Origin of the sequence: Allobosea sp. UC22_33, assembly GCF_042700715.1 — a bacterium.
Taxonomy (GTDB): Bacteria; Pseudomonadota; Alphaproteobacteria; order Rhizobiales; family Beijerinckiaceae; genus Allobosea.
The window spans coordinates 961312-1016757 of record NZ_CP170556.1 but is presented as its reverse complement, the minus strand read 5'-3'; the positions used below and the strand labels follow the sequence as shown (position 1 = coordinate 1016757).

The 55446-nt window shown below is 67.1% G+C and carries 51 protein-coding genes, 1 tRNA gene and 3 pseudogenes; 30 read left to right on the top strand and 25 right to left on the bottom strand.

All coding sequences use genetic code 11. The features are described 5' to 3' along the window. Positions 1–114: 114 nt before the first annotated feature. Entirely contained in the window at positions 115–834 is a 720-nt protein-coding gene (locus tag ACFJGT_RS04790; protein WP_377848923.1) for a TIGR00730 family Rossman fold protein, read from the top strand. A 61-nt stretch (positions 835–895) separates the two neighbouring features. Here ACFJGT_RS04790 and rplT read toward each other — a convergent pair whose 3' ends face one another. Then, a complete protein-coding gene (gene rplT, locus ACFJGT_RS04785; protein ID WP_377846401.1) occupies positions 896–1270 on the bottom strand; it encodes a 50S ribosomal protein L20 in 375 nt (124 codons plus the stop codon). 28 nt (positions 1271–1298) lie between these two features. Beyond that, positions 1299–1499, bottom strand: coding sequence for a 50S ribosomal protein L35 (gene rpmI / locus ACFJGT_RS04780; RefSeq protein ID WP_377846399.1), 201 nt, complete (start codon positions 1497–1499; stop codon positions 1299–1301). 269 nt (positions 1500–1768) lie between these two features. On the opposite strand from rpmI, the gene ACFJGT_RS04775 reads away from it, so the two are divergent. Continuing rightward, a complete protein-coding gene (locus tag ACFJGT_RS04775; protein WP_377846397.1) occupies positions 1769–2791 on the top strand; it encodes an amino acid ABC transporter substrate-binding protein in 1023 nt (340 codons plus the stop codon). A 217-nt stretch (positions 2792–3008) separates the two neighbouring features. Here the strand turns inward: ACFJGT_RS04775 and ACFJGT_RS04770 are convergent, their stop codons facing one another. Beyond that, a complete protein-coding gene (locus tag ACFJGT_RS04770; protein ID WP_377846394.1) occupies positions 3009–4217 on the bottom strand; it encodes an MFS transporter in 1209 nt (402 codons plus the stop codon). A gap of 105 nt (positions 4218–4322) precedes the next feature. On the opposite strand from ACFJGT_RS04770, the gene ACFJGT_RS04765 reads away from it, so the two are divergent. Next, positions 4323–4919 (top strand): TetR/AcrR family transcriptional regulator, encoded by a 597-nt coding sequence (locus ACFJGT_RS04765; RefSeq protein ID WP_377846392.1) that lies wholly within the window; start codon positions 4323–4325, stop codon positions 4917–4919. Between the two features lie 60 nt (positions 4920–4979). Here ACFJGT_RS04765 and infC read toward each other — a convergent pair whose 3' ends face one another. Together infC and ACFJGT_RS04755 are read right to left on the bottom strand one after the other, a co-directional pair. Further along, complete coding sequence (gene infC, locus ACFJGT_RS04760) at positions 4980–5573, bottom strand: translation initiation factor IF-3 (RefSeq protein WP_377846390.1); 594 nt, start codon at positions 5571–5573, stop codon at positions 4980–4982. 70 nt (positions 5574–5643) lie between these two features. Then, positions 5644–6861, bottom strand: coding sequence for a glycosyltransferase family 4 protein (locus tag ACFJGT_RS04755; RefSeq protein ID WP_377846388.1), 1218 nt, complete (start codon positions 6859–6861; stop codon positions 5644–5646). A 107-nt stretch (positions 6862–6968) separates the two neighbouring features. Here ACFJGT_RS04755 and ACFJGT_RS04750 point away from each other — a divergent pair, with 107 nt between their 5' ends. After that, a complete protein-coding gene (locus tag ACFJGT_RS04750; protein ID WP_377846386.1) occupies positions 6969–7745 on the top strand; it encodes an alpha/beta hydrolase in 777 nt (258 codons plus the stop codon). Between the two features lie 18 nt (positions 7746–7763). Here the strand turns inward: ACFJGT_RS04750 and ACFJGT_RS04745 are convergent, their stop codons facing one another. The 5 genes from ACFJGT_RS04745 to ACFJGT_RS04725 all read right to left on the bottom strand — a co-directional run bounded on the left by ACFJGT_RS04745 (position 7764) and on the right by ACFJGT_RS04725 (position 10324). After that, the gene (locus tag ACFJGT_RS04745; protein ID WP_377846384.1) at positions 7764–8030 is read right to left on the bottom strand and encodes a DUF1150 family protein; all 267 of its coding nucleotides are present in this window, start codon (positions 8028–8030) and stop codon (positions 7764–7766) included. Between the two features lie 111 nt (positions 8031–8141). Next, entirely contained in the window at positions 8142–8570 is a 429-nt protein-coding gene (locus tag ACFJGT_RS04740) for an Hsp20 family protein (RefSeq protein ID WP_377846382.1), read from the bottom strand. Between the two features lie 184 nt (positions 8571–8754). Beyond that, positions 8755–8831: transfer RNA gene (locus ACFJGT_RS04735), tRNA-His, on the bottom strand. A 149-nt stretch (positions 8832–8980) separates the two neighbouring features. Next, positions 8981–9832 (bottom strand): phasin family protein, encoded by an 852-nt coding sequence (locus ACFJGT_RS04730; RefSeq protein WP_377846380.1) that lies wholly within the window; start codon positions 9830–9832, stop codon positions 8981–8983. Between the two features lie 96 nt (positions 9833–9928). Continuing rightward, positions 9929–10324, bottom strand: coding sequence for a phasin (locus ACFJGT_RS04725; protein WP_377846378.1), 396 nt, complete (start codon positions 10322–10324; stop codon positions 9929–9931). 224 nt (positions 10325–10548) lie between these two features. Here ACFJGT_RS04725 and ACFJGT_RS04720 point away from each other — a divergent pair, with 224 nt between their 5' ends. Continuing rightward, on the top strand, positions 10549–13527 hold the full coding sequence (locus ACFJGT_RS04720; RefSeq protein ID WP_377846376.1) for an ATP-binding protein: 2979 nt from the start codon (positions 10549–10551) through the stop codon (positions 13525–13527). A 59-nt stretch (positions 13528–13586) separates the two neighbouring features. Here ACFJGT_RS04720 and mgtE read toward each other — a convergent pair whose 3' ends face one another. Next, entirely contained in the window at positions 13587–14954 is a 1368-nt protein-coding gene (mgtE, locus tag ACFJGT_RS04715; RefSeq protein WP_377846374.1) for a magnesium transporter, read from the bottom strand. Between the two features lie 330 nt (positions 14955–15284). Here mgtE and ACFJGT_RS04710 point away from each other — a divergent pair, with 330 nt between their 5' ends. From ACFJGT_RS04710 to ACFJGT_RS04680, 7 genes are all read left to right on the top strand, one after another. Next, a complete protein-coding gene (locus tag ACFJGT_RS04710; protein ID WP_377846372.1) occupies positions 15285–15947 on the top strand; it encodes a glutathione S-transferase family protein in 663 nt (220 codons plus the stop codon). A gap of 83 nt (positions 15948–16030) precedes the next feature. Further along, positions 16031–16966, top strand: a complete 936-nt coding sequence (locus ACFJGT_RS04705; RefSeq protein WP_377846370.1) for a DMT family transporter — start codon at positions 16031–16033, stop codon at positions 16964–16966. A 182-nt stretch (positions 16967–17148) separates the two neighbouring features. Then, entirely contained in the window at positions 17149–18132 is a 984-nt protein-coding gene (locus ACFJGT_RS04700) for a LysR family transcriptional regulator (RefSeq protein WP_377846368.1), read from the top strand. Then, positions 18132–18650, top strand: a complete 519-nt coding sequence (locus tag ACFJGT_RS04695) for a tripartite tricarboxylate transporter TctB family protein (protein WP_377846366.1) — start codon at positions 18132–18134, stop codon at positions 18648–18650. Before ACFJGT_RS04700 ends, ACFJGT_RS04695 begins: the two co-directional genes overlap by 1 nt. A gap of 3 nt (positions 18651–18653) precedes the next feature. Then, positions 18654–20153: a tripartite tricarboxylate transporter permease gene (locus tag ACFJGT_RS04690; RefSeq protein WP_377846364.1), complete on the top strand. Its 1500-nt coding sequence runs from the start codon at positions 18654–18656 to the stop codon at positions 20151–20153. A gap of 66 nt (positions 20154–20219) precedes the next feature. Continuing rightward, positions 20220–21194 (top strand): tripartite tricarboxylate transporter substrate-binding protein, encoded by a 975-nt coding sequence (locus ACFJGT_RS04685; RefSeq protein ID WP_377846362.1) that lies wholly within the window; start codon positions 20220–20222, stop codon positions 21192–21194. 240 nt (positions 21195–21434) lie between these two features. Then, positions 21435–21866 (top strand): DUF1236 domain-containing protein, encoded by a 432-nt coding sequence (locus ACFJGT_RS04680; RefSeq protein WP_377846360.1) that lies wholly within the window; start codon positions 21435–21437, stop codon positions 21864–21866. 101 nt (positions 21867–21967) lie between these two features. On the opposite strand, the gene upp is transcribed toward ACFJGT_RS04680, so the two are convergent. The 6 genes and pseudogenes from upp to ACFJGT_RS04650 all read right to left on the bottom strand — a co-directional run bounded on the left by upp (position 21968) and on the right by ACFJGT_RS04650 (position 29153). Continuing rightward, positions 21968–22609 (bottom strand): uracil phosphoribosyltransferase, encoded by a 642-nt coding sequence (upp, locus tag ACFJGT_RS04675; RefSeq protein ID WP_257732500.1) that lies wholly within the window; start codon positions 22607–22609, stop codon positions 21968–21970. A 148-nt stretch (positions 22610–22757) separates the two neighbouring features. Then, positions 22758–23976, bottom strand: a pseudogene (locus tag ACFJGT_RS04670) (URC4/urg3 family protein). A gap of 25 nt (positions 23977–24001) precedes the next feature. Next, positions 24002–25264, bottom strand: coding sequence for a GTP cyclohydrolase II (locus ACFJGT_RS04665; RefSeq protein WP_377846358.1), 1263 nt, complete (start codon positions 25262–25264; stop codon positions 24002–24004). A 103-nt stretch (positions 25265–25367) separates the two neighbouring features. Beyond that, complete coding sequence (locus ACFJGT_RS04660; protein ID WP_091855869.1) at positions 25368–25529, bottom strand: Thivi_2564 family membrane protein; 162 nt, start codon at positions 25527–25529, stop codon at positions 25368–25370. A gap of 355 nt (positions 25530–25884) precedes the next feature. Continuing rightward, positions 25885–28251: a glycine--tRNA ligase subunit beta gene (gene glyS / locus ACFJGT_RS04655; RefSeq protein WP_377846356.1), complete on the bottom strand. Its 2367-nt coding sequence runs from the start codon at positions 28249–28251 to the stop codon at positions 25885–25887. Further along, entirely contained in the window at positions 28251–29153 is a 903-nt protein-coding gene (locus ACFJGT_RS04650; RefSeq protein WP_377848922.1) for a glycine--tRNA ligase subunit alpha, read from the bottom strand. Before ACFJGT_RS04650 ends, glyS begins: the two co-directional genes overlap by 1 nt. Before the next feature lie 256 nt (positions 29154–29409). On the opposite strand from ACFJGT_RS04650, the gene ACFJGT_RS04645 reads away from it, so the two are divergent. From ACFJGT_RS04645 to ACFJGT_RS04635, 3 genes are all read left to right on the top strand, one after another. After that, positions 29410–29679, top strand: a complete 270-nt coding sequence (locus tag ACFJGT_RS04645; RefSeq protein WP_377846354.1) for a hypothetical protein — start codon at positions 29410–29412, stop codon at positions 29677–29679. A gap of 129 nt (positions 29680–29808) precedes the next feature. Continuing rightward, a complete protein-coding gene (locus tag ACFJGT_RS04640) occupies positions 29809–30078 on the top strand; it encodes a hypothetical protein (RefSeq protein WP_377846352.1) in 270 nt (89 codons plus the stop codon). Between the two features lie 156 nt (positions 30079–30234). Further along, positions 30235–30543 carry a hypothetical protein gene (locus ACFJGT_RS04635; protein ID WP_377846350.1) on the top strand — a complete coding sequence of 103 codons (309 nt, stop codon included), beginning with the start codon at positions 30235–30237 and terminating at the stop codon, positions 30541–30543. Here ACFJGT_RS04635 and ACFJGT_RS04630 read toward each other — a convergent pair. Next, complete coding sequence (locus ACFJGT_RS04630) at positions 30534–31319, bottom strand: tRNA1(Val) (adenine(37)-N6)-methyltransferase (RefSeq protein ID WP_377846348.1); 786 nt, start codon at positions 31317–31319, stop codon at positions 30534–30536. The genes ACFJGT_RS04635 and ACFJGT_RS04630 overlap by 10 nt on opposite strands. Beyond that, positions 31312–31524, bottom strand: a complete 213-nt coding sequence (locus ACFJGT_RS04625) for a DUF2007 domain-containing protein (RefSeq protein ID WP_377846346.1) — start codon at positions 31522–31524, stop codon at positions 31312–31314. Before ACFJGT_RS04625 ends, ACFJGT_RS04630 begins: the two co-directional genes overlap by 8 nt. A gap of 185 nt (positions 31525–31709) precedes the next feature. Between ACFJGT_RS04625 and ACFJGT_RS04620 the strand changes: the two genes are divergently transcribed. Continuing rightward, positions 31710–32726 carry a polyprenyl synthetase family protein gene (locus ACFJGT_RS04620; RefSeq protein WP_377846344.1) on the top strand — a complete coding sequence of 339 codons (1017 nt, stop codon included), beginning with the start codon at positions 31710–31712 and terminating at the stop codon, positions 32724–32726. Positions 32727–32741: 15 nt separating this feature from the next. Here ACFJGT_RS04620 and ACFJGT_RS04615 read toward each other — a convergent pair whose 3' ends face one another. From ACFJGT_RS04615 to ACFJGT_RS04605, 3 genes are all read right to left on the bottom strand, one after another. Then, a complete protein-coding gene (locus ACFJGT_RS04615; protein ID WP_377846342.1) occupies positions 32742–33617 on the bottom strand; it encodes a 4-(cytidine 5'-diphospho)-2-C-methyl-D-erythritol kinase in 876 nt (291 codons plus the stop codon). Between the two features lie 26 nt (positions 33618–33643). Further along, positions 33644–35419 (bottom strand): tetratricopeptide repeat protein, encoded by a 1776-nt coding sequence (locus ACFJGT_RS04610; protein ID WP_377846340.1) that lies wholly within the window; start codon positions 35417–35419, stop codon positions 33644–33646. 462 nt (positions 35420–35881) lie between these two features. Then, on the bottom strand, positions 35882–37561 hold the full coding sequence (locus ACFJGT_RS04605; RefSeq protein WP_377846338.1) for an electron transfer flavoprotein-ubiquinone oxidoreductase: 1680 nt from the start codon (positions 37559–37561) through the stop codon (positions 35882–35884). A 172-nt stretch (positions 37562–37733) separates the two neighbouring features. On the opposite strand from ACFJGT_RS04605, the pseudogene ACFJGT_RS04600 reads away from it, so the two are divergent. The 4 genes and pseudogenes from ACFJGT_RS04600 to ACFJGT_RS04585 all read left to right on the top strand — a co-directional run bounded on the left by ACFJGT_RS04600 (position 37734) and on the right by ACFJGT_RS04585 (position 42118). After that, a pseudogene (locus tag ACFJGT_RS04600) lies at positions 37734–38559 on the top strand (uracil-DNA glycosylase family protein). Between the two features lie 116 nt (positions 38560–38675). After that, a pseudogene (locus ACFJGT_RS04595) lies at positions 38676–40107 on the top strand (cytochrome ubiquinol oxidase subunit I). 11 nt (positions 40108–40118) lie between these two features. Further along, positions 40119–41123, top strand: coding sequence for a cytochrome d ubiquinol oxidase subunit II (gene cydB, locus ACFJGT_RS04590; protein WP_377846336.1), 1005 nt, complete (start codon positions 40119–40121; stop codon positions 41121–41123). Between the two features lie 107 nt (positions 41124–41230). After that, entirely contained in the window at positions 41231–42118 is an 888-nt protein-coding gene (locus ACFJGT_RS04585; RefSeq protein WP_377846334.1) for a neutral zinc metallopeptidase, read from the top strand. 113 nt (positions 42119–42231) lie between these two features. On the opposite strand, the gene ACFJGT_RS04580 is transcribed toward ACFJGT_RS04585, so the two are convergent. Beyond that, the gene (locus ACFJGT_RS04580) at positions 42232–42357 is read right to left on the bottom strand and encodes a hypothetical protein (protein WP_377846332.1); all 126 of its coding nucleotides are present in this window, start codon (positions 42355–42357) and stop codon (positions 42232–42234) included. 150 nt (positions 42358–42507) lie between these two features. Then, positions 42508–42993, bottom strand: coding sequence for a hypothetical protein (locus ACFJGT_RS04575; RefSeq protein ID WP_377846330.1), 486 nt, complete (start codon positions 42991–42993; stop codon positions 42508–42510). Between the two features lie 233 nt (positions 42994–43226). On the opposite strand from ACFJGT_RS04575, the gene ACFJGT_RS04570 reads away from it, so the two are divergent. The 4 genes from ACFJGT_RS04570 to ACFJGT_RS04555 all read left to right on the top strand — a co-directional run bounded on the left by ACFJGT_RS04570 (position 43227) and on the right by ACFJGT_RS04555 (position 47674). Then, positions 43227–44312 carry a PA0069 family radical SAM protein gene (locus tag ACFJGT_RS04570; RefSeq protein WP_377848921.1) on the top strand — a complete coding sequence of 362 codons (1086 nt, stop codon included), beginning with the start codon at positions 43227–43229 and terminating at the stop codon, positions 44310–44312. A 264-nt stretch (positions 44313–44576) separates the two neighbouring features. Then, the gene (locus ACFJGT_RS04565; protein WP_377846328.1) at positions 44577–45251 is read left to right on the top strand and encodes a ribonuclease HII; all 675 of its coding nucleotides are present in this window, start codon (positions 44577–44579) and stop codon (positions 45249–45251) included. Positions 45252–45641: 390 nt separating this feature from the next. Continuing rightward, on the top strand, positions 45642–46844 hold the full coding sequence (locus ACFJGT_RS04560) for a site-specific DNA-methyltransferase (protein ID WP_377846326.1): 1203 nt from the start codon (positions 45642–45644) through the stop codon (positions 46842–46844). A gap of 98 nt (positions 46845–46942) precedes the next feature. Next, positions 46943–47674: a peptidoglycan-binding protein gene (locus tag ACFJGT_RS04555; RefSeq protein WP_377846324.1), complete on the top strand. Its 732-nt coding sequence runs from the start codon at positions 46943–46945 to the stop codon at positions 47672–47674. On the opposite strand, the gene mutY is transcribed toward ACFJGT_RS04555, so the two are convergent. Beyond that, the gene (mutY, locus tag ACFJGT_RS04550) at positions 47650–48717 is read right to left on the bottom strand and encodes an A/G-specific adenine glycosylase (protein ID WP_377846321.1); all 1068 of its coding nucleotides are present in this window, start codon (positions 48715–48717) and stop codon (positions 47650–47652) included. The two genes, ACFJGT_RS04555 and mutY, sit on opposite strands and share 25 nt — an antisense overlap. Before the next feature lie 86 nt (positions 48718–48803). Between mutY and ACFJGT_RS04545 the strand changes: the two genes are divergently transcribed. The 6 genes from ACFJGT_RS04545 to ACFJGT_RS04520 all read left to right on the top strand — a co-directional run bounded on the left by ACFJGT_RS04545 (position 48804) and on the right by ACFJGT_RS04520 (position 55428). After that, complete coding sequence (locus ACFJGT_RS04545; RefSeq protein ID WP_377846319.1) at positions 48804–49301, top strand: DUF721 domain-containing protein; 498 nt, start codon at positions 48804–48806, stop codon at positions 49299–49301. A gap of 91 nt (positions 49302–49392) precedes the next feature. Then, a complete protein-coding gene (locus ACFJGT_RS04540; protein WP_377846317.1) occupies positions 49393–50013 on the top strand; it encodes a DsbA family protein in 621 nt (206 codons plus the stop codon). Between the two features lie 225 nt (positions 50014–50238). Beyond that, on the top strand, positions 50239–53694 hold the full coding sequence (locus ACFJGT_RS04535; protein ID WP_377846315.1) for a chromosome segregation SMC family protein: 3456 nt from the start codon (positions 50239–50241) through the stop codon (positions 53692–53694). A gap of 286 nt (positions 53695–53980) precedes the next feature. Beyond that, a complete protein-coding gene (locus ACFJGT_RS04530) occupies positions 53981–54331 on the top strand; it encodes an AtpZ/AtpI family protein (protein ID WP_265058296.1) in 351 nt (116 codons plus the stop codon). Positions 54332–54373: 42 nt separating this feature from the next. After that, entirely contained in the window at positions 54374–55135 is a 762-nt protein-coding gene (locus ACFJGT_RS04525; protein WP_377846312.1) for a F0F1 ATP synthase subunit A, read from the top strand. A 65-nt stretch (positions 55136–55200) separates the two neighbouring features. After that, entirely contained in the window at positions 55201–55428 is a 228-nt protein-coding gene (locus ACFJGT_RS04520; protein WP_038360954.1) for a F0F1 ATP synthase subunit C, read from the top strand. Positions 55429–55446 lie beyond the last annotated feature (18 nt).

Genomic DNA, 55446 nt, shown 5'->3' with positions numbered 1-55446 from the left:
CGTGGGAACGGGCGCGTTCTAGCGGGAACGGCCGGCATATGCCAGAGCGAAGCGACGAGACAGGAGGATGCCTTGCCCGACAATACCCGCCAGAAGGAATCGCCCTCTTACCGGATGGCCGCGCTCGACCCGGATTTCATCCTCGGCGATTCGATGCGCGGCGCGCGCTTCATGCTGGAATACCAGAAGGCGGAGGACAGCCTGAGGGCGCGCGGCGTGGTCTCGACCATCGTCGTCTTCGGCTCGGCGCGGGTGCGCGAGGGCAATCCCTGGTACGAGGCCGCCCGCACCTTCGGCCGCATCGCCTCGGAGCGCGGCGGTGCGCTGCGCGACGGCGAGGCCGGGCGCCATCACGTCATCGCCACCGGCGGCGGGCCCGGCATCATGGAGGCCGCCAATCGCGGCGCGACGGAAGCCGGCGCGATCTCGATCGGCTTCAACATCACCTTGCCGCACGAGCAGGAGCCCAACGCCTGGTCGACGCCGGACCTGACCTTCCTGTTCCACTATTTCGCGATGCGGAAGATGCATCTGGCGATGCGCGCGGCGGCGCTGGTGGTCTTCCCCGGCGGCTTCGGCACGCTCGACGAATTGTTCGAGATCATGACGCTGGTGCAGACCGGCAAGATGGGGCCGGTGCCGATCGTGCTCTATGATTCCGGCTACTGGAAGGGCCTGCTCAATCTCGACCAGATGGCAGCGGCGGGCTTCATCCGGCCTGATGACCTGAAGCTGTTCAGCTATGTGGATTCGCCGGAGGAAGCCTATGACCGGATCGTCGAAGGCGCAGGCGATGGCTGGAACCCGCCGAAGAACGGCAGCGTGCAGACTTAGAGCCCAAAGAAAAAGGCCGGCGTCACCGCCGGCCTTTTCCAATTCAGCATTGCAAGGCTGCTCAGGCAGCCTTGGCCTCGGCGCCCAGGACGCCCTTGACCGTCTCGACCACGGCAGCGAACGAGGCTGCATCGTCGATGGCCATGGCCGACAGGGTCTTGCGGTCCAGCTCGATGCCCGACTTGATCAGGCCGCCGATGAAGACCGAATAGGTCAGGCCGTGCTCGCGCACCGCAGCGTTGAGACGCTGAATCCAGAGAGCGCGGAAGGTGCGCTTCTTGTTCTTGCGGTCGCGATAGGCGTACTGCATCGAGCGATCGACGGCCGCCTTGGCGGCGCGGATCGTATTCTTGCGGCGGCCGTAGAAGCCCTTGGCAGCCTTGAACGTCTTCTTGTGCTTGGCGTGGGACGTTACGCCCCGTTTCACGCGAGCCATGTCATGATCTCCGGAATGTCAGGTGGCGTCAGCCGTTGGGAAGGAAGAACTTCTTCACGTTGGCCGCATCGCCCTCGAACAGGACGGTGGTGCCGCGGTGATTGCGGAGCTGCTTGTTGGTCCGCTTGATCATCCCGTGACGCTTGCCGGCCTGGGCGTACATCACCTTGCCGGTTCCGGTGATCTTGAACCGCTTTTTAGCGGCCGATTTGGTCTTGATCTTGGGCATTTGAGCTCCTCAATGGTCGTGGCTGCGCGCCTTTGCGGACGCGTTGCCAATGTCTTGCTTTCAGGAAGCAAAGCACGATCGCCACGGCAGCCCTTATCAGCCGGGCGATCGAAGGCCGGGCCTATCGCAGAAAATACCGGCTTTTGCAAGTGCGAAGCCGGCAATCCCCAGCAAGGCTGCCCGGAAAAGCAGCAGCCCTTCGTCTGCCTTCATCAAATGCCCGTCACATCCTAAGGTCAACAGGCGCATTCCGCATCTGGAGATACCCCGTGAAGAAGCTCCTCACCCTCGCCGCAGGCCTTGCCCTGACGGCAGCCGCCTCTGCTCCCGCCCTCGCCCAGTCGACGCTCGACAAGATCAAGGCGCGCGGCCACATCATCTGCGGGGCCAGCGAGGGCGTTCCCGGCTTCTCGCTGCAGGACAAGAACGGCGTCTGGCAGGGCTTCGACACCGATGTCTGCCGCGCGCTCGCAGCCGCGATCTTCAACGATCCGACCAAGGCGACCTATCTCTCGCTATCGAGCAAGAACCGCCTCGTCGCGCTGCAATCCGGCGAGATCGACGTGCTCGCCCGCACCACCACCTGGTCGCTCGGCCGCGATATCGGCCAGGGCGTCGTTTTCACCACCGTCAACTATTATGACGGACAAGGCTTCATCGTCCGCAAGAAGCTCGGCGTGAAGGGCGTCAAGGAGCTCAACGGCGCTTCGGTCTGCGTCTCGCAGGGCACGACGACCGAGCTCAACCTCGCCGATTACGGCCGTACCAACAACATCAAGTTCGAGACCGTTGCCTTCGCGACGCTGGAGGATACGGTGCAGGCCTATGAGGCGGGGCGCTGCGACGCCTATACCACCGATCTCTCGGCGCTCGCCGGCACGCGCGGCCGGTTGAAGGACCCCGAGGAGCACATGCTGCTGCAAGAGGTCATCTCCAAGGAACCGCTCGGCCCCTGGGTGCGCAAGAACGACCCGACCTGGTTCGATCTCGTGCGCTGGACCGTGATCGCCACGGTCAATGCCGAGGAGCTCGGCGTCACCCAGGCCAATGTCGAGGAACTGGCCAAGACCTCGCAGAACCCCGAAGTCCGTCGCATGCTCGGCGCTGAGGGCAAGTTCGGCGAAGGCCTCGGCCTGACCAATGACTGGGTCGTGCGCATCGTCAAGGCCGTCGGCAATTACGGCGAGAGCTTCGAGCGGCATTTCGGCGCGAAGACCACGAACCCGCTGCCGCGCGGCGTCAACAACCTCTGGACCAAGGGCGGCCTGCAATACGGCCCGCCGATCCGCTGAGGTTCGAGCAAGACGCTTCAAGCAAGAAAGCCGCCCCGGTGGGCGGCTTTTTTGATAGGGATCATTGTGCTCGGAAACACATCGTCATCCCGGGCTTGACCCGGGATCCATCGAAGGGCGCCGCGCTCTATGATGGATCCCGGATCGGCGCCGCTTCGCGGCTTGTCCAGGATGACGACGCACTCCTCAGCAATTGGTGGGCTTACAAGCGGCCGCCTCAAGCAGCTTCGCAGACCAGCGTTTCGGCTCGCGCACCGAGCAGGCGATTAAAACCGACAAGCACGACCAGCAGGGCAGCGACACCCGCGCCTACCGAGATCCAGAAGCCGCTATGGGCGCCGAAAGCGTCGATCAGCATGCCAGCGGCAGAGGCGCCGACCGCCATGCCGATGCCGATGCCGGTGATGCCCCAGGTCATGCCCTCGGTGAGCTGGCGCGGCGGCACCAGGCGCTCGATCAGGCCCATGGCGATGATGATCGTCGGCGAGACAGCCGCCCCCGCCATGAAGAAGACCAGCGCCAGCGAGGCTAGCCCCGTCACGGCCAGCAGCGGCAAGGTCGTGGCGGCTGCCAGCGCAATCGCAGCGAGGAACTGCGTCGCGAGCGAGGCCTTGAGCCTGAGCGTCCCGAAGACGAGGCCGACGATCAGCGAGCCCGCCGCATAGATCGCGAGAACGAAGCTCGCCGACGCCTTCTGCCCCTGCGCTTCGGCGAAGGCGACGGCTGTGATCTCGGCCGTGCCGAAGATCGCGCCGATGGCGATCATGGCAAGCACGACGACCTGGACGCCGCCGAGCCGGATGACCGAGGTATCGGCCTCGGCAGCGCGGGCGCGAACCGGGGGCTCGGTCCGCCGCTGCGCACAGAGCAAGGGCACGCCGACGACCAGGAAGATCAGGGCGGCCAACGGTCCGGCCTCGGGGAACAGGCTGACGCTGAGCCCGATCGCCACGATCGGCCCGACGATGAAGATGACCTCGTCGACCACCGATTCGAAGGCGAAGGCCGTGCGCAATTGCGGGGTGTCGCGGTAGAACTCGGTCCAGCGCGCCCGCACCATCGCGCCGATGCTCGGCATCAGCCCGGCGAGCAGCGCGAAGACGAAGAGCAGCCAGCTCGGCGCGCCCGTCCAGGTCGCGACCATCAGGCCGCTCAGCGCGAGCGCTCCGGCTGCGGCGGCCGGCATCAGCACGCGGCGCTGGCCGTAGCGATCGACGAGGCGCGAGACCTGCGGCGTGATCAGCGCGCTGGCGAGCGCGAAGGTCGCGGCGACCGCGCCGGCGATCGCATATTCCCCGCGCCGCTCGGACAGCATGGTGACGATGCCGAGGCCGACCATCGAGGCCGGCAGGCGGGCGATGAAGCCGGCGCCGGAAAAGGCAAAGGCGCCCGGCACCTGAAAGATTTCGCGATAGGGATTAGGCATGGCTCGAACCGTGATTGCGGACATACGCCGCGTATGTGAGTGAATGCGTAATTGCATACGCCGCGCATGTCAATTAACATACGGGCCGTATGTGATGGGGATATGATGGCCCGCAGACTTCGTGCCGACATGATCGCGGAAACCCGCGCCAGCCTGATCGCGGCCGCGCGCGAGGCGTTCGGCACCGCGGGCTATGCCGCCGCCTCGATGGATGACCTGACGGCGGCGGCCGGACTGACGCGCGGCGCGCTCTATCACCATTTCGGCGACAAGAAGGGCCTGTTCGCCGCCGTGCTCGACCAGATCGACGCGGAGATGACGGTGCGGCTGCGTGCCGTCTCGGACCGGGCCGAGGATCGTTGGACCGGCTTCCGCGACGAATGCGCCGCCTATCTCGCCATGGCGCTGGAGCCGGAGATCCAGCGCATCATGCTGCGCGACGGGCCGGCCGTGCTCGGCGATCCCTGGAGCTGGCCGATCCAGAACGACTGCATCTGGATGATGGCCAGTAGCCTTGACGCGCTCGTCGCCGAGGGCGTGCTGGCGCCGCTCGATCCGGAGGCGGTGGCGACACTGATCTTCGGCGCGACCCAGCATGCGGCACAGTGGATCGCGCATGCGCCCGATCCGGAAGCGGCCCTCGGGAGCGCGACCGATGCCTTCGACGCGATGCTCGACGGGCTCCTGCGCAAGACCACATGAAAAAGGGCGCCAGAGGCGCCCTATTTCTCGATCTGCATGCGATCGCGGATGTCTCGCGCCTCAGCGCGGCGCGAGCACCATGACCATCTGGCGGCCTTCGAGCTGCCAGTCGCTCTCGACCTTGGCGATCTCGGCGGTATCGACCTTGACCCGCTCTAGCACCTTCACGCCGAGGTCCTGATGCGCCATCTCGCGGCCGCGGAAGCGCAGGGTGACCTTCACCTTGTCGCCTTCCTCGAAGAAGCCGTGCATGGCCTTCATCTTCACGTCGTAGTCGTGCTTGTCGATGCCGGGGCGCAGCTTGATTTCCTTGATCTCGATGGTGCGCTGCTTCTTGCGCGCCTCCGAGGCCTTCTTCTGCTCGAGAAAGCGGAAGCGACCGTAATCGAGGATCTTGCAGACCGGCGGAACGGAGTTCGGGGCGATCTCGACGAGGTCGAGACCGGCATCCTCGGCGAGCTTCAACGCATCGAAGAACGAGACCACGCCACGGTTGGCGCCGGTATCGTCGATGAGCTGAACCTCGCGAACTCCGCGGATGTCGCGGTTCGAGCGGGGACCTTCCTTGGTCGGGGTCGGGGCAGCGCGGTAGGGACGACGAATGGGGGTATTCTCCTGTACTTGGCGCTCTCCGCGCCGTTGTTGCAGACACATTGCACAAAGACGGGCGATGTCAATGCATGACACCGCCACGGCAGGCATCTCCCACCGCGCGGTGGGCCGATCAGCGCCCCAGCAACGCGCAATAGACGTCGAGGGTTTCCGCGACCATCGCCTCGAGCGAGAAATGCCGCTCGACATGGACCCGCGCCCGCCGCGCCAGCGCATCGCGGGCGGAAGGGCGCAAAGCGAGCGCCTCGTTCAGCCCGGCGGCAAGCGCCGCGGCATCGCCCGGAGGCACATGCCAGCCGGTGCGCTCGCCCGGCTGAACCTGCGGCGGCGCCAGCACCGTCTCGGGCACGGCCCCGAGATCCGAGACCACGACGGGCGTGCCCATCGCCTGCGCCTCGACCGCGACGCGGCCGAAGGCTTCCGGATCGGTCGAGGGCACCGCGACGACCGCAGCCGAAAGCATCGCCGCCGGCATGTCAGAGCAATGGCCGACGCGCTTCACCCGGCCTTCCAGCCCGGCCTTGGCGATCAGCGCGTCGAGCTCCTTGACGTAGCCGTCCCTGCCCTGTGCATCGCCGGCGAGGATGAAGGCCGTGTCGGTATCGCCGCCGTCGCGCATGATGCGCGCGGCCTCGATCAGCACGCGCTGGCCCTTCCAGTTGGTCAGCCGGCCGGGCAGTAGCACGATGCGCTGGTGAGGCTCGACGCCCCAGGCCTTGCGCAGGGCCTGCACGCGATCGGCACCGACGGCCGTCGGCGCGAAGGCCGAGAAATTGGTGCCGCGATTGACGACCCTGACACGGTCCCCGGCGACGGGGTGCTTCGCCTGGATCAGACCGGCCGTGTAGTGGGAATTGGCGATGACGACATCGCCGCGCGCCATTACGGAGTTATAGAGCGTCTTCACCGCCGAGCGGCTGTTATAGGAGCCGTGATAGGTGGTGACGAAGGGCAGCTTCAGCAGCTTCGCCGCGCCGAGCGCAACCCAGGCCGGCGCGCGCGAGCGGGCATGGATCAGCTCCACCCCCTCCTGCTTGCAGAGCCGCGCCAGCTTGCGGATGTTGAAGAGCATCGCGACCGGGTTCTTGGAGGCCGCCGGGAACGGCAGCCAGACCCCGCCCTTGGCCTGCAACTCGGCGACGAGACGCCCGCCTTCGGTCGCGACCAGAGCACGCGCGCCGGCATCGGTCAGACCCTTGGCGATATCGACGGCAGTGCGCTCGGCCCCGCCGGCTTCGAGCTCGGGAATGATCTGCAGGATCGTCCGCCCCGCCAGCGGATGCGTTTCGGTCGATGGTAGCGAAAGATGGGCACCCGGCTGGAAGGACATTCGCTCTCGGTCTGGACTTTCGTGAACGGGGGCGAATATGCCCCTATCGGTTGCCAGCCGCAGCCTTTAATCGCCGCGGCCGGATGATTCGTCACAGGAGATTTGCCTTGGAGCGTCAGCCGCCGCAATGGCTCGAGGTCGGAGACGGCCCCTCGAAGCGCCGCCTCGCCTATCTCCTGCAGGAGGGAACCGGTGCGCCAATCGTCTGGCTCGGCGGCTTCCGCTCCGACATGCGGGCGACCAAGGCCGAGGCGCTGGCCGCCTGGGCAGGGGCGAACGGCCGCGCCTGCCTGCGCTTCGACTATGGCGGCCATGGCGAGAGCGACGGCGATTTCGGCAGCTTCACCCTGTCGGACTGGCTCGGCGATGCGCTGGCAGTGATCGAAAGCCAATGCCGCCAACCGCCGATCCTGGTGGGCTCCTCGATGGGCGGCTGGATCGCGCTGCTCGCGGCCCGCAAGCTGCTCGGAACTCCGCGACAGCCGGCCGGGCTCGTTCTGATCGCGCCTGCAGTCGATTTCTCCGAAGATCTGATGTGGGCGCAGATGCCCGATTCAATCCGCAGGATGATCATGGAGGAAGGTGTCTGGCAGCGGCCTTCGGAATACTCCCCCGAGCCGACGCCGATCACCCGCGCCCTGATCGAGGACGGGCGCAAGCACCTGATGTTCGGCGGCGAGATCAAGGCCGGCTGCCCCGTGCATATCCTGCAGGGGATGCGCGACCCCGACGTGCCCTGGCGCCAGGCGCTGAAGCTCGTCGAGCATCTCAGTGGCGATCCCGTCGTCCTGACCTTGATCAAGGACGGCGACCACCGCCTGTCCACGCCGGACGATATCGTGAGATTGCAATCGGCGGTCGCCGGGATGGCGACCGCGCCCTGACCTGGAGCCCGGTCGGCGTCAGTGGACGCTGACCATCTTCAGGTCGTGCTCCCAGGCATTGGCCGTGGCGGCTTCGCGCGAATCGGTGACGAGGATCGGCGCACCGTCGGCCGAGAGCAGGGTGAAGAGCTGCAAGCCGGACTCGATCTTGGGAGCCTGCGGGAAAATCCGCATCAGCTCGTCGGAGCTCATCGACTTGATGTAAGCGACCTCGCCAGCGCCGAGCGCGGCGAATTCCGCGGGGGTCAGCGGGTTGGTCTGGATAAGATTGCCGTCCTGTTTCATCGCGCCCTCCTTCAGAGCAGTGCGAATGCGGTTCTGATACTGCGCCTTCAATTATGAACAGATGCGAAAACCGCTGACGCACCTTTCAAAAGCTGGACGGGTCTCCGTCCTCTAATCCCGGCTCATGATATCGATACGCCGGACGAGCCGTTCCGGTTCCGGCCTGACCAGATCAATCGCCAGCAGGCCGTTCGACAGATCGGCGCCGAGAACCTGCATGCCATCGGCCAGCAGGAAGCTGCGCTGGAACTGGCGGGCGGCGATGCCGCGGTGCAGGAACTGGCGATTCTTGTCGTCGCTCTGGCGCCCCCGGATCGTGAGCTGGTTCTCTTCCAGCGTGATCTCGAGTTGCTCCCGGGCGAAGCCCGCGACGGCCAGGGTGATGCGCAGGCGATCGGGCTCGTCCTCCGTCCGGGGCAGCCGCTCGATATTATAGGGCGGATAACCCTCGCTCGCGCCCTTGGCGACACGATCGAGCGCACGCTCGATATCGTCGAAGCCGAGCAGGAACGGGTGGGACAAGCTAGGTGGACGCGTCATCTTCCAGGCCCTCGAAAGGCGCCTCATGGTCATCGGGACCCGCCGCCGGGCAGCATCCCGCAGGCGAAAGGCGAACCCTTCCGCTTGAGCCAGATATGGCGAAGCGCAAAGGCTGCTTCAAGGGGCGGCGCTGAGCCGGCGCAGCCTGGAAGGGGGAAGGTTCCGACAATGTCCGGAAGGAGAATGGTACAGCCACCCCGGCTTGAACGGGGGACCTCTAGATCCACAATCTAGCGCTCTAACCAACTGAGCTATGGCTGCCCAAACCAGGCTTCGCGACCGGCCGCCGTGGCGGGGTCGTCAGCGGCGCGGACCCTAGTGCCGGGATTCCGTTTTTGCAACCGCGTAATTCAACTCCGGCAGCGGAATTTCGGCGCGGCCATCGCACGCGCCGAATTCCGGCCGCTCGATCAGTCCTTGCGCAGGGCCGCGTTGGCGGCGCGCGCCAGCTCCTTCAGGTGTTCGGCATAGGATTCGTAGCTGCGGCGCACCGCCTTGGCCTGCAGCGCAATCGCCTCGGAAGCACTGTTGCTGCGTGCGAGCGACTGCGCATCGCCCAGCGTCGCCTCCAGCTCGGCGCAGGCATGATCGAGCATGCGGGCCTGCAAGGCGCCGAAGGCGCGCGCCATCGTAAGCGCCTGGCTCATGGCCGTCGCCGTGACGACAGCGGCCGCTTCGGGCGGGCGCGGCAGAGGCAGCGAATCGAGGGAAGCGGGCTGTGGCGGCCCCTTTGCGGCCGGTGCGGAAGCAGGCTCCGCCGGCTTCGCGATCGGGGCAACCGGCGCAGCCTCGACAGGCGCCGGCTTGGCGGCGACAGGCTTGGCAGCGACGGGTTTGGCCGGCGTCGATTCGGTGACCGCGGGCTTTGCCGGCACCAGCTTCACGTCGGCAACAACGGGCTTGGACACTGCGGCGGCAGGCTTGGCGGCCTTCGCGGCAACCTTCGGCCCGGCGATCTTCGCAGCGGATTTCTCGACCCGGACCTTGACCGGCGCCGCCTTCTTCGGAGCGCTTGCGGGAGCGGGCTTACTGACGGCAGCCGGTTTGGCCGCGGCGATGGGAGCCGGTGACGGAGCAGGAGCGACAACCTTGGCAGGCGCGGGCTTGGCCGGAGCGACGGCAGGGGACTGCGCGAATGCCTTCGGCTTCTCGGGGGCAGCGGCGGATGGCGGCGTTGCGGTGGGCGCCGGCGTCAGCGCCTTCACCGGAGACAGGCTGACCGGGACCTTGGACTTCGTCCGGGTCGGAGCAGGCTTGACCATGACAGCTCTCCTTCAACGGCAAACAGCGAAGGCCGGGCTCCGTGGCCCGGCCGAGAATACGATAACGGCGCCTCGCGGCGCCGAATCAGTAGCGTCTCAGCGACCCTTGGTCGCCTTGCTGACGGTCTCGGCGGCCTTGGTCGCGGCGTCCTGCGCGGCGGTGCCGAGGTCCTTGATCTGGCTCTGGAGCGCGGCGACCTGCGACTTCAGGAACTCGGACTGATGCTGCATGACCTCGGTCAGGTCCTTCGACTTCACCAGCTTTTGGGCGAAATCGAACGCGGCCGCGACGTTGTTCTCGGCATAGGAAATGGCCTTGCGGGTCGCGTCCTGCGTGTTGGCGCGGGCGCTCTCGGCCGTGCCATGCGCATTGTCCACAGCCTTATGGGCAGCGCCCATGAAGCCGTCAAACGCCTTGCGGGCCTGCTCTACGCTGCGCTCGGCGAACTCGCGCATTTCGGTGGGCACTTCATAAGGCAGCTTGCCGTTCATCGAATCCTCCTGTCGTGTGGCGATCCATCCCTAGATCATTGTGCACTGCAATATCATTGTTGCACCGCAATGACAACAGCGTGACAACTGGTGACAGCCGCCATGTTAACGCTGTTTCGATGAGAAGCGGGAGAGCGATCTTCGGTTCCATGGATTTGCCGCCGTTTGGGGTCTATTAAGGCTTTGTTAGGCATAACGGGCGCGGATCGAGCGAGCAGGCAGGCATGAGCGAGGCCGGAGAGGACTGGGCGGAGTGGGGCGTGGCGGCGGCTGAAGACGCCGCCCTTGCATCCTTTGCCGCCGGCGGCGCCCTGCTTCTGTGGGACCCGGCCGCCGAGAAGCCCCATTTCGTCAACGCCGCGGCGCAAGCGCTGCTGGGCGGACAAGCGACCCTGCCAGCCCCGACCCGGCAGCGCCTGAACCTTCTGGCCGACGGCCTGGCCTCGGCCAATGGCATCCGCCTGGAGCGCCTGCGCCTGACCGCGAGCTTCGCGGCAATGCCCGTCACCTGCGGCAGCAAGCTGCTTTCGCTGGCCGACGGCCGCTCGGCCCTGGCCATTGCCGTGCAGGCCTCGGAACTGCGCCGCCTCGGCATCACCGTCCCGCAGGCCGCGCCTGCGGAGCCTGCACCGGCCGTCGCTCCGGCGGCACCTGCCCCTCGGGATGAAGCCCCCTCGCCCGCCAAGCCGGCCATGGTCCGCTTCCTCTGGCAGTCCGATCGCGAGGGCAGGCTGACCAAGCTCTCCGACAACATCGCCATCCTGACCGGGCAGCCGGCAGCCGCCGGGCTGATCGGCCAGCGCTGGCAGGATCTGCTCGGCGCCAGCTTCGCCGACAGCGATGGCGGCCTGATCGAGCGATTCGCCAAGGCCACGACCTGGAGCGGCCATAGCGTGCTCTGGCGCACCGATTCGCCCGGCGAGGCCGCACCGGTCGAGATCTCAGGCGTGCCGGTGCTCGATGCCGCGCGCCAGCTCGCCGGCTTCCGCGGCTTCGGCATCGCCCGGCTCAACGAGCGCTGCCCGTTCCCGGTGGCCGATGCCGTGACGCCCAGCGTCGATGCCGAGGCTGAACAGATGGCCCCTGCCGTCGAGAGCGTGGCGGATGATGCGCTGACGCCGGCGACCGAGGCCGATCTCACGGCCATGGAGGCGATGGCCTCCACCACGTCGCCCATCGCCGAAGAGGTGACCGCCCCTCCCCTGCAGACGGCGGATGAGGACACTCCCGCCGCCAGGGAAGCCGAAGCAGACGACTTCTCCGACCTGCCTGAGGACGATTCGGACCTGCCTGAGGAAGACGCAGAAGAGGCGGACGATGCTGCCGCCTTGGCCGCGCTCGATCAGCCGGAGGACGAGCCCGCGCCGGAGCATGCCACTGAGGCCCCGATCGTGCCCGATCCGCTGCCCGGCAAGATCGTACCGCTGCGCAATGGCCATCTGACGGCGATCCGGCCTGTGCTCGAGCCGTCGAAGTCGCATCTGAGCTCGGCCGAGCGGAACGCCTTCCGCGAGATCGCCAAGGCGCTGGGCGCCAGGCTCGCGGGCGACGACGAGCCGAGCGCCCCGCGCCTGCCGCCGGTCGCGCCGCTGCAGGTCAAGGACAAGGAAGAAGCCCCTGCGTCGAAAGCGCTCGCGGAGGCCGAGGCTCCCGCACGGCAGCGCAACTCCCATGCCGACGTGCTCGACCGGCTGCCGGTCGCCGTTCTCGTGAACCGTGGCGACGAGGCGCTCTATGCCAATCGCACGCTGCTCGAACTGCTGGATTATGCCGACCTCGCCGACCTCAAGGCCGGCGGCAAGGTCAGCCGCCTGATCAAGGATGCCGCGCGCACCGATGGCGGCACGATGACGCTGATCGACCGGCTCGGCCATCTCGTTCCTGTCGATGCCGTGCTGTCGAGCGTGAGCTGGCAGGACGAACCGGCGACGCTGATGGCCTTCCGCCGTCCCGGTAGCGACGGCAGCGCGGTTCCGGTTCTGACCCCGGAAGAGGCGGAGGAAGCCGAGCTCGCGGCCGAATTCGCGGCGGAGGAATCCGAGTCGGCGGCACGGGTCGAGGCACTGCGGCTCGATGCCGACGCGCGCGATGCCCGCATCGGCGAGCTGACCGCCATGCTCGACACGGCGACCGACGGTGTCGTCACCGTCGACGATCGTGGACGCATCCTGTCGCTGAACAAGGCGGCCGAGGCGCTGTTCGGCTACGACCAGCGCGAGGTCACCGGCGAGCTGTTCACGCTACTCTTCGCCGGCGAGAGCCATGCGCCGGCGCTCGACTATCTCGAAGGCTTGAAGGGCGGCGGCGTCGCCTCGGTACTCAACGATGGGCGCGAGGTGCTGGGCCGCGTGCGGCAGGGCGGTAAGATCGCGCTGTTCATGACGATGGGCCAGATCGCCCATGGCAGCGAGCCGCGCTTCTGCGCGGTGCTGCGCGACCTGACCGCCTGGAAGAAGACCGAGGGCGAGCTGGTCGAGGCCCGCAAGGCGGCGGAGACGGCGAGTGCGCAGAAATCCGACGTGCTCGCCAAGATCAGCCACGAGATCCGCACGCCGCTCAACGCGATCATCGGGTTCGCCGAGGTGATGGCGGAGGAGCGCTTCGGGCCGATCGCCAACGAGCGCTACAAGGAATATCTGCGCGACATCCACCAGTCGGGCGGCTACGTCATCAGCCTCGTCAACGACCTGCTCGACCTCGCCAAGATCGAGGCCGGCAAGCTCGATCTCGACTTCGTCAGCGTCAACCTGAACGAGATCGCGCTGTCGACGGTGTCGCTGCTCCAGCCGGAGGCGCAGCGCGGCCGCGTCGTCCTGCGCTCGGGCCTCTCGCCGAAGCTGCCGCCGGTCGTCGCCGACGAGCGCTCGATCCGCCAGATCGCGATCAACCTGCTCTCGAACGCGGTGAAGTTCACCGATGCCGGCGGGCAGGTCATCATCTCGACCGCACTCGGCGACCAGGGCGAGGCGATCCTCAGGGTGCGCGACACCGGCATCGGCATGGACGACGACGAGCTTCGCCTCGCGCTCGAGCCCTTCCGCCAGGTGCCGACGACCCGGCGCGCCGGAGGCACGGGGCTCGGTCTGCCGCTGACCAAGGCGCTGGTCGAGGCGAACCGCGCGGCCATGGCGATCACCAGCGTCAAGAAAGAAGGCACGCTGGTCGAGATCACCTTCCCGCCGCAGCGCGTGCTGGCGAGCTGATCTAGCAACGACGCAGATACAAAAAAGCCCGGGGCAATCCCCCGGGCTTTTTCATGTGGTTAGAGCAGCGTCCCGGTCAGGATCAGCGCCGCCACGCCGAAATAGATCACCAGGCCGGTGACATCGACCAGCGTCGCGACGAAGGGCGCCGAGGCGCTGGCCGGGTCGAATCCGAGCCGCTTCAGCGCGAAGGGCAGCATCGAACCGGCGAGCGAGCCGAAGGTGACGATGCCGACGAGCGCGCCGCCGACGGTCGCCGCGATCAGGACCCAGTGCGGCCCGTAGTCGTAGAGACCAAGCCATTGCCACGCGATGATGCGGACGACGCCGATCAGGCCAAGGATGCTGCCGAGCGTCAGGCCGGTCGGCAGTTCGCGCAGCGCGATCCGCCACCAGTCCTTCAGCGTGACCTCGCGCAGCGCCAGCGCCCGGATGATCAGCGAGGTCGCCTGCGAGCCGGAATTGCCGCCCGAGCTCATGATCAGCGGGATGAACAGCGTCAGCACGAGCGCCTTCTCCAACTCGCCCTCGAAGAACTGCATGACGGAAGCCGTCAGCATCTCGCCGACCAGCAGGATCGAGAGCCAGCCGGCGCGCTTGCGGATCATCGCGAGGAAGCCGATCTCGTTATAGGGCTGGTCAAGCGCCTCCATGCCGCCGAGCTTCTGCACGTCCTCTGTGGTCTCGGCGATCATCGCGTCGATGACGTCGTCGAAAGTGACGATGCCGATGACCTGTTCGTCGGCATCGACGACGGGCACGGAGAGCAGGTCGTATTTGGTGATGAGGCGGGCGACCTCCTCGCGATCGATCTCGGCGGTCACGCAGATCGGCTTATGGGCGGGCACGACCGATTCGACCGGCGCCTCGGGATCGCCGCTGATCAGGCGGCGCAGCGAGACGGCACGCACCAGCTTGCGCGTGACGGAATCGAGCACGTAGATCGCGTAGACCGTCTCGCGCGAGCGCTCGACGCGGCGGATGTGGTCGAGCGTCTGCTGCACCGTCCAGTTCGAGGGCACGCTGACGAACTCGGTCGTCATGATCGAGCCGGCGCTGTGCTCAGGATAAGCCAGCAGCTTCTTGAGGTCGGAGCGGGTCTGGCGGTCGATGCGCCCGCTCAGGCGTTGTCGAACCTCCTCGTCGAACTCCTGGAAGACGTCGGCCGCGCGGTCCGCCGACATGGCGGAGAGCAGCGCGCCGGCGCGTTGGTCCGGCAGCAGCGCCACGGCATCGGCGGCGGCGGTAAATTCGGGCTGGTCCAGCACCTCGACGGCACGCTCGAACGGCAGTTCGGCCAGGACATGCGCGATGGTCGCGGTGTCCTGGTCGTTCAACGTCTCGACGATGTCGGCGACGTGTTCCTGCGCCAGCGTCTGGGCCAGCGTCACGGCAAGGAGGTCCGTGGTGGCGGCGGTATCATTCATGGCTCTGTTCCTTGCGATCGGGCCGTCGTGGCCGGATCGCAGGCGAGCCGGGGGACCCGGTCAGGCGCGCGAGACGGCGGCGGACGGCTTCGACTGTCGGCTGGGACTGTCGCTTGGCATCGGGTCGGGGTTTCCTGTGAGCAGCCGGCCGCAGAGGCCGGGAGCAGGAGGCCAATGCACCCGCAAGGCGCGCGCGTCAAACGGTTTTTTGCTGCGCGCGCGGCGATGATTGGCAGTGGCCGATGGCGCGCGCCCGGCCTATTGTCGCCGCGACGCGCCGGCCCCTGCCGGGGGCGTCCCCGTTCCGCACTCTCTTGCTGGATTCCGCCGATGTCCCTGACGATCTATGGCTGTTACCGCTCGCGCGCGACGCGCGTCATCTGGCTCGCCAACGAGCTCGGCCTGCCTTTCAACCATGTGCCGGTGATCCAGGCCTATCGCCTGCCCGACCCGAACGCGCCGGGCGTGCCGCTGCATACCCGCAGCGCCGACTTCCTCAAGGTCAACCCGAACGGCCATATCCCCAGCATCGACGATAACGGCTTCAAGCTGCACGAATCGCTGGCGATCAACCTCTATCTCGCCCGCAAGCATGGCGGCCCGCTCGCGCCCAAGGACGCGCAGGAGGAAGGGCTCGCCATCATGTGGTCGCTTTGGGCCGCGACCGAATGCGAGACCAACGCGCTCACCCTGCAGCAGCATCTCGCCGGCCTTCCGCCGGAGAAGCGCAAGCCGGACCTGATCGAGGCAGCGACCACCGCGCTGAAGGCTCCCTTTGCCGTGCTCGACAGGGCGCTGGCCGAGGGGAAGGGCCACTTGATGGGCGGGCGCTTCACCGTCGCCGACGTCAACGTCGCCGAGGTTATCCGCTACGCGAAGCTCGCACCGGAGCTCTTCGACACCAATCCGAACGTCAAGGCCTGGCTCGACACCTGCCAGGCGCGTCCGGCCTTCCAGGCGATGTGGCAGGCTCGCGACGCCGAAGCCGCCTGAGTCATGACAGGATACGGGTGGCCGGGCCTCGCCCGGCCACCTACTGACGCGGAATGACCCGGCCCAAGAGCAGAGCTTCCGCCATGACACAGCCTACATCCGCTCCCGCACTGCGCATGGGCCCGCTCGAATGGCTCCTGCTCATTATCCTGTCGGTTCTGTGGGGCGGCTCGTTCTTCTTCAACAAGCTGACCGTCGCGGAATGGCCGCCCTTCGCCGTCGTGCAAGTGCGCGTCGGCCTCGCGGCGCTGGCGCTGCTCCTCGTCGTGCGAATCGCCGGGCAGTCGATGGCGGTCGGGCGCGAGCTCTGGCTCGCCTTCTTCGGGATGGGCATCCTCAACAATCTGATCCCGTTCAGCCTGTTTCTCTGGGGGCAGCAGCAGATTGCCAGCGGCCTCGCCTCGATCCTGAACGCGACCACGCCGATCTTCGCGGTGCTGGTGATGCATTGCTTCGGCAACGAGAAGGCAACCGGACTGAAGCTCGGGGGCGTGCTGGCCGGCCTTGTCGGCGTCGCCATCCTGATGGGACCCGACGCGCTCAGCGGCCTCGGCTCCAATCTGGCGGCGCAGATCGCCTGTATCCTCGCCGCGGTCTCCTATGCCTTCTCCGGCCTGCTCGGCCGGCGTTTCCGGGGCGTGTCGCCATTGGTCGCCGCCACGGGCCAGCTCTCGGCCTCGACCGTAATGATGATCCCGATCGTTTTCGTGATGCACCCGCCTTGGACGCTGCCGGTGCCGTCCCAGACGGCGTTTCTTGCGCTCGTCGGACTGGCGCTGATCTCGACGGCCCTGGCCTATCTGCTGTTCTTCCGGATCATGCGCGCGGCCGGGCCGAGCAATGTCATGCTCGTCACCTTTCTGATCCCGGTCAGCGCGATCCTGCTCGGCTCCGGCCTCCTGGGTGAAGATTTGTTGCCGCGCCATTTCGCCGGCATGGCCGCGATCTTCGTCGGACTCGCGCTGATCGACGGCCGCATCGTGCGGATCGGGCAGCCGCGACCTGCTCCGACCGCCTGAGCCCAGATCGCTTCTCCGGAGCCTTCCACAGCCGGGGCGCTCGGATGGGCGCTCAGCCGAAAGGCTTTGTTGCCAAAAGATTATGAATTTCTGTAGGGTCGACACCTTGGCCGGAAACGCTATTGGCGACGGTCACCGATAGAGATATCGCGGCAAGCGATACACGGGACAGGGGACGGCTCATGGATGTGCGGCAACTGCGATGTTTCATCGCGGTGGCAGAAGAGCTGCATTTCGGCCGGGCGGCCGAGCGGCTCGGCGTCGCGCCTCCGGCGCTGTCGCGCCAGATCAGTGCCCTCGAAGACGAGCTCGGCGTCGCCCTTCTGACCCGCACCACCCGGCAGGTCGCGATGACGCGCGCCGGGCTGATCATGCTCGAGGAAGCCAAAGGCATCCTCGTCAAGATGGAGCATGCCTCGCGGGCCGTGCGCGAGGCCTCGCTGGCGTCCGGCAAGGTGCTGCGCGTCGGCGCGATCGACGCGGCCTCGTCGAGTTTCGTGCCGGAGGCGCTGGTGGCCTTCCGCGCCCGCTTCCCCGGCATCGAGATCAAGTTCGTCGAGGCGATCACCACCGCGCTGATCCAGATGCTGGAGACCGGAAAGCTCGATCTGGCGCTCGCCCGCCCGCCGCGCAAGCCGACCGATTGCGCCTTCGAGATCCTGCGCGTGGAGCGCCCGGTCGTCGTGCTCAACGAGAATCACCCGCTCGCCGCGCGCGAGCACCTGACCATGCTGGACCTCGTCGGCGAGCCCTTCGTCGTGCCGTCCAAGCGCCTGCGGCCCTATGCCTATGATCTGGTCATGGCCTATTTCGAGAGCGTCGGCGCGGTCCCCAACGTCACGATCGAGGCGACGGAAAAACCGGCGATGATGTCGGCCGTCGCCGCGGGGCTGGGCATGGCGCTCGCGCCGGACTGGGTGTCGCGCCTGTCCTTCCCCGGCGTGACGATGCGGCGCCTGCGCGGCGCGATGCTCGATCCGCCGCCACCGGGCGCCCTCATCGGCGTCGCCTGGCGGCCGCAGCAGAAGCTGCCCTCCCGCGACGACTTCCTCGCGATCCTCAGGGAAAGCGTGACGCTGCTCGACGAGCGCCACGTCCTGCCCTTCGTCGCACCGAAACCGCAGAAACGAACCGCCCGCACCGGGTTGCCAGTCGGAGGAGCCTGATGAGTTTGAACCAGATAGAGCAGGCCCGGGGCCTGCGCGTGCGATCGACGCAGGATCTGGCCGGCGGCCTGTTCATGGTGCTGCTCGCGCTCGGCGCCTTCATCTTCTCCTGGGAGCTGCCCGCCGGCACGCTGCGCCAGCTCGGGCCCGGCATGCTGCCCAAGGCCTTCGCGGTGATCTGCGGCGCGCTCGGCCTCATGCTGGCGCTGGCCTCGTTGCGCTACAACGGCGAGAAGCTCTCCGGCTGGTCGTGGAAGGGCATCTTCTTCGCGCTGGGCGGCGCCTGTCTGTTCGGGCTGACCATCCGCGGCTTCGAGTTCGGGCCGATCCGCGTCCCGGCGCTCGGCCTCCTGGTCTCCGGCCCCCTGCTGATCTTCTTTTCCGGCCTCGCCGCCGATGACCGGAAGATCAAGGAGCTGTTGATCTTCGCCATTGCGATGTCCGCCGGCTGCATCCTTTTGTTCAAATATGCGCTGTCGCTGCCGATCCCGCTCGCACCCTGGCTCTTGGGGATCTGACCGATGGATATGTTCTCCAACCTCGCGCTGGGCTTCGGCGTCGCGCTCACCCTCAAGAACATCGCGCTCTGCTTCGCCGGCTGCCTTGTCGGCACGCTGATCGGCGTGCTCCCCGGCGTCGGGCCGATCGCGACGATCTCGATCCTGCTGCCGATCACCTTCGGGCTCGACCCGACCGGCGCGCTGATCATGCTCGCGGGCATCTATTACGGTGCGCAGTACGGCGGCTCGACGACCGCGATCCTGGTCAACATCCCTGGCGAGGCGACCTCGGTCGTCACCACGCTGGACGGCCACCAGATGGCCCGGCAGGGCCGTGCCGGCGTCGCGCTGGGCACCGCGGCGATCGGCTCCTTCTTCGCCGGCTGCGTCGCGACCCTGATCATCGCCGCGCTCGGCGCGCCCCTGACCAAGATGGCGCTGCTCTTCGGCCCGGCCGAGTATTTCTCGCTGATGGTGATGGGCCTGTGCTTCGCGGTCGTGCTGGCGCGCGGCTCGATCCTCAAGGCCTTCTGCATGATCATGCTCGGCCTCTTGTTCTCGACCGTCGGCACCGACCTCGAAACCGGCCAGGAACGCCTGACCTTCGGCATCGCCTCGCTCTCGGACGGCATCGACTTCTCGGTGCTGGCGATGGGCGTGTTCGGCTTCGCCGAGGTGCTGCGCAACCTCGAAAGCCCCGAGGCCCGCGACGTCGTCAAAGGCAAGATCGGCCGGCTTCTGCCGGACTGGAACGACATCAAGCAGGCGACCGCGCCAGTGCTGCGCGGCACGGCGATCGGCGGCATCCTCGGCATCCTGCCCGGCAACGGCGCGGTGCTCGGCCCGTTCGCCAGCTACACCATGGAAAAGAAGCTCGCGAAGGACCCTTCCCGCTTCGGCAAGGGCGCGATCGAGGGCGTGGCGGGGCCGGAATCGGCCAATAATGCCGGCGCGCAGACCGCCTTCATCCCGCTGCTCACGCTCGGCATCCCGCCGAATGCGGTGATGGCGCTGATGGTCGGCGCCATGACGATCCACGGCATCATCCCCGGCCCGCAGGTCATGACCCGCAATCCGGAGCTGTTCTGGGGCATGATCGCCTCGATGTGGGTCGGCAACCTGATGCTGCTGATCATCAACCTGCCGCTGGTCGGCCTGTGGGTGAAGCTGCTGCAGGTGCCCTACCGGCTGATGTTCCCGGCGATCCTGATCTTCTGCTGCATCGGCATCTACTCGGTGAACAACCAGCCGCTCGACGTCGCCTTCACAGCGCTGTTCGGCCTGTTCGGCTATCTGCTGATCAAGCTCGGCTTCGAGCCGGCCCCGCTGCTGCTCGGCTTCGTGCTCGGCAAGTTGATGGAAGAAAAGCTCCGGCAGGCGCTGATCATCTCGCGCGGTTCCTTCGTGACCTTCGTCGAGCGGCCGATCTCGGCCGGGCTGCTCGTGGTTGCGGTGCTGGTTCTCGTCATCGCGCTCCTGCCCTCGATCTCGAAGAAGCGCGACGAGGTCTTCACCGAATGACGGGGTTGCCGCCACGGCGGCTCCTCTCCAGTTTCAATCCACGCAACGTCTAGGGAGAAAATACGGATGAAGAAGCTCGTTCTCGGCCTTGCCGCCGCCGCCACGCTGGCCTTCGCCGGTAGCGCACAGGCGCAGGGCTACCCGACGAAGCCGATCACCATGATCGTGCCCTTCGCGGCCGGCGGCCCGACCGACATCATCGCTCGCATCGTCGCCGACAACATGTCGAAGACGCTCGGCCAGCAGATCGTGATCGAAAACGTCGCCGGCGCCGGCGGCACGACCGGCATCGCCCGGGCGGTGACGGCTGCGCCGGACGGCTACACCATCGCGATGGGGCATCTCGGCACGTTCTCGGCGGCGCCCGCGACCTATCCCGGGCTCAAGTACGACCCGATCAACGGCATGCAGACGATCGGCTTGGCCGGCGGCACGCCGATCCTGATCGTCGCCCGCAAGAACCTCGAAGCGCCCGACCTCAAGGCCTTCGTGGCAGCCGTGAAGGCCAACCCGGACAAGTTCAACGAAGCCCATGCCGGCCTCGGCTCGGTCTCCTGGACGACCTGCACCCTGCTCAAGGGCATTCTGGGCACGCCGAAGATCAACGCCGTCGCCTATCGCGGCACCGGCCCTGCCCTGAACGACCTCGTCTCCGGCCAGGTCGATTTCATGTGCGACCAGATCGTCTCGGTCGCCGAGCAGGTCCGCGCCAACACGATCAAGGCCTATGCCATCGCCTCGGCCCAGCGCTCGCCGGCCCTGCCGGACGTGCCCACCACCAAGGAAGCCGGCCTGCCCGAGTACCAGATCGAAGCCTGGAACGGCATCGCCGGCCCGAAGGGCATGCCGAAGGAGGCCGTGGACAAGCTGGTCGACGCGCTCGGCAAGGCGCTGAACGACGAAGGCACCAAGAAGCGCCTGCTCGACCTCGGCACCGTGCTGCCGACGGCCGAGGAGCGGACCCCTGCCGGCTTCGCCGCGCTGATCAAGCGCGACGCCGACAAGCTGACGCCCGCGCTCTCCGCCGCGCCGAAGCAGTAAGCACCGCCTGAATCCGACGAAGAGGCGGCGGGCCCTCGGGTCCGCCGTTTTCGTTTCGGATCCTGGCTGCATCCGTCAGCCGCCGGGGCACGCTTCGACGATGACTGGGCAAGCCTCTGTTATCGAAGCTCTTTCTTCCGCTGGTTGCCGAACGTTAACATCTCGTGACCGGATTTCCGGGAACTGTTCCCGCGCGCCTTGGTTGTCCCGCCGAAGATTAGCTTCGAAAGGAGACATCCCATGTTCAAGAAGCTTGCTCTCGTTGCCGCCCTTGCCATCACCCCGGCGGTTGCCTTTGCCCAGAGCCAGCCCTCCGGTGGCGCCGTCGGCGGCGCGACCAGCGGTGCGGCGGCAGGTGCCGTCGGCGGCGCGGTTGTCGGCGGGCCGGTCGGTGCAGTCGTCGGCGGTGTCGGTGGCGCCGTAGTCGGCGCGATCGTCGGCGATGCGGCCGAGCCGAAGTTCCGCACCTATGTCGTTCAGCAGCGCGTTCCGTCCTACACCTATGCCGAGCCGGTCGCGGTCGGCACGGTGCTGCCGCAGCAGGGCGTCGTGTACCACCAGTTGCCGGCCGATTACGCGCCGAACGCCTCGAACTATCGCTATACGGTCGTGAACGACCGTACCGTGATCGTCGAGCCGCAGACGCGCCGCATCGTCCAGATCATCGAATAACGCCCACCCGAAACGCAGACGGTTCTAACCCCAGACACGTCCGCCTTTGAGGCCAGGCCCGCTCCGGAAACGGGGCGGGCCGCTTCGTTTTTGGGAGGTTCTCAGCGGGTCCCGAACATGCGGTCGCCGGCATCGCCGAGGCCGGGAACGATATAGCCGTGGTCGTTCAAGCGCTCGTCGATCGCCGCTGTCCAGATCCGGACATCGGGATGGGCGCCGCGCAGGCGGGCGATGCCCTCCGGTGAAGCCAAGAGGCAGACGAAGCGCAGGTCCTTTGCACCGCGCTCCTTCAGGCGCTCGACCGCCGCAACGGCGGAGTTCGCCGTCGCCAGCATCGGGTCCATCACCACGATCATGCGGTCTGCGATATCGGAGGGCGCCTTGAAATAATACTCGACGGCCTGGAGCGTGTCGGGGTCGCGATAGAGCCCGATATGGGCGACGCGTGCTGCCGGAACCAGCTCCAGCATGCCATCGAGAAAGCCGACGCCGGCCCGCAGGATCGGGGCGAAGACCATCTTCTTGCCGGAAATGACCGGCTGCATCGATTTCTGCAGCGGCGTCTCGATCTCGATCAGCTCCGTCGGCAGGTCGCGCGTCACCTCGTAGCAGAGCAGCATGCCGATCTCGTTGAGGAGCTGGCGGAAGCTCTTCGTCGAGCGATCCTTCTCGCGCATCAGCGTGAGCTTGTGCTGGACCAGCGGGTGGTCGACGACGGTGACGCCGTCCTGGCTCGAAGTCATACGCCGTTCCCTTTTCTTTCAAACTCTTAAGTCATCCCGGACAAGCCGCGTGAGCGGCGCCGACCCGGGATCCATGCCTGAACCGTTCCGGCATGGATCCCGGGTCTTCTTTCAGTCGCCCGGGATGACCAGAGACCAAGACCGAAGATCAAAATACCGTGCCATCGCTGATGATGGTCAAGGGCGGGCCGCCATCCACACGCTTTTCGCGCGCGATCCGGCGCCCGGCAGCCCAGGTCCCGCCTTCGAGCACCTTGGCCAGCGGGAGTTCATCGCGCGTGCGGCCGAGCCGCTGGCGGATGAGGGCGCCGATCTCATCGAGCAGCGCGACGGTGAGCGCGCGCCATTCCACCACGAGCGGCGACGAGACCTCATGTGCCTTCGTCCGATCCGCCTCGTCCTTCAGCGCGATGACGCCGCTGTCGAGGAAGAGCCCGCCATTGCGGTATTCCGGCAGGCCGGTCATCTCGTCGATATCGACCACTGTGATACCGGCCCATTCCAGCGGCTCGATCAGCGAATAGGTCAGCCATTGCGAGAGCTTGTGGAAGGGCACGAGCCCCTCGGTCGGCTTGCCCGGCGCGATCAGCGGATGGCGCCAGGTATCGCCGAGTGCGACGCCGGCCAGCGTCAGGCGCGATGGCCAGATGCCGCCGAAGGTGCCGAGCACCTCGCCCAGCATATGCGGCGCCCGCAGCGTGCCGGTCTCGGCGGAAGCGGCGAAGCGGTCGAACAGCGCGCCGGGCCGCGACAGGCCCTGCTTTTCGAGCTCCTCGCCGAGGCGGTTGAGCAGCGCGGCGCGACCTTCCAGCGCGAGCAGCGGGTTGTCCGCCCCCGCCTGGAAGCCGCGCGCCAGCGCCGCCGCATCGAGCCGCTTCAGGCCGGCCGCATCGGCCTGCAAGGGCTTGGCGGGATCACTGGAGAACAGGCCGGCGGCGAACATGTCGAGCGACGCGAGCGCCAACCCCTCCGAGCGGCCGATCTCGCGGCCGGTCGCGGCGTCGCGATAGCGCCAGTCCGGCCCCGCGCCGGCATCGAGCAGGACGCTGACCACGGCGAGATCATAGGCGGCGCGGCCGCGCGCGGCCGGGTCAGCGAAATTCGCTTCGCGGTCGAGCGTCTGCCAGCGATCCTCGCCTTCGGCGACGAAATGTCGCCAGCGGGCGTGGAAGGGGATGTCGAGCGTCGGATAATTCGCCCGGATCGTCTCCAGCACATAGTCGGCGCAGGCCTCGAGCCGCGCCGGGTGGACGCTGAAAATGCAGGAGCTGGCCGGCGAGCCCGAGCTCCAGCATCTCCTGTGCACGCTCGCGCACGGCCGTGGGTTTCAACAGGGCGCGGAACGCCTCGGGGTCGCGGTCAGGCATCATCAACTCGGCAGGCGGGACGGAATCAGAACTTGTCGAGGTCGCGGCCGACCGTCGACTTCAGGGCATTGTCGCCGGGCGCGCCCTCGGGCGAGTAATAGCCCGCAGCCTTCTTGGCCTCGATCTCGACGGAGGCATCGGGCGGGACCAGCTCGGGCGGGATCGCGACGCGCTCGCCGATCGCGATGCCGCTCTCGACCATGGCGTCGTATTTCATGTTCGACATCGACATCAGCCGGTCGATATGCGTGACCCCGAGCCAGTGCAGCACATCCGGCATGAGCTGCTGGAAGCGGGCGTCCTGCACGCCGGCGACGCATTCGGTGCGCTCGAAATAGGTCGCGGCGGAATCGCCGCCCTCCTGGCGCTTGCGGGCGTTGTAGACGAGGAACTTGGTGACCTCGCCGAGCGCCCGGCCCTCCTTGCGGTTGTAGACGATCAGTCCGACGCCGCCGCTCTGGGCCTCCTTCACGCATTCCTCGATGCCATGCGTGAGATAAGGCCGGCAGGTGCAGATATCGGAGCCGAACACGTCCGAGCCGTTGCACTCGTCATGGACGCGGCAGGCGATGCGCGTCTTCGGGTCGGCAAGCCGCGAGGCCTCGCCCATGACGTAAGCCGTGATCGAGCCGATCGGCGGCAGGAAGACCTTGAGGTCCGGCCGCGTCACCAGCTCGGGATACATGCCGCCGGTCTGCTCGAAGAGCGTGCGGCGCAGCTCGCTCTCGGTCGTGCCGAAGCGCTCGGCGATGCCCGGCAGATACCAGACCGGATCGACCGCGATCTTGGTGACGCTGATATCGCCGGTGCTGTGCAGGATATGCCCGTCCGCGGCGAGGCGATGGGCGCCCATCGCCGCGAGGATCTCTGGCAGGTTGAGCCTGGCCTTGGTGATCGCGATCGAGGGCCGGATATCGATGCCCTCGCCGATCAGCTTGCCGAAATCCTGCGCGACGGTGTGGCCGAAGGGATCGAGCGAGACGATCTTTTTGGGATCGGCCCATTGCGGCTGGGACAGGATTTCCGCCGTCGGATAGGTGTTGGTCAGGTCCGGGCGCTGCTGCGGGTTCATCGCGCGGGCGGAGATCGCCAGCGCGCGATAGACCGAGTAGGAGCCGCCATGGGCACCGATGACGTTGCGATCGGCCGGGTTGGTGGTGGAGGCGATGATCGGGCCGCGCTCGGTGGCGGTCGGGGCGCCCCATTTGATCGGGAAGCGCGTGGCGGCGCTCCCCGGCTCCGGGTGGGAGGTCAGCCTGATATGGCCGTTGCGGTTCGGCGCATTCATCGCGGTCACGCCCTGAAAACGGAAGAAGGCCCCGGGACGGGATCGTCCGGGGCCTTCTGGACCTCACGAAGTCTGAACCAGCGCGATGGCGCCGTCAATCGCCTTAGAAAACAGCGAGATAGCGCAGCAGCGAGATGATGCCGATCACGATCACGATGATCTGGACGACGTTCTTGATCTGCCCGTCGAGCGGCAGCATCCGCACGAGGTAGAGCACGAGGCCGATGACGAGAACGGTGATCAGCAGGGAAATCAGAATGGACATGCTTTCAGCCCTTTATCTCGGCCGGTAGCCGGCCCCCCGGAGCCCAGCCGCGACGCATTCGCGACTTGTCGGCCCCGGCGAAAGAACGTCGCGGGCCGGGATTGGTTCCGGGGGCGGGTTTGCTGGCGAAGAGGGGTCGTCGCGGCTCGCGGGCGAAGCACCGCCGTCATGGTCGGGCTTGTCCCGACCATCCACGTCTTCGCTGGTCGAAAGCGATGTTCTAGACATGGATGCTCGCCACAAGGGCGAGCATGACGTCGAGGGGCGTCATTCTCGGGCTTGACCCGAGAATCTCAGGACCAGAGGAGACTGGTTTCCGAGATGCTCGGGTCAAGCCCGAGCATGACGGCGGGTGTCAGCCTGCGATGCGATCGAAATCCGCGACGGCGCGCGTCGCCTGACGCAGCTGGTTGAGCAGCTTCAGGCGGTTGGCGCGCAAGGCCGGATCGGGATCGTTGACCGTGACCTTGTCGAAGAAGGCATCGACCGCCGGGCGGATTTCGGCGAGCGCGGCCATGGCGCCCTCGTAATCCTCGGCGGCGACGGCGGCCTCGGCTTTCGGCGTCGCCTGCGCCAGAGCGACGGCCAGCGCCTTCTCCTCGATCAGGCCAGCATCGGCGATGAGGTGCAGGTCCGGAGCAGCGGCGAAGGCGCCCTCCCCGTCCTTCTTCTCCTCGGCCTTGAGGATATTGGCGGCGCGCTTGTAGCCCGCGAGCAGGTTCCTGCCGTCCTCGGTGTCGAGGAAGCGGCCGAGCGCGGCGACACGCAGGGTGATGAGGAGGAGGTCATCGTTCGCCGAAGCGCCCTCGCCCAGCACCGCGTCGACGAGATCATGCCGCGCGCCCTGGTCGCGGAGCATGACCTTCAGGCGGTCGTGGAAGAAAGAGAGGAGGTCGGCAGCCTTCGGTTCGCTTGCTGCAACTGCTTGCGCAATTAGCTCCTCGGTCCGATCAGCCGACAAAGTTTCGGAAACTCGTAGGAGCTGTTCGATAGCTTTTGCCTTCACCCACTCCGAAGCGGGCTGTCCCGTTTCATCCAAAGAGGAGCGAATTGTCGAGTGCAATTTATCGACTGTAGCCCAGCGGGGCTTAGCGAGAGCTGCAAACTCGAAACCGTTCATCAAGTATTGAAGCCAACGGCGAAGGTCGACTCGCACCCCATTCTCAACCACCAGCCGGATCACACCCAACGCAGCACGGCGCAGCGCATAGGGGTCCTTGCTCCCGGTCGGCTTCTCGTCGATGGCCCAGAAGCCGACGAGCGTGTCGAGCTTGTCGGCCAGCGCCACAGCGACCGAGACCGGATCGCTCGGCACGCGGTCCGACGGGCCGAGCGGCTTGTAGTGCTCCTCGACCGCCGCAGCGACCGAGGCGTCCTCGCCCTGCAATTCCGCATATTTCCGGCCCATCAGGCCCTGCAGTTCCGGGAACTCGCCGACCATCTCGGTCGGCAGGTCTGCCTTGGCGAGCTTGGCGGCGCGCTCGGCCTTCTCGGGATCGGCGCCGACGATCGGGGCCAGCTCCCGCGCCAGCGCCGCGATGCGCTGGACGCGCTCGCCTTGCGTGCCGAGCTTGGCGTGGAAGACGACGCCGAGCTTGTCGAGCTTGGCCATGCGCTGGTCGAGCGGCTTGGCGAGATCGAGCCCGAGCTTTTCGGCGCTGTCCTTGAGGGTATCGAGGTCCGGCAGCGCGCCGCGGTCGGTCTGCCAGAAATAGGCGGCATCCGAGAGGCGGGCCCGCACGACGCGGCCATTGCCGGCGGTGATCGCCACGCCGCCGTCGCTGGCGGCGAGGTTCGAGACCAGGATGAAGCGGTTGGCGATGGTCCCCGTCGCGGGATCGCGCAGAACGAAGCATTTCTGGTTGGCGCGGATGGTGGCGCGGATCGCCTCGCCGGGAATGTCGAGGAAGCGCTCTTCGAAGGAGCCCATCAGCACGACCGGCCATTCGACGAGGCCGGCGACCTCCTCCAGCAGACCCTCGTCCTCGACGAGGTCGAGCCCCTGCGCAAAGGCGAGGTTGCGGGCGTCGGTGAGGATGATCTCCTTGCGGCGGTCGGCATCGAGCACGACCTTCGCCTTCTCCAGCGAGGTCACGTAATCGTCGAGGCGTTTCACCGTGATGGGGCCGGGCGCATGGAAGCGATGGCCATGGATCACGTTGCCGGAAACGATGCCGTCGACCTCGAAGGGCACCACCTCCGGGTCTTCGACCTCGGCGGCGCCGAAGGTGCAGAGGATGGAGTGCAGCGGGCGCACCCAGCGCAGGCTGGCGCCGGCGGCCGAGGCCTTGCCCCAGCGCATCGATTTCGGCCAGGGGAAAGAGCGGATCACGGCCGGGACGATCTCGGCGATGGCCGCAGCGGTTTCCTGGCCGGGCTTCTCGATGATGGCGACGTAAGAGTCGCCCTTCTTGGGATCGCTGACGATGGTCGCCTGGTCGAGCGAGGTCAGGCCCGCGGCCTTGAGAAAGCCCTGCACGGCAGCGTCGGGCGCACCGACGCGCGGACCCTTGCGTTCCTCGCGCACGTCGCGGCCGCGCACGGGCAGGCCGGCGATGTGCAGCGCGAGCCGACGCGGCGTCGCGAAGGCCTTGGCGCCCTCGTAGACGAGGCCGCGCTCGACCAGCGCATCGGTGACGAGCTTCTTGAGGTCCTCGCCGGCCTTGCGCTGCATGCGCGCAGGGATTTCCTCGGAGAACAGTTCGAGCAGAAGATCGGGCATCAGTTCGCTCCCCCGCCGGCGGTCTTCAGCCAGGCTGCGCCGCAGGCCTTGGCGAGCTCGCGCACGCGCAGGATGTAGCTCTGCCGCTCGGTGACCGAGATCACGCCGCGCGCATCGAGCAGGTTGAAGGTATGGCCGGCCTTGAGGCACTGGTCATAGGCAGGCTGGACCATGAGATGGCGGTCGCCGGCCTCACCCTTTTGCAGGAGGGCGCGGCATTCGGCCTCCGCCTCGGCGAAGCGCCTGAACAGGGCGTCGGTATCGGCGTGCTCGAAATTGTAGCGGGAGTACTCCTGCTCGGCCTGCAGGAAGACTTCCGCGTAGGTGACCTTCTCGTCGCCTTCGAGCCCGTTGAAGTTGAGCTCCATGATGCTCTCGACATTCTGCAGATAGCAGGCGAGGCGTTCGAGGCCGTAGGTCAGCTCGCCGGAGACCGGCGCGCATTCGATGCCGGCGACCTGCTGGAAATAGGTGAACTGGCTGACTTCCATGCCGTCGCACCAGCATTCCCAGCCAAGGCCCCAGGCGCCCAGCGTCGGGTTCTCCCAGTCGTCCTCGACGAAGCGGATATCGTGCAGGAGCATGTCGATGCCGATGGCTTCGAGCGACTGGAGATAGAGCTCCTGCAGGTTCGGCGGGTTCGGCTTCAGGATGACCTGGAACTGGTAATAATGCTGCAGCCGGTTGGGGTTCTCGCCATAGCGGCCGTCCTTGGGCCGGCGCGAGGGCTGGACATAGGCCGCCCGCCAGGGCTTCGGCCCGAGCGAACGCAGCATCGTGCCGGGATGCGAAGTGCCGGCACCGACCTCCATGTCGTAGGGCTGCAGCACCACGCAACCTCGCTCGGCCCAGAAGCGCTGCAGCGTCAGCAGCAGCCCCTGGAAGGAGCGGGTCGGGTCCATCGCCGGGGACGAGGCCGGGATGGCGGAATGCGAGAGTGGCGCGGGGGCGGACAAGTGCCTGCAACCTTCCGATAACGAGGGAATGCTGCGGTGATTAGGGTTCGGGCCTGCCATGGTCAAGCGCAGGCCGGAACCGGACGCGGACAGGTTTCGTTCATAACCGGTCTGATATCCACACAGGCAACCGCACGGTTCGCGATGTTCGGGGCGAGCATTTGATGCCGGGCCGGCGGCTGTAAAACCAAGGAGTAAGCCCATGTTGACAACCCGCATCATTGCCGCCGCCTTCGGCGCAGCAACCTTGCTCGGTGCCGCCATGAGCAGCGCCCCGGCCTCCGCGGCGCCGATTTCCGCCGGCACGGCGCTGGCTTCGGGCGCCGAGACCGGCCTCGTCCAGCAGGCCTGGCATCGCGGCCGCCCGCATTACGGCCCGGGCCGCCCGTATGTCCGCCGCTGCTGGACCGAGTCCCGCCGCGTCTGGAACGGCTATCGCTGGATCCGGCGCGCTGTCCGCGTCTGCCGCTAAGAGCAGCCCACAGCTCTGACGACCGACTGACCGGCGCGACCTCGCGCCGTTCACGCAACAGGGCCCGGCGTCGATGAGACGTCAGGCCTTCCATCGGCCAAGCCGATGGGGCGTTCCATGGAGACGACGATGTTCCGGGCAGCCATCCTCGCAGCCGCGACGGCCATGGTCCTCGGCGGTGGCGCGCTGATGGCGACATCGCCTGCCGCCGCGCCGGTCGCGGCAGCGGGACAATCCGCGCAGGCTGGACCGGGCCTCGTCGCGCTCGCGCAGTATCACGGCCCGCGCCGCTCCTACCGCGCACGGTCCTCCTATCACCGCCCGCGCTGCTTCTGGTCCGACCGCCGCGTCTGGGACGGTTGGCGCTGGGTTGTTCGCCCGGTGCGGGTCTGCCGCTGAGCGGCTTTGCAAGAATGGCCGCAATGCGGCCATTGGCTGAAGACAAGCTGAACGACGCGCTTCCGTGCCGTTCAGGTTCGGTGTCCTAATGTTCAATTCAAGGACGGCGTTTCATCCGACGGCAGAGACTGCCGACGCCATCTCATGGAGGTTTTCATGTTTCGGGCAATGATCGTCACGATGGCGACCGCCGGCGCGCTGGGCGTGGCCGGGCTCGCCGCCACTCCCGCCTCTGCCGCCCCGGTCGGGGCCGCGCCGATCGCAGCCGCGCCGATGGTCGCGAGCGAGGGCGTGATCCAGCAGGCGCAGTATTATTACGGCCCGCGCCGCTATTACGGGCCGCCGCGCTATTATGGCCCCCGCTATTACGGGCCGCGGCGCTACTATGGTCCGCCGCGCTTTTACGGCCCGCGCCCCTATTACGGCCCGCCGCGGTTCTACGGCCCGCGCCCGTATTACTGGTAATCGGGCGCGAGGCGCTCGCGGCCGCGATGCACCGCATCGCTTGCGGGCGTCAGCTTGCCGTCGGGGCCATTGATCACGAAAGCCGGCAGCATCGCTGCCGGCTTTTTGCTGTTGAGGACAGCCGTAACGATGATGCGGATCGCGGGCTTGTCGGCAAAGGCATGGACGGGGCGGACCGCGACCGCGCCGAAACCCGTTCCGAGGCCGGCCAGCACTTCGGGCAGCGCCTCGACCCGGTGAATGAGCGCGAGATGGCCGCCCGGCCGCAGCAGGCGCCGGGCCGTGCGCAGCCAGGGCGCAAGCGCTCCTTCGGCGACATGGGCCGCCTTGCGATTGGGAACCGGCGAGGCCTTGCTGCCCCCCGGCGGATAGAAGGGCGGGTTCATCGCGACGGCGTCGAAGGAGCCGGGCGCGAGGCCCAGTTCACCGAGAATCGCAGCGCGCGCCGTGACATCCCCGACCACGACCGTCACGCGATCCGCCAGCTGGTTGAGCCCGGCATTGCGTTCCGCCAGTGCGGCAAGCTCTGGGTCGCGCTCCAGCAATGCGACGCGCAAGCCCGGCTGCGCCAGCGCCGCTGCCAGCCCGACCGTGCCGACGCCGGCGCCGATATCGAGCAAGGCGCCCTGCCCCAATGCCGGCAGTGCTGCCGTCAGCAGGATCGCATCGCTGCCGGCGCGATGGCCCTTGCGCGGCTGGAGCAGCCTCAAGCGGCCGTCGAGCAACCGGTCCTCACCGATCTCGCCCAGCCCGGAATCCGGCGCGATCTCACTCATCACGCAATTCTGATCCGTAGCCGGCCTCGATCAGCAGGGCGCGGGCGCGCTTGCGATCGGCCTCGCGGACCAGCAGGCGGCGCGGGAAGGCGCCGATCATGCCCTCCAGCGAGCTGATATGCTGATCGGCGATCAGGCAATCGAGATTGGCGGACGCCAGCAGGGCCTCGACGGCGCCGAGCAGGATGAGGTCGTTAGTGCGCATGAGTTCGTGCATGGCGCCATGGAGCCCAAGCGCCGCCTTCCGCGCAAGAGCCGGCGCTCCATACGTCCCCGATCACGCAAAGGTGCGGCGTCACGCCGGTTTGCAGGGGCTGGCGTCCCATGCGACGGTTGTGGCAAGGCACAAGCGCGCCGCCCGGCGCGAGAATCTGACCCGGAGTGTTTCCAGTGGGTGTCGTCGTCTCCCTCGAGGAACGGGAATCGAATCAGGCCAGCATCGAGCCGCTGGTCGCGCTGACGCGCGTCGACATGGAACGCGTCAACGCGATGATCCTGTCGCGCACCGGCTCGGACGTGACAATGATCCCGGAGGTCGCCAACCACCTGATCTCGTCCGGCGGCAAGCGACTGCGGCCGATGCTGACCCTCGCGATGGCCGATCTCTGCGGCTACGCTGGCGAAGGCCATGTGAAGCTCGCGGCTTCCGTGGAGTTCATGCACACCGCCACATTGCTGCATGACGACGTCGTCGACGAGAGCGACATGCGCCGCGGCAAGCTCGCGGCCCGCATGCTCTGGGGCAACGAGGCGAGCGTGCTGGTCGGCGACTTCCTGCTCGGCCAGGCCTTCAAGATGATGGTCGAGGTCGGCTCCCTGCGGGCGCTCGACATCCTGTCGACCGCCGCCTCCGTGATCGCCGAGGGCGAGGTTCTGCAGCTCTCGGTCGCCAAGAACACGGAAACGACCGAGGACGAGTATCTCTCGGTGATCCGGGGCAAGACGGCCGAGCTCTTCGCCGCCGCCTGCGAGGTCGGGCCGGTGATCGCCAACTCGTCCAAGGCCGATGCCGCCGCCTGCCGCAGCTACGGCCTCAATCTCGGCATCGCCTTCCAGCTCATCGACGATGCGCTCGACTATGGCGGCGTCGCGGCCAAGCTGGGCAAGAACACCGGCGACGATTTCCGCGAGGGCAAGATCACCCTCCCCGTCGTGCTGTCCTTCCGCCGCGGCGACGAGGGCGAGCGTTCATTCTGGAAGCGTACGCTGCAGGATGGCGAGATTCGCGATGGCGATCTGGAAGAGGCACGCGCAATCATGCGCCGGCACAAGGCGCTCGACGATACGATTGCCCGGGCCGAGCATTATGCGCGCATGGCGAAGGACGCACTCGGGCTGTTCCCGGCCTCGCCGATGAAGCAGGCGCTCAACGCCGCTGTCGATTTCTGCGTCGCGCGGGCGCATTGAGCGGTTCGCACGTCGTCAGCTGAGCAAAGTCGGCTTCACCCACCAGCTCGGCCGGTCGCGCTGCAGTGCCTTCGCGGCCGCCGCGCTGGCCGTGCAATCGTCGAACAGCGCGAAGCAGGTGGCGCCGGAGCCCGACATCCGCGCTAGCCGGCAGCCCGGCAGCCCGGCAAGCCGCTCCAGAACGTCGCCGATGACCGGAGCGACCCGCTGCGCTGGCGCAGCGAGATCGTTCGTCGTGGATGTGAGATAGCCCAGCAGCTTCGCCGCCGATGCCGGCGCCACGACGTTCTCAACGCGCGCTTCGGATGCCGCCTCGCCGGCCTTCAGACCGAGCGCCCGGAAAACGGCAACCGTCTCGACGCCGACGCCAGGATTGGCCAGCACGGCGAAGAGCGGCGGCAACCTGAGCACAGGGCCGAGCTTCTCGCCGATGCCGGCCATCAGGCGCGCCCGCGAATCAAGGCAGACCGGTACGTCGGCGCCAACCTGCGCAGCGACCTCCCGCAAGACCGGGTCGCTCGCAGCGATACCGTTCAGGCGCGCGAGCAGGCGCAAAGCCGCAGCAGCATCGGCCGAACCGCCGCCGATCCCCGAGGCGACCGGCAAGCGCTTGACGAGATGGAAACGCCCGAGCCGCAGGCCCGGACGTGCTGCCGCCAGCGCGCGGGCAGCGCGCAGGACGAGATTGCCGTCATCGGCCGTCAGGCCTTCAGAGCGCGGCCCGGCGAGCGTGAGAGAGAGATCAGCACCGGGGTCGAGCGACAGCATATCGCCCACGCCCGCGAAGGCGACGAGGCTTTCGAGCGCGTGATAGCCGTCCGCGCGCCGGCCGAGCACGCGCAAGTCGAGATTGACCTTGGCGCGGGCGCGCGTGGTCAGCGGCAGGGTCACGGCGTCAGACCGGCGACGCCGAAGCGTCAGCCGCCATCCTTCTTGGTCTCCTCGACGGCATTCGCCGAGGGGTCCTCCATCCCGCGCTCGATCTTGCGCAGGATCTTCTCCAGATCCTCGGGCTCGGGCTTGAGGTCACGCGCATGGTTCCACTGGAACTTCGCCTCGAGCTGGCGGCCGGTGCGCCAGTAGACGTCGCCGAGATGGTCGTTGATCACCGGATCGGACGGGCGCAGCTCCGAGGCCCGCTCGATCTCGCGCGCGGCATCCTCGTAACGGCCGAGGCGGTAATAGGCCCAGCCCAGCGAATCGATGATGTAGCCGTCGCGCGGGCGCAGCTCCACCGCGCGGCGCAGCATGTCGAGCGCCTCGTCGAGCTTGAGATGCTTGTCGACCAGCGAATAGCCGAGATAGTTCAACACCAGCGCGCGCTCGCGGCCGAGCGGATCGGGCAGGAGCTCCAGCGCCTTGCGCAGATCGGCCTCGGCCTCGGGCCAGCGGTTGGTGCGCTCGCGGGCGATGCCGCGGAAATAGAACAGGTCCCAGTTGGCGCGGCCGGGCGAGGCAAGCTTGGCGATGGCCTTGTCATAGGCGGTCGCCGCTTCGGCGAACTGCTTGCGCGAGCGATAGATGTTGCCGAGCGCGGAGAGCGCGTCGACATCGTCAGGGCGCTCGGCAATCACCTTGTCGAGATGCTTCACCGCCTCTTCGGGCTTGCCGAGATTCTCCAGGGCCAGACCGGCCTGGATCTCGGCATTCGGACGCAGCGGCGAGGAGGCCGGCATCTTGTCGTAGACCGCGACCGCATCTTCCGGCTGGCGGGCGCGCTCCAGGATATCGCCGAGCGTCAGGATGGCGAGGTCATGGCCGGGGTCGAGATAGATCGCCATGCGCAGATAGAGCAGCGCCGCCGCCTCGTCGCCCTGGCGGTTGCCGGCGCTGGCGAGACCGTAGAGCACCTCGGCCGCGCCCTGCTGCGGCGTCGAGATCTGGCGCGGCGGAGCGTCCTTCTTGCCGACGAGCGCCATGCCCTCGCGGATGATCGGGTGATTTGGCAGCAGGCGGTCGAAGGCGGCATAGGTCTCGGCCGCGCCGTTGAAATCGCCATTACGGGCCTGGAAACGCGCCCAGAGATCGACCAGCCGAAGCGTGGTCTTCTCGGCGTCATAGGCCGATTTCAGCCGCTTCTCGGCGTCGGCCTTGCGGCCGGCGGCATCGAGGATCAGGCCGGCGTGATAGTCGCGGAAGAGATTGTAGGACGGCTCGCCCTTCAGGCGCTCCAGCGTCTCGATCGCGCGCTTGGGGTTGTTCGAGCCAAGATAGGACCAGGCCGAGAGCAGCGTCGCGGTGATGTCGGCGGCGCGGCCCCTGCCCCCGCGCTGCAAGTGATTGCGCGCCGTCTGATAGCTCTTCTGCTTGATCGAGCGAATGCCGATGACGAGCTGGGCGAGGCCGTTGCTCGGGTCCTGCTGGATCAGCTTGTCGGCGGCGCGGAAGGCGTCAGGCATGGCGCCGTCGGCCAGGAAGGCGACGAAGGCACGCTCGGTCAGGTCGTTGTTCTGCGGGTCTTCCTTGATCGCCTCGCGCAGATAGACGGAGGCAGCGCCGAGATCGCGCGAGGCGCCGGCGACGATGGCCGCAAGGTAATTGCCCTCCAGGCTGTCGCCCGGTTCGAGCGTGTCGGCCGCGCGCGGCTGCGTCGCGCCCTGGGCGGCGGCCACGGCGGGCAGGAACATCAACAAGGACAACGCGGCAGCCGTGCCGGAGGCACGCACCTTCTTCAATAATGTCACGACTGCCATTCTCCCTCGGTCCGCAGCCTCACCATCTCGGGGCGCACTCTTCCAGCGGACCGTGATCGCTTCGCGTAGGCCGCCAAGATGGCGGTTTCCGGGCGGGCGGGCAAGCCGGCCCCCTCCCGAATGCGGCGGTTTCGTAGCAGCAGCGCAACACTTGCCGGAATCCGCATGACGAAAGGGCCGGCACCGGAAAACAGGCACCATTTCGCAGGGAAATCGGGCCTATGATTGTCGTTGTCTGCAGATTTCGCAGCGATTCCACTGGGACTATTCCAATGAAGAAGATCATTCTGAGCGTTGCCGCCGTCGCGCTCCTCGGCGGCTTCGTCGCCGGCTGCGCCAAGACGGAGACCAAGCCGGCTGCCCCGATCGTCCGCAAGGGCTGATCGGCCTCCTGGCCTTACGACAAAGGGCGCGCCGGCAGGCGCGCCCTTTTTGATTCTTCGTACAGCGAATCGAACGCGATCACATATTCGCGTAGCCGGGCCCGCCGCCGCCTTCCGGCACCGTCCAGGTGATGTTCTGGGCGGGGTCCTTGATGTCGCAGGTCTTGCAGTGGACGCAGTTCTGCGCGTTGATCACGAAGCGCGGATTGGCCTTGGTCTCGGCATTCTCGTAGACGACCTCGTAGACGCCCGCCGGGCAATAGAGCCGGGCCGGCTCACCGTAGAGCGGCAGGTTCTGCGTGATCGGGACCGAGGGATCGGTCAGCTTCAGATGGGCCGGCTGGTCTTCCTCGTGATTGGTCGAGGAGAGGAAGACCGAGGAGAGCTTGTCGAAGGAGATCTTGCCGTCCGGCTTCGGATAGGTGATCGGCGTGACCTCGGCGAGCGGCTTCAGCGTCGCGAAATCCGGCTTGCCGTGCTTGAGCGTGCCGAAGGGTGACCAGCCGAAGAGCTGATTCAACCACATGTCGATGCCGCCGAGCCCGATGCCGAGCAAGGTGCCGAATTTCGACCAGAGCGGCTTGACGTTGCGGACGCGCTTCAGATCCTTGCCGATGGCGCTGTCGCGCCAGCTGTTCTCGATCTCGACGACCTCGTCATGCTGGCGCCCCGCCTGCAAGGCCGGCACCAGCTTCTCGGCCACCAGCATGCCGGACAGGATCGCATTATGGCTGCCCTTGATGCGGGGCACGTTGACGAAGCCGGCGGAGCAGCCGATCAGCGCGCCGCCCGGGAAGGTCAGCTTCGGCACGGACTGCCAACCGCCCTCGGTGATCGCACGCGAGCCATAGGCGATGCGCTTGGCGCCCTCGAAGGTGTCGCGGATCAGCGGATGGGTCTTGAAGCGCTGGAACTCATCGAAGGGCGAGAGCGTCGGATTCTGGTAGTTCAGATGCACGACGAAGCCGACCGAGACGAGGTTGTCGTCGAAATGATAGAGGAACGAGCCGCCGCCGGTCGTGTTGTCGAGCGGCCAGCCGAAGGAGTGCTGGACGCGGCCCTTGTGGAACTTCTCCGGCTTGACCTGCCAGAGCTCCTTCAGGCCGATGCCGTATTTCTGGGGCTCGCGGCCCTCGTCCAAGGCGAACCGCTTGATCGCGATCTTGGAGAGCGAGCCGCGCGCGCCCTCGCCCAGCAGCGTGTAGCGGCCACGCAGTTCCATGCCGCGGGTGAAGCGCTCGGAGACCGTGCCGTCCTTGGCGATGCCCATGTCGCCGGTGGCGATGCCGGCGACCGAGCCATCCTCGTTGAAGAGCAGTTCGGCGGCAGCGAAGCCCGGATAGATCTCGACGCCGAGCGCCTCGGCCCGCGCGCCCAGGAATTTGGCGACCAGCCCGAGCGAGCCGACGAAATTGCCGTGATTGTTCATCAGCGACGGCATGCCGAAATTGGGCAGGCGGATGCCGTTCGGCTGAGTCAGGAAATAGAAGATGTCTTCCTTGACCTCGGTAGTCAGCGGGCGCTCGGGGTCCTCGCGCCAATCCGGCACGAGACGATCGAGGCCGATCGGGTCGATGACCGCGCCGGAGAGAATATGGGCGCCGACCTCGGCTCCCTTCTCGACCACGACGACGGTGAGGTTCTCGTCGAGCTGCTTCAGCCGGATCGCGGCGGCCAGGCCCGCGGGGCCGGCACCGACGATGACGACGTCATAGTCCATGCTCTCGCGCGGTTCGCTCTGCGCTTCCTTGAGATCCATCCTGCCCTCCGCCTCAGCAACCGCATCGCATGATAGTTTATATATGAACTATTCCGCCGGTGCGTTCAATGCCGGCTTTACGTCCAGTCTGGAACCCCTCTATCCAAGCGCGCGTTCCATTTTGCAACTGCGTCGGCTCGCGAAGCGGGCGTGCAGGGTATAGGATACCCCTATGAGCCTGTCCGATGCAGTCGGCCCCGACGCGCCCGATCCCTATGAGTTGCTGAGCTGGTACGCCGAGATGGGCGTGACGGAGGCGCTCGACGAAACGCCGCGCAATCATTTCGCCGATCCGGCTCCGGCTGAGGGCAATGGACAGCCACGCCTGCGTCCCCTGCCCGGCCGGCCGGCTGCACCGGCGCGCCCCATGGCTGCCGCCGCCACGGCGCCCGATGACGCGGCAGTCAGCGCCAAGGCATTGGCGCGCGAGGCCCGGACTTCTCGAAGAGCTGAAGACCGCACTGGCCGGTTTTGAGGGCTGCGCACTGAAGGCCACGGCCAAGAACCTCGTCTTCGCCGACGGCAACCCGGAAGGCCGGGTGATGATGGTCGGCGAGGCGCCGGGCGCCGACGAGGACCGGATCGGCCTGCCCTTCGTCGGACGCTCGGGCCAGTTGCTCGACCGCATGCTGGCGGCGATCGGGCTCAGCCGGAGGGACGACGTCTATATCGCCAACCTCCTGCCCTGGCGTCCGCCGGGCAACCGCACCCCGACGCCGCAAGAGGTCGCGATCTGCCTGCCCTTCATCCAGCGCCAGATCGAACTCGCCGATCCCGACATCCTCGTCTGTGTCGGCGGGCCTTCGGCGCAAGGCCTGCTCGGCTTCACCGGCATCCTGCGCTCGCGCGGAAAATGGGTGGAGTACGATACCGGGGCGCGGCGCATTCAGGCGATCGCGACCCTGCACCCGGCCTATCTGTTGCGGCAGCCGCTGCAGAAGCGGCTCGTCTGGCGGGACCTGCGCGCATTGAAGGCGGCGCTCGACGGGAAGAATTGACGCAGCGACGTTGCGCGCAGGCGCGGCACAAGGCAGGCTTGCATTAGATCACATCCAGACACGCCCGAACGGGCGAGGCCCGGCACCGGCGTGGCGCGGCCAGACGGAGTTCTGCGATGGTCATCGATGCATTCCTGCTCTCGCGCATCCAGTTCGCCTTCACCATCTCGTTCCACATCATCTTCCCGGCCTTCACGATCGGGCTTTCCGCCTATATCGCGACGCTGCTCGGGCTGTGGCTGAAGACAGGCGACCCGAAATTCCATCTGCTCGCGCGGTTCTGGACCAAGATCTTCGCCGTCTCATTCGCGATGGGCGTGGTCTCCGGCATCGTGCTGTCCTATCAGATCGGCACGAACTGGAGCCGCTTCTCGGTCGCGGTCGGCAATATCGTCGGGCCGCTTCTGGGTTACGAGGTGCTGACCGCGTTCTTCCTCGAGGCCTCCTTCCTCGGCGTGATGCTGTTCGGCTGGAAGCGGGTGCCGCCCTGGCTGCATTTCCTCTCGGCGGCGATCGTCGCCGGTGGCACGGCGATGTCGGGCTTCTGGATCCTCTCGGCCAATAGCTGGATGCAGTACCCCGTCGGGCACGAAGTCCGCGACGGCATCGCCTACCCCGTCGACTGGATGAAGATCGTCTTCAACCCGACCTTCCCCTTGCGCTTCGCGCATATGATGACGGCGGCCTATCTCACCACGGCCTTTGTCGTGCTGGCGACCGGGGCGCGCCATCTTCTCGCCGGACACCGCACCGAATCGGCCAAGACGATGGTGCGCATGGCGATCCTGATGATCGCGCTGACCGCGCCCCTGCAGGCGCTGATCGGCGATTTTCACGGCAAGCAGACCGCGATCTACCAGCCGGCCAAGCTCGCCGCGATCGAGGCGCACTGGGATTCGTCGAAGCCCGGCGCGCTCGTTCTCTTCGCCTGGCCCGACGAGAAGGCCGAGCTCAACCGGTTCGAAATCTCGATCCCCGGCGTCGCCAGCCTGCTGACCCATGGCAGCATGGATGCGCTGTTCCCGAGCCTCAAAGACTTCAAGGTCGAGGACCGGCCGCCGGTGCTGATCCCCTTCTTCGCCTTCCGCGTGATGGTCGGCATCGGCACGCTGATGATCCTGTTCGGCTGGGCCGGCGTCTTCCTGTGGAAGCGCGGCACCGTGTTCGAGTTCGCGCCGCTGGCTCTGGCTCGCCCAGTACAGCTGGCCGGCCGGCTTCGTCGCCATCCTCTCCGGCTGGTTCGTCACCGAGGTCGGCCGCCAGCCCTGGCTCGCCACCGGCGTCCTGCGCTCGAAGGACGCGGTATCGCCGGTGACGACGCTTGAGGTCGCGATCTCGCTGGGGCTGTTCGTCTTCGTCTACTGCGTCGTGTTCACGGCCGGCATCCTCCTGATCAACCGCCTGATCGGCAAGGGGCCGGACGAGATCAGCCATGAGGACCCGCCCGAGCAGCCATCGAAGCGGACCCTGAAGGCCGCGCAGGCGCCGGCCTCGGCGATCTTCGGCGACGGCCATCCCGGCGACGACAAGATCCAGCCGGCGAACTGAGGAGAGCCCAAATGGAATGGTACCTCCCTGTTATCTGGGCCGGCGTCATCGGCACCGCCGTGATGCTTTATGTCATCCTGGACGGCTTCGACCTCGGCATCGCCGTCCTGTTCCCGACGACGAGGGACGAGGGCGAGCGCGACCAGATGATGAATTCGGTCGCGCCGTTCTGGGACGGCAACGAGACCTGGCTGGTGCTCGGCGGCGCGGGCTTATGGGTCGCCTTCCCCTATGCCTACGCCATCATCATGCCGGCCTTCTATATCCCGGTGATCCTGATGCTGCTGGCGCTGATCTTCCGGGGTGTCGCCTTCGAGTTCCGCTGGGTGGCCAAGCCCCGTCACAAGATCTGGGACCTCGCCTTCTGGGCAGGTTCGACGCTCGCCGCCTTCGCGCAAGGGCTGATCCTCGGCGGTCTGCTCCAGGGTATCAAGGTGGTCGACAAGCAGTTCGCCGGCGGCCCCTTCGACTGGCTGACCCCGTTCACGCTGATGTGCGGCGCCGGCGTCGTCATCGGCTATGCCACGCTCGGCGCCACCTGGCTGGTCTACAAGACGGACGGGCCGGTGGCGGAGCGGGCGCGCCGGCAGGCGAAGGCGCTGCTGCTTGGCCTGCTCGCCTTCGCCGTTCTGGTTTCGCTGTGGACGCCCTATGCGCATCCGCGCATCGCCGAGCGCTGGTTCACGCCATCCAACCTGATGCTGCTTTGGCCGCTGCCGGTGCTGACTGCGATCTGTGGCTACTTCGCCTGGAAGCGGCTGCACGGCGCGCATGAATTCACGCCCTTCGCGCTCACCATCGCGATCTTCGTGCTGTGCTTCCTCGGGCTCGCGGTCTCGAACTATCCCTATCTGGTGCCGCCCGACCTGACGATCTGGGATACGGCGGCAGCGCCGAGCTCGCATATCTTCGTGCTGATCGGCGTCAGCTTCCTCCTGCCGACGATCCTGTTCTACACGGCATTCGTGTACTGGACCTTCCGCGGCAAGGTCAGGATCGACAGCGGATACCACTGATTGGAACAGGCGCAGTCACCCGGCGTTCAGGAGCAGCCTGCAAAGACGACTTGAGTTCCCCGCCTCTCCCGGCGAGATTGCGGGGGAGCTTCGCCGAGGACGCCTTCATGCAATGGGAAGATTACCGCCAGTCCGATAACCTCGAGGACAGGCGCGGTGGTGGCGGTGGCGGCGGCTTCGCCGGCATGCCCGGCGGGCGCGGTGGCGTCGGCATCGGCACGATGGTCGTGCTCGGCCTGCTCGGCTGGGCGCTCGGCATCGATCCGCGCCTGCTCATCGGCGGCGCCGAATTGATCGGCGGCATCGGCGGGCGCGAGCAGACCCAGGAAACGCGTCGCTCCTCCGGCCCGCCGGAAGATCAGATGGGCCGCTTCGTCTCGGCCGTTCTGGCGCAGAACGAGGATATCTGGTCGAAGCTTCTGCCGCAGCAGGCCAATACCCGCTACCAGCCACCTCGCCTCGTGCTGTTCTCGGGCGTCGAACGCTCGGGCTGCGGCACCGCGCAATCGGCGATGGGGCCGTTCTATTGCCCGGTCGACAAGAAGGTCTATCTCGACACCTCCTTTTTCCAGGAGATGCAGCGCAAGCTCGGTGGCGGCGGTGATTTCGCCTATGCCTATGTGATCGGCCACGAGGTCGGCCATCACATCCAGAACCTGCTCGGCATCCTGCCCAAGGCCAACCAGATCCGCGAGCGCTCTTCCGAACGCGATGCTAACGCGATCTCGGTGCGAATCGAATTGCAGGCGGATTGCTTCGCCGGCGTCTGGGCTCACAATATCCAGGCAATGGGCCGCCTCGACCAGGGCGATATCGAGCAGGCGATGCGGACCGCCTCTGCCATCGGCGACGACAAGCTGCAGAAGGCGGCGCAGGGCACGGTCGTGCCCGACTCCTTCACGCACGGCTCCTCGGCGCAGCGCACGAAATGGTTCACGACCGGGTTCCAGTCCGGCTCGATGCAGAGCTGCGACACGTTCCGGAATCAGGTGTAGCGCGGCCGCCATCGGCGCCCTGAAAGCAGAACGGGCCCGATACAGGGCCCGTGACTTTCGATTTCAGCGCGGAGGGCTTTCATCCAGCCCTCCGCTTCGTTTTCATGGAGCCGTCAGCTCCAGAATCCTTCCTGATGAACGCGAGGCGAGAACGTATCCTGGTCCTCCTGCTGTTCCTCGCGCTTGTCCTCGTCGCGCTCCGCTTCGAGCGCAGAACAGGAATCGTGCCGATCAAGCATGGGTCTCTCCTTTCGGGGTCTGAGGGAGGTGCTTTGGCGACCGTCAACATATGAACTTATGCTGCAATGCACAAGTTCCCGGGCAAAATGCGTCCAGCCATGCGTAGCCGGCATAGCGAATTGGGCGGCACCGCAACCCGCCGAGCCTGCCTAACCGGCCTGTTCCCGCAAGACCGGCAGCCGCACCGGAGCCCGTTCCAGACGACCGGTCAGCGCCATCGCCTTGGGCATGACCAGCCCTGCCGCAAGCCCACGACGTCCGATGGAGAAGGTGATTCTCTCGCACAGCGATGCCGCAAGCCCGCGTGACGGAATCAGCGCCGGCTTCCCGGCGGCAATCAGCAGATGACGCTCCACAGCCTGAACCCAGTGGGCTTGCGGCACATCGCCGGCGTCGAACAGAACGAGACGATCGCCCCGCGCTTTGGCGGCCGCGTCCTGCCAGGCCCGCTCATGGCTCGCGCGCAGATAACGCGCGCCGGTCGCATCCGCTGCCCGCTCCGTCTCGGCCGCGCCAACCGTATCGACGAGCACGGCATGGCCGAGAAAACCTTCCGCCACGGCTGGAATCAGCACAGCCAACGTCGCGGCGAGCGCCTGCTGGGAACCATCGCTACGGATCACGGCTGTGAGCATGAGCGAAATCCTATGCCGCAACGCAGCATGCCACAATCCCGCCACTTGCCTTTTGTTCTCTATATGTTCACTCTACCTGAGACCAGATGGCGTCGATTCCCGGCGCGCGACGCGGTTCGAAAACCATGCCCCAGGCCAGACCCACTTCACGGCCCTTCCCGGCTGCTCAGCCCTTGCGGCGGGCGGACAGGGAACCGAGCGTCTCCGCGCCTGTCGTCGCTCCCGCCGATCCGATGGCCTATGTCGGCCACCGCATCGATCCGGATCGGCGACGCGGGCGCGGCGCCACGATCAATCCCGGCGGTCGCTACGAGGCTGAGCAGCGCGTCACCGAGGATGATGGCTGGGGCTCGCTGGAGGAGCTGCCGCCGTTCTCGACCGAGATCGCTTATGAGAAGGCGCGCACGATTATCACGCGCAACGATTCGCCCGATATCTCGTTCGACCGCTCGATCAACCCCTATCGCGGCTGCGAGCATGGCTGCGTCTACTGCTTCGCCCGGCCGACCCATGCCTATCTCGGCCTGTCGCCGGGCCTCGATTTCGAGAGCAAGCTGACGGCGAAGCCCGATGCCGCGGCGTTGCTGGAAAAGGAGCTCTCCTCGCCCTCCTATCAGCCGCGCACCATCGCGATCGGCACCAATACCGACGCCTACCAGCCGATCGAGAAGAAGCTGCGGATCATGCGGCAGATCCTGGAGGTGCTGGCGAAGTTCAACCACCCGGTCGGCATCGTCACGAAATCGGCGCTGGTGCAGCGCGACATCGATATTCTCGCGCCGATGGCCGAGAAAGGGCTGGTCAAGGTCGCGCTCTCGGTGACGACGCTCGACCCGAAGACCGCACGTGGCATGGAGCCACGCGCCGCCTCGCCGGCAAAGCGGCTCGAGACGATCCGCAAGCTGTCGGAGGCAGGCATTCCGGTCACTGTGCTGGTCGCGCCGATCATTCCGGCGATCAACGAGCACGAGATCGAGCGTATTCTCGACGCGGCGAAGGCGGCAGGTGCGGAGGCAGCCGGTTATGTCCTGCTCAGGCTGCCGCTAGAGGTCCGCGACATCGTACAGGAATGGCTATTGACGCATCACCCCGACAAGCTGCGCCATGTGATGTCGCTGATCCGCTCGACGCGCGGCGGCAAGGATTACGATTCGCAATGGGGCCAGCGCATGGTCGGCTCAGGCCCCTATTCCTGGATGATCGGGCGGCGCTTCGAGATGGCGGCCGAGCGCATCGGCTTCAACGCGACGCGGCGGCGGCTGCGGACCGACCTCTTCGTGAAGCCGGAGAAGGAGAAGGCGCAGCTCAGCTTGTTTTGAGGGATGAGCTGCCGGGCAGCGCGACGAGACGGTTGAAAACCGCGGGATCCCCTCTCCTGTAAGGAGAGGGGTAGGGGTGAGGTGTAGGCCCCTGGCCAGTCGCGCGCGCTCTCACCGCGGCGGCGGTTGGGTCACAGCTACAGTGTCCAACGGCCTGCCCCTCACCCTGCCCTCTCCCTCCGGGAGAGGGTTCCCCGCGGTTCCCGCGCCTGCCTAGTTGGGTACGGACTGGTCGAGTACGAGCTTGTTCGTTTGGATACGGGCATGACGGTGGAGCACGCTGCCGTTGCTCTGGCCCCCAACCCCGCTCTGCTGCATAACCCCGCCATGCCCGCCCATTTCCACCGCGAGACATCTGCCATCGCCGACGGCCTATGGCCGCTGGCCGGCATCGACGAGGTCGGGCGCGGGCCGCTCGCCGGCCCGGTCGTCGCGGCTGCGGTGATCCTCGATCCGACCCGGGTTCCCCATGGCCTCGACGATTCGAAGAAGCTTCCGGCCGCGATCCGCGAAGAACTCTTCGGCGAGATCATGGAGCGGGCGCTGGCCGTCTCCGTTGCCAGCGTGACGGCGGTGGAGATCGACGCCATCAACATCCGCCAGGCGACGCTGCTGGCGATGCGCCGGGCCGCCGCCGGCCTCCCGCTGGCGCCGCTCCATATCATGGTCGACGGCAACGACCCGCCGCAATTCGCCTGTTCCTGCGAGGCGATCATCCAGGGCGATGGCCAGATCGCCTCGATCGCGGCGGCGTCGATCGTCGCGAAGGTGACGCGCGACCGGATGATGGCACGGCTGTGCAAGCGCTACCCGGCCTATGGCTTCTCCGGCCATGTCGGCTACGCGACGCCGCAGCACCGCAAGGCGATCGCCGCACACGGCCCCTGCCCCGAGCACCGCTATTCCTTCGCGCCGGTGAAGGGCGTCTGGTTCCGGTAGAGCCGCGCCTGTTCGCACGTCGCTCCCCGGCGGGCAGGAAGCTTCGGCCCGACCTCGATGAACCCGGCGGTATTTCACTCCGTCATGCTCGCCCTCGTGGCGAGAATCCAAGTCTTGAACACCGCCCTCGCTGAGGGAAGATGTATATTGCCGGGACAAGCCCGACCATGACGGGAAACGCGGCTCTCGGCCCTCATCGAACGCCCGCCAACCTACCGTAACGGCAGGTTCAGACGTTAACCGCCGTTTACGAATTCCCTTTGATTGCCAATGGGCTAGGCAAAAATTGCAGCCCCAGAATGGGACGCATTTTTTTCAAAGCGGAAACCCGACCTTTACCCTGTCTGACCAATATCGCCCTCGTTGAAGTTGCGTAACGGTCTTGGCGTCATGGGTATTCTGCGTACCGGGACCGCCAGTGCTCCCGTCCGGATTCAGGTTTCGCGTACCGGACGGCCTGCACTGGGGGCTCGGATGAAGGCCAAGGGCCTTCCCGAACATATCGGCATCCCTCGGGAGCTGCCGCTCGATCAGATCCTCGTCGGCGATTGCATCGCGGCGATGAACGCGCTGCCGCCGGCAAGCGTCGACCTGATCTTCGCCGATCCGCCCTATAATCTCCAGCTCGGCGGCGATCTGCGCCGGCCCGACGACAGCCTCGTCGACGCCGTCGACGACGACTGGGACAAGTTCGCCTCCTTCTCCGACTACGACCGCTTCACCCGCGACTGGCTGTCGGCAGCCCGCCGCATCCTGAAGCCGGACGGGGCGCTGTGGGTGATCGGCAGCTATCACAACATCTTCCGCGTCGGCGCGACGCTGCAGGATCTCGGCTTCTGGATGCTGAACGACATCGTCTGGCGCAAGGCCAATCCGATGCCGAATTTCCGCGGCCGGCGCTTCACCAATGCGCATGAGACGCTGATCTGGGCGGCGCGCGGCGAGAATTCGAAATACACTTTCCATTACGAGGCGCTGAAGGGCGGCAATGACGACCTTCAGATGCGCTCGGACTGGTATCTGCCGCTCTGCACCGGCGACGAGCGCCTGAAGGACGAGAGCGGCGCCAAGGTGCACCCGACGCAGAAGCCGGAAGCGCTGCTGGCCCGCGTGCTGCTTTCGGCCTCGAACCCCGGCGACGTCATCCTCGACCCGTTCTTCGGCACGGGCACGACCGGCGCCGTCGCCAAGGCGCTCGGCCGCCACTTCATCGGCCTCGAACGCGATCCCGTCTATGCCAAGGCGGCGCGCGAGCGTATCGACGCAGTGACGCCGCTGGCGCCGGAAGCGTTCTCGACCGCGCCCTCCAAGCGCAGCGAGCCGCGCGTGCCGTTCCTGAGCCTGGTCGAGGCCGGGCTGGTGAAGGCGGGCGAGACCGTCCATGACGAGAAGCGCCGCTACAAGGCCACGGTGCGGGCCGACGGCACATTGATCCTGGGCCCGGCGGTCGGCTCGATCCACAAGGTCGGCGCGCTGGCTCAGGGCCTTCCGGCCTGCAATGGCTGGACCTTCTGGCATGTCGAGCGCGCGGGCGGGCTGACCGTGCTCGATACGCTGCGCGGCGAGATCAGGGCGCAGATGGCGGCGGCGTAAGCGCCGCCTCGCACGCCCTACCCTTTCGTCATATGTTCGTAGGATGCGCCCCGCCATCGGCGCGCGCACCCTGAACCTATGACAGCGAGGGCGGCAGCATGGCGACGATCCTCAAGACCGGTTCCCGCGGACCCGAGGTCAAGACGCTTCAGGAAGCGCTCAACGCCAAGCTGAAACCGGTCCCGAAGCTCGTGCCCGACGGCCAGTTCGGCACCTTCACGCATAACGCGGTCCTCGCCTTCCAGCGCAAGAACTGGCTGGTCGAGGACGGCCAGGCCGGACCGGCGACCCAGTCCTGCCTCTACGATACCGAGGCCTTCGCGCCGATCCTGCACCAGGTCCCCTTCATCGCGCAGCCGACCAACACGACCTGCTGGGCGACCTCGACGGCGATGATGAAGAAATCGACCGTGCCGATCATCATCGCCAAGACGCCGCCGGACATGATCGCCTCCGATGGCGGGCTGCTGAACTCCTCCGAAAGCGACCAGGCGATCGTGACCGGCCAGCGCTATGGCCGCATCCACGGGCTGCGCTGCAACGCGCCGCAATCCTGGTCGGTCGAGCAGCTCAGGCAGGCGGTGTCGCGCGGGCCTTTGATGTTCGACATGCTCTGGCGCGTCGACGAGTACACGGCCGGCCGCGGCAGCCCCGGCCATATGATCGTCATCGTCGGCATGCGCGGCGACGGCAATCCGGACGGCACCGGCACGACGCTGCGCATCCACGATCCCTGGCCGCCGAACCGCGGCAAGATCTACTCGAAGGGCTATTTCAAATGGTCCGGCGAACTGCCGACGATGACCTATCGGGTCTTCGAACTCTTATAGAGCCCGGCACGCTCGACCACTTTCAGCATGATGCTCGGCAGCGGCTCGCCGGATAGGTTTGCCAACGGCGTGAAGCGCATGCCGGCCGGGGCCTGCGTGCGTTCCGGCACGCTGCCGGTGAATACGCTCAGCTCCAGCGGAAAATGCGTGAAGACATGGCGGACCGGCTCCGCCATCTGGGTCCAGCGCAGCGCTAGCGGCGCATCCTGCGCGGCGCCGTCGAGCTCGTAATCGGCCCGCCATTCGCTGGTCGGGACCTCGGCCATGCCGCCGAGCAGGCCCTTGGCCGGCCGGGTGCGCAGCAGGATCGCGCCATCCTGCCGGGTCAGCACGAAGGCCGCGCCATAGCGCGTGACGCCGGCCTTCTTCGGCGCCTTGCGCGGAAAGCGCTCCTGCGTGCCGGCGATGCGGGCCCGGCAGGGCTCGCGCCAGGGGCAGAGACCGCAGGCCGGATTGCGCGGCGTACAGATGGTGGCGCCAAGGTCCATCAGCGCCTGGGCGAAATCGCCGGGACGGGCGTGCGGCAGCAGCGCCAGCACCTTCTCGCGAATCAGGGGCCGGGCGCCCGGCAATTCATCCTCGATGGCGAAGAGCCTGCTCATGACGCGCTCGACATTGCCGTCCACCGCCGCCGCCGGCCGGTCGAAGGCGATCGCCGCGACGGCGCCGGCCGTATAGGTACCGATGCCCGGCAGGTCGCGCAGCCCCTCCTCGGTGTCGGGGAACCGACCGCGATGCTTCTCCATCACCGCCTTGGCGCAGGCGTGGAGATTGCGGGCGCGGGAATAGTAGCCGAGCCCCGCCCAAGCCTGCATGACCTCTTCGGAGGGCGCCTCGGCGAGGGCCTTCACGGTCGGAAAGCGCGCCATGAAGCGCTCGTAATAGGGCTTCACCGCCGCAACCGTTGTCTGCTGCAACATGATCTCGGAGGCCCAGACGCGATAGGGATCGGGCCGCTCGCCCGCCTTCGCACGCCAGGGCAGCGCCCGGCGATGGCGGTCGTACCAGGCGAGAAGGTCGGTGGCGTTAGCCTCAAGGGTCATGAGGCCGGTGTAGCGCAGCCATCAATCGTAGCAAGCGGCTTCACGCCCCGCTTGCGGGCCTCGGGGCTCAAGCCCACAATGCAGCCATGGCCGCCAAACCCCTCGCAGAACTGATCGACGACTGTATCGCGCCCGCGCTTGCCGCGCAGGGCTTCGCGGGGCGCGCCATCGTCTCGCTCTGGCCGGAGATCGTCGGCGAGCGGCTGGCGGCGCGCTCGCGCCCGCTCAAGATCGACTGGCCGCGGCGCCGGCCGGCGCCGGGCGAGGCCTCCGAGCCAGCGACCATGGTGGTGCGGGTCGAGAGCGCCTTCGCGCTGGAGATGCAGCATCTCGGGCCCTTGCTGGTCGAGCGCGTCAACACGCATCTCGGCTGGCGCGCCGTTGGCAAGCTCGTGCTCAAGCAAGGACCGGTCGCGGCGCCGGTCACGGCGAAACCGCTACCGAAGCTCGACAGCGAGACGGTGGCGCGGGTCGAGGCCCAGGTTTCCGGCGTCGCCGACGAGGGCCTGCGCGAGGCGCTGGCCAAGCTCGGCCGGGCCGTGGCGCTGCGCGCGAAGACGCAAGACGATGACACGGCTTCGTGAGCGACACGGTGCGCGGCAGGATGCGCTCTTGCCACAATCGCACTGGCCACTATAGCTCCAACCGACTTTGACCCTCCGAGGATCTTTCACGATGACGAACAGGCGACAGCTCCTGACCGGCGCAGCCGGCATCGCCGCTGCCGCGCTCGCGGGCGGCACCGCCGCGCGGGCCCAGACCAAGCTGCCCGATGCCGGCCCGCTGGGCGATGTCTGGCTCGGCCCGGCCGACGCCAAGGTCACCATCGTCGAATACGCCTCGCTGACCTGCTCGCATTGCGCGAGCTTCCACGCCGCGACCTGGCCGGAGCTGAAGAAGAAATACATCGACACGGGCAAGGTGCGTTTCACGCTGCGGGAATTCCCGCTCGATCCGCTGGCGACGGCCGGCTTCATGCTGGCCCGCTGCAACGGCAACGACAAATATGTCCCGATGACCGACCTGCTGTTCGCACAGCAGCGTAACTGGGCCTTCACCGACAAGCCGGTCGATGCGCTGTCCGGGCTGGTCAAGCAGGCCGGTTTCACACAGGAATCCTTCGAAGCCTGCTTGAAGCGCCAGGATATCTATGACGCCGTCACGGTGGTGAAGGATGGCGGGGCCAAGGCTGGCGTGGATTCGACGCCGACCTTTTTCATCAATGGGCAGAAGCGTTCCGGTGCGCTCACGATCGCCGAATTCGACAAGATCCTGGAGCCGCTCCTCGGCAATTGAGGGGACGAGCGCCCTTTCCTTCTCCCACCCATCTCGGGCTTGCCCGAGATGGGCAGCTTTAGATATCGAAGTCGGCAACAGCCGACTTCGATGCGGGAGAAAGTGGCAGCGCGAAGCGCTGACGGATGAGGGATGGACGGGCGGGGCGATGCAAGAGTTCCCTCATCCGTCTGCTTCTTACGCACCTTCTCCCCCAAGGGGAGAAGGAAGAAAGCTGGCGCGCCCATGCATCTGACGCGCCTCAAGCTCGCCGGCTTCAAGACCTTCGTCGAGCCGACCGAATTCCCGATCGAGCCGGGGCTGACCGGCGTCGTCGGCCCCAATGGCTGCGGCAAGTCCAATCTCGTCGAAGCGCTGCGCTGGGTGATGGGCGAAAGCTCGTTCAAGAACATGCGCGGCTCGGGGATGGACGACGTCATCTTCGGCGGCTCGGGCGAGCGCCCGGCCCGCAACATGGCCGAAGTTTCGCTCACCCTCGACAACAGCGACCGCAAGGCGCCGGCCGCCTTCAACGAAGCCGATGTGCTGGAGGTCACCCGCCGGATCGAACGCGAGGAAGGCTCGACCTACCGCATCAACGGCAAGGAGGTGCGGGCCAAGGACGTGCAGCTCCTCTTCGCCGATGCCGCGACCGGCGCGCGCTCCCCGGCCCTCGTCCGGCAGGGGCAGATCAGCGAGATCATCTCGGCCAAGCCGCAATCGCGCCGCCGCATACTGGAGGACGCCGCCGGCATCGCCGGCCTGCACAGCCGCCGCCACGAGGCGGAACTGCGCCTGCGTGGGGCCGAAGACAACCTGACCCGGCTGGAGGACGTGCTCGGCGAGATCGACGGGCAGATCGACGCGCTCCAGAGGCAGGCGCGGCACGCCGGGCGCTATCGCAGCCTCGCTTCCGATATCCGCCGGGCCGAGGCGATTCTCGCGGTCATCGCCCTGCACGACGCCCGCGCCCAGGAGGCGCAGGCTGCCCATGTCCTCGAAGAGGCCGTGCGCGGCGTCGCCGACCAGACCGGGCTCCAGGCCGAGGCCGCCAAAAGGCAGGCCATCGCCGCCCATGAGTTGCCGGCGCTGCGCGAGGGCGAGGCGACAGCCGCCGCGGCACTGGTGCGGCTGAAGCGCGGGCTGGACGAGCTCGAAGCCGAGAATCGTCGGACGCGCCAACGCACTGAGGAACTCGGCAAGCGCCTCGCCGAATTGCAGGCCGATCTGTCGCGGCAGCAGAGCGTCGGCCGCGACGCCTCCGAGAGCCTTGCCCGGCTGGCGGCAGAGGATGCAGCACTCGCCCTGGAAGGCGATGGCGCCGGATCGGGTGCGGACGCCGCAACGGCGGCACAGCGCGCCGCGGAAGCCGCCCTCGCAGTGGCCGAAGCCGAGCAGGCGGCCGCACAGACCGCGCTGTCCGATCTTGCCGCAAGGCGCGGCGCTTTGGAACGCTCGTTGCGCGAGGCGCGAGAGCGGCAGGACCGCGCCGGAGCCGAACGCGACAAGCTGCGGCGCGAGCTCGAAATCCTCGACGCATCCGATGCAAAGACGCTGCTCGACAGGCTGCGCGAAGCGCTGATCACTGCCGAGAAGACGCTGAAGAGCGTCGAGGCGGATGTCGTCGCAGCACGCGCAGCCGTCGCCTCGACGCGCGAGCGCGAGGCTGCGCAGCGGGGCCCGCTTGCTGAAGCAGACCGCCGGGCGCAACGCCTGGACACCGAGATCGGCACGTTGCGCAAGCTGCTGGCGCCGGCGGCGGGCGACCGCTGGCCGGCGGTCCTGGAAGCCGTCAGCGTCGCCAAGGGCTACGAAATCGCGCTCGGCGCCGCACTCGGCGACGATCTCGACGCATCGACCGAGGCGAACGCCCCCGCCCATTGGGACGATACCGGCGAAGGCCAGGGCGATCCCGCCCTGCCCGCTGGCGCCGAGCCGCTGCTCGCCCATGTCACGGCACCGGCGGCGCTGCGGCGGCGGCTGGCGCAGATCGGCGTCGTCACACGCGACGGGGGTGACGCCCTGCGGGGCGCATTGAAGCAGGGCCAGATCCTGGTGTCGCAGGCGGGCGATCTCTGGCGCTGGGACGGGTTCACCAGCGCGGCCGATGCGCCCTCGCCCGCGGCGCGACGGCTATCGGAGAAGAATCGCCTTGCCGACCTCGAACGCGAGGCGAAAGCAGCGCGAGAGGCGGCAGAGGCCGCGCGCCAGGCTCTGGAGGCCGTGAGCGCCGAGGCGCGGCAGGCGGCCCAGGCCGAAAGCGGCACGATCGAGGCCGCGAAGCAGGCCCGGCGCGGCGTCGACCAGGCTCGCGAGCAACTGACCATCGCCGAACGCAAGGCGGCGGAGACGCTGGTCAAGCGCTCGACGCTCGCGGAAGCGATCAAACGCCTCGGCCAGACCGTGTCGGAAGCCGCGCAGCAGGTCGCGGCGCAGGAGACGGGCCTGTCCACCCTGCCTGCTTCCGCCGAGCTGGAAAACACCTTGCTCAAGGCCCGTGTGCTGCTCGGCGAGGCCCGCGCCGCTGCCTCCGACGCGCGAGCGCGGGTCCAGACCCTGGCGCGGGAGGGGGACTTGCGCGCCCGCCGCCGCGAGACCATCGCCGCCGATATCAAGGCCTGGAAGCAGCGTATGGCTGCCAGTCTTCAGAGCGCCGAGGAGACGCGGCGCCGAATCGAAGCCGCCAGCGCCGAACAACAGACGCTTCTCGAAGCGCCCGACACCTTCCTGATCGAGCGGCGGCGCATCGTCGCCGAGATCGAGCAGGCCGAAGCCGCGCGCCGGGACGCTGCCGACAGGCTGGCTTCCGGCGAAACGGCTCTGGCGGAGGCCGACCGGCAGGCACGGATCGCTCTCGAAGGCCTGTCCGGCGCCCGCGAGCGCCGCGCCTCGGCCGAAGCGCGGCTCGAAGCCGCCCGCCAGCGGGTCAGCGACATTATCCGGCAGATCGAGGATGGGCTCGAGACCGGGCTCGACGGCTTGCAGGCGATCGCCGGAATCAAGCCGGGCGATGCGCTGCCGGAGCCCGAGGCGATCGAGCGCCGCCTCGCCAATCTCAAGGGCGAGCGCGAGCGGCTCGGCGCCGTCAACCTGCGCGCCGAGGACGAATTGACCGAGGTGAAGGCCAAGCGCGAAGGCCTCTCCAGCGAGCGCGACGACCTGACCGAGGCGATCCGGCGCCTCCGGCAGGCGATCGGCGCGCTCAACCGCGAAGGGCGCGAGCGGCTGATCGCCGCCTTCGACGTCGTCAACGGGCATTTCCAGCGGCTGTTCGGCGTGCTGTTCGGCGGCGGCGAGGCGGAGCTCAAGCTGGTGGATTCGGACGATCCGCTCGATGCGGGACTGGAGATCTTCGCGCGTCCGCCTGGCAAGAAGCCGCAAGTGATGACGCTGCTTTCCGGCGGCGAACAGGCGCTGACCGCGACCGCCCTGATCTTCGCGGTGTTCCTGACCAATCCCTCGCCGATCTGCGTGCTCGACGAGGTCGATGCGCCGCTCGACGACGCCAATGTCGAGCGCTACTGCGACCTGCTCGTCGACATGGCCCGCAATACCGAGACCCGCTTCATCCTGATCACGCACAACCCGATCACCATGGCGCGGATGGAGCGGCTCTTCGGGGTGACCATGGCCGAGCGTGGCGTCAGCCAGATGGTCTCGGTCGATCTCGCGACGGCTGAACGCATCCGCGAGGCGGGATAAGACGGCCCGGAGCGGGCCGATCATCCCCAAAAACCTAGCCGGGAGCCGCCGCGTCCCGCTGAAAAAATGCCACATTCGGTCCCGCAATGCGGCAAGATTGTCGCAGTTTGCCGGAATTTATAGATATTCCAATGCGTTAGGCATTATCCACCTGCCTTGACAGCGCCGGGGGCTGCCAATAAAGGAGGCCGTGCTGACGACGGCTCGATGCGCGGGTTTGGTCGTGGTTATAGTGGTTTTTCGCCGGATCGCGGCGTAAACGCGATCAAGACGGAGAACCAAGACCATGTCCGAACCTGACCCAAACGCCTCAGACTCGGAGTTGCGCGCAAGACTGGGCTCCCTGAAATCCGCGATCAAGCGGGCGGAGGAGAGCGAAAAGCCGGGCGCGAGCCCGGTTGGAGAGGACAAGGCCCTTGCGGGCGCGATGTCCTCAGGTTTTCGCGCCGCGACGGATCTCGCAGGTGGCATCATCGCAGGCGCCCTGATCGGGTACCTCGGCGACCGGTGGCTGGGAACGTCCCCGTTCCTGCTGATCGCCTTCCTGGTGATCGGAGCCATCGCGGGCTTCAGATCCGTCTATCGGCTCGGTTCGCGTCCGACCTCCGGGTCGAAGGGCGGCCCGAAGGCGAATTGATCGAAAGGCAGCCCTTGCGGCTGCGCGACGAGGAACGAGACCATGGCGGCCGGCGGCGGAATCGATCCGATCCACCAATTCCACATCACGAATCTCGTTGAGCTGAAGCCGCTCGGCATCAACCTGTCGTTCACCAACACCTCGCTGTGGATGGTGATCGTGCTCGCCGTCGTCTCGGCGATCATGATCTACGGCTCGAGCCAGCGTGCGGTCGTTCCCGGCCGCCTGCAGTCGCTCGCCGAGATGACCTACGAATTCGTCGCCTCCACGCTGACAGGCGTGATGGGCAAGGAAGGCATGAAGTTCTTCCCGTTCGTGTTCTCGCTGTTCATGTTTGTGCTGGCCAGCAACATGCTGGGCATGATCCCCGGCTCGTTCACCGTCACCAGCCAGATCATCGTCACCGCCGCCTTCGCCGTGCTCATCATGAGCGTCGTCGTGATCTACGGCGTCATGAAGCATGGCAGCCATTTCCTCGGCCTGTTCGTGCCGTCGGGCGTGCCCGGCTGGCTCCTGCCCTTCATCGTGCTGATCGAGGTCGTGTCCTTCCTGTCGCGCCCGGTTTCGCTCAGCTTGCGTCTGTTCGGCAACATGCTGGCCGGCCATATCGCGCTCAAGGTGTTCGGCGGCTTCGTCGTCGCGCTGATCGCCGCGGGTGGCGCTGCGACCATCATCGCGCCGCTGCCGCTGCTGCTGGCGGTCGCGCTCACCGCGATGGAGTTCCTTGTCGCCTTCCTGCAGGCCTATGTCTTCGCGATCCTGACCTGCGTCTATCTCAACGACGCGCTGCACCCCGGCCACTGAGGCCAAGGGCAGCGCTCGCGAGAGTTCATCCCACCCCGTCAAAAGTTCCACACTGGAGAAAGACCATGGATCCTGTTGCAGCCAAGTTCATCGGCGCCGGCCTCGCCTCGCTCGGCATGGGCCTCGCCGCCATCGGCGTCGGCACCATCTTCGGCAACTTCCTCTCGGGCGCCCTGCGCAACCCGTCGGCGGCTGACGGCCAGTTCCCGCGCGCCTTCATCGGCGCGGCGCTCGCCGAAGGTCTGGGCATCTTCGCGTTCGTCGTCGCGCTCGTCCTGCTCTTCGTGGTCTGACGCTTTCGTCGACCGCTT

Bases quoted from the DNA above. Each gene is read 5' to 3' on its own strand.
- ACFJGT_RS04700 (WP_377846368.1), top strand. From the start codon at position 17,149: ATGGATGTGCGGCAACTGCGATGTTTCATCGCGGTGGCAGAAGAGCTG.
- infC (WP_377846390.1), bottom strand. From the start codon at position 5,573: ATGTGTCTGCAACAACGGCGCGGAGAGCGCCAAGTACAGGAGAATACC.
- ACFJGT_RS04685 (WP_377846362.1), top strand. From the start codon at position 20,220: ATGAAGAAGCTCGTTCTCGGCCTTGCCGCCGCCGCCACGCTGGCCTTC.
- ACFJGT_RS04605 (WP_377846338.1), bottom strand. From the start codon at position 37,561: ATGGATCTCAAGGAAGCGCAGAGCGAACCGCGCGAGAGCATGGACTAT.
- ACFJGT_RS04635 (WP_377846350.1), top strand. From the start codon at position 30,235: ATGTTTCGGGCAATGATCGTCACGATGGCGACCGCCGGCGCGCTGGGC.
- ACFJGT_RS04665 (WP_377846358.1), bottom strand. From the start codon at position 25,264: ATGAATGCGCCGAACCGCAACGGCCATATCAGGCTGACCTCCCACCCG.
- ACFJGT_RS04525 (WP_377846312.1), top strand. From the start codon at position 54,374: ATGGCGGCCGGCGGCGGAATCGATCCGATCCACCAATTCCACATCACG.
- ACFJGT_RS04710 (WP_377846372.1), top strand. From the start codon at position 15,285: ATGTCCCTGACGATCTATGGCTGTTACCGCTCGCGCGCGACGCGCGTC.
- ACFJGT_RS04585 (WP_377846334.1), top strand. From the start codon at position 41,231: ATGCAATGGGAAGATTACCGCCAGTCCGATAACCTCGAGGACAGGCGC.
- ACFJGT_RS04680 (WP_377846360.1), top strand. From the start codon at position 21,435: ATGTTCAAGAAGCTTGCTCTCGTTGCCGCCCTTGCCATCACCCCGGCG.
- ACFJGT_RS04560 (WP_377846326.1), top strand. From the start codon at position 45,642: ATGGGTATTCTGCGTACCGGGACCGCCAGTGCTCCCGTCCGGATTCAG.
- ACFJGT_RS04770 (WP_377846394.1), bottom strand. From the start codon at position 4,217: ATGCCTAATCCCTATCGCGAAATCTTTCAGGTGCCGGGCGCCTTTGCC.
- ACFJGT_RS04580 (WP_377846332.1), bottom strand. From the start codon at position 42,357: ATGCTTGATCGGCACGATTCCTGTTCTGCGCTCGAAGCGGAGCGCGAC.
- upp (WP_257732500.1), bottom strand. From the start codon at position 22,609: ATGACTTCGAGCCAGGACGGCGTCACCGTCGTCGACCACCCGCTGGTC.
- ACFJGT_RS04745 (WP_377846384.1), bottom strand. From the start codon at position 8,030: ATGAAACAGGACGGCAATCTTATCCAGACCAACCCGCTGACCCCCGCG.
- ACFJGT_RS04610 (WP_377846340.1), bottom strand. From the start codon at position 35,419: ATGGCAGTCGTGACATTATTGAAGAAGGTGCGTGCCTCCGGCACGGCT.
- ACFJGT_RS04555 (WP_377846324.1), top strand. From the start codon at position 46,943: ATGGCGACGATCCTCAAGACCGGTTCCCGCGGACCCGAGGTCAAGACG.
- cydB (WP_377846336.1), top strand. From the start codon at position 40,119: ATGGAATGGTACCTCCCTGTTATCTGGGCCGGCGTCATCGGCACCGCC.
- mgtE (WP_377846374.1), bottom strand. From the start codon at position 14,954: ATGAATGATACCGCCGCCACCACGGACCTCCTTGCCGTGACGCTGGCC.
- ACFJGT_RS04575 (WP_377846330.1), bottom strand. From the start codon at position 42,993: ATGCTCACAGCCGTGATCCGTAGCGATGGTTCCCAGCAGGCGCTCGCC.
- ACFJGT_RS04660 (WP_091855869.1), bottom strand. From the start codon at position 25,529: ATGTCCATTCTGATTTCCCTGCTGATCACCGTTCTCGTCATCGGCCTC.
- ACFJGT_RS04630 (WP_377846348.1), bottom strand. From the start codon at position 31,319: ATGAGTGAGATCGCGCCGGATTCCGGGCTGGGCGAGATCGGTGAGGAC.
- ACFJGT_RS04520 (WP_038360954.1), top strand. From the start codon at position 55,201: ATGGATCCTGTTGCAGCCAAGTTCATCGGCGCCGGCCTCGCCTCGCTC.
- ACFJGT_RS04695 (WP_377846366.1), top strand. From the start codon at position 18,132: ATGAGTTTGAACCAGATAGAGCAGGCCCGGGGCCTGCGCGTGCGATCG.
- ACFJGT_RS04650 (WP_377848922.1), bottom strand. From the start codon at position 29,153: ATGGACCCGACCCGCTCCTTCCAGGGGCTGCTGCTGACGCTGCAGCGC.
- ACFJGT_RS04540 (WP_377846317.1), top strand. From the start codon at position 49,393: ATGACGAACAGGCGACAGCTCCTGACCGGCGCAGCCGGCATCGCCGCT.
- mutY (WP_377846321.1), bottom strand. From the start codon at position 48,717: ATGACCCTTGAGGCTAACGCCACCGACCTTCTCGCCTGGTACGACCGC.
- ACFJGT_RS04730 (WP_377846380.1), bottom strand. From the start codon at position 9,832: ATGGTCAAGCCTGCTCCGACCCGGACGAAGTCCAAGGTCCCGGTCAGC.
- ACFJGT_RS04565 (WP_377846328.1), top strand. From the start codon at position 44,577: ATGACGGTGGAGCACGCTGCCGTTGCTCTGGCCCCCAACCCCGCTCTG.
- ACFJGT_RS04755 (WP_377846388.1), bottom strand. From the start codon at position 6,861: ATGTCCTTCCAGCCGGGTGCCCATCTTTCGCTACCATCGACCGAAACG.
- ACFJGT_RS04690 (WP_377846364.1), top strand. From the start codon at position 18,654: ATGGATATGTTCTCCAACCTCGCGCTGGGCTTCGGCGTCGCGCTCACC.
- rpmI (WP_377846399.1), bottom strand. From the start codon at position 1,499: ATGCCCAAGATCAAGACCAAATCGGCCGCTAAAAAGCGGTTCAAGATC.
- ACFJGT_RS04725 (WP_377846378.1), bottom strand. From the start codon at position 10,324: ATGAACGGCAAGCTGCCTTATGAAGTGCCCACCGAAATGCGCGAGTTC.
- ACFJGT_RS04530 (WP_265058296.1), top strand. From the start codon at position 53,981: ATGTCCGAACCTGACCCAAACGCCTCAGACTCGGAGTTGCGCGCAAGA.
- ACFJGT_RS04570 (WP_377848921.1), top strand. From the start codon at position 43,227: ATGGCCTATGTCGGCCACCGCATCGATCCGGATCGGCGACGCGGGCGC.
- ACFJGT_RS04790 (WP_377848923.1), top strand. From the start codon at position 115: ATGGCCGCGCTCGACCCGGATTTCATCCTCGGCGATTCGATGCGCGGC.
- ACFJGT_RS04705 (WP_377846370.1), top strand. From the start codon at position 16,031: ATGACACAGCCTACATCCGCTCCCGCACTGCGCATGGGCCCGCTCGAA.
- ACFJGT_RS04645 (WP_377846354.1), top strand. From the start codon at position 29,410: ATGTTGACAACCCGCATCATTGCCGCCGCCTTCGGCGCAGCAACCTTG.
- ACFJGT_RS04545 (WP_377846319.1), top strand. From the start codon at position 48,804: ATGGCCGCCAAACCCCTCGCAGAACTGATCGACGACTGTATCGCGCCC.
- ACFJGT_RS04720 (WP_377846376.1), top strand. From the start codon at position 10,549: ATGAGCGAGGCCGGAGAGGACTGGGCGGAGTGGGGCGTGGCGGCGGCT.
- rplT (WP_377846401.1), bottom strand. From the start codon at position 1,270: ATGGCTCGCGTGAAACGGGGCGTAACGTCCCACGCCAAGCACAAGAAG.
- ACFJGT_RS04740 (WP_377846382.1), bottom strand. From the start codon at position 8,570: ATGACGCGTCCACCTAGCTTGTCCCACCCGTTCCTGCTCGGCTTCGAC.
- ACFJGT_RS04640 (WP_377846352.1), top strand. From the start codon at position 29,809: ATGTTCCGGGCAGCCATCCTCGCAGCCGCGACGGCCATGGTCCTCGGC.
- ACFJGT_RS04765 (WP_377846392.1), top strand. From the start codon at position 4,323: ATGGCCCGCAGACTTCGTGCCGACATGATCGCGGAAACCCGCGCCAGC.
- ACFJGT_RS04535 (WP_377846315.1), top strand. From the start codon at position 50,239: ATGCATCTGACGCGCCTCAAGCTCGCCGGCTTCAAGACCTTCGTCGAG.
- ACFJGT_RS04625 (WP_377846346.1), bottom strand. From the start codon at position 31,524: ATGCGCACTAACGACCTCATCCTGCTCGGCGCCGTCGAGGCCCTGCTG.
- glyS (WP_377846356.1), bottom strand. From the start codon at position 28,251: ATGCCCGATCTTCTGCTCGAACTGTTCTCCGAGGAAATCCCTGCGCGC.